The 54,184-nt window shown below is 61.6% G+C and carries 69 protein-coding genes and 1 pseudogene (1 of these 70 cut by a window edge); 39 read left to right on the top strand and 31 right to left on the bottom strand.

Annotated elements, in window-relative coordinates; translation table 11 throughout:
- Positions 1 to 164 carry the start of a hypothetical protein gene (locus tag DK391_RS17020; RefSeq protein ID WP_109479140.1) on the bottom strand. Its footprint begins 493 nt before the window's first position, so the window shows 164 of its 657 coding nt (coding positions 1-164); its start codon is at positions 162 to 164; its stop codon lies beyond the left edge, outside the window.
- A 7-nt stretch (positions 165 to 171) separates the two neighbouring features.
- Positions 172 to 393 (bottom strand): hypothetical protein, encoded by a 222-nt coding sequence (locus tag DK391_RS44310; protein ID WP_162600829.1) that lies wholly within the window; start codon positions 391 to 393, stop codon positions 172 to 174.
- A gap of 688 nt (positions 394 to 1,081) precedes the next feature.
- On the opposite strand from DK391_RS44310, the gene DK391_RS17015 reads away from it, so the two are divergent.
- The 3 genes from DK391_RS17015 to DK391_RS17005 are packed head-to-tail and all read left to right on the top strand — an operon-like array spanning position 1,082 to position 4,049.
- Positions 1,082 to 1,492: a hypothetical protein gene (locus tag DK391_RS17015; RefSeq protein WP_109479139.1), complete on the top strand. Its 411-nt coding sequence runs from the start codon at positions 1,082 to 1,084 to the stop codon at positions 1,490 to 1,492.
- Positions 1,489 to 3,342 (top strand): hypothetical protein, encoded by a 1,854-nt coding sequence (locus DK391_RS17010; protein WP_109479138.1) that lies wholly within the window; start codon positions 1,489 to 1,491, stop codon positions 3,340 to 3,342. The genes DK391_RS17015 and DK391_RS17010 overlap by 4 nt, the downstream gene beginning before the upstream one ends.
- Positions 3,342 to 4,049, top strand: a complete 708-nt coding sequence (locus DK391_RS17005; protein ID WP_109479137.1) for a hypothetical protein — start codon at positions 3,342 to 3,344, stop codon at positions 4,047 to 4,049. The genes DK391_RS17010 and DK391_RS17005 overlap by 1 nt, the downstream gene beginning before the upstream one ends.
- On the opposite strand, the gene DK391_RS17000 is transcribed toward DK391_RS17005, so the two are convergent.
- The 18 genes from DK391_RS17000 to DK391_RS44295 form a co-directional block, all read right to left on the bottom strand.
- Positions 4,046 to 4,840, bottom strand: a complete 795-nt coding sequence (locus tag DK391_RS17000; protein WP_204117378.1) for a hypothetical protein — start codon at positions 4,838 to 4,840, stop codon at positions 4,046 to 4,048. The genes DK391_RS17005 and DK391_RS17000 overlap by 4 nt on opposite strands.
- A 36-nt stretch (positions 4,841 to 4,876) precedes the next feature.
- Complete coding sequence (locus tag DK391_RS16995; RefSeq protein ID WP_109479136.1) at positions 4,877 to 5,128, bottom strand: hypothetical protein; 252 nt, start codon at positions 5,126 to 5,128, stop codon at positions 4,877 to 4,879.
- A gap of 27 nt (positions 5,129 to 5,155) precedes the next feature.
- On the bottom strand, positions 5,156 to 5,521 hold the full coding sequence (locus DK391_RS16990; RefSeq protein ID WP_109479135.1) for a hypothetical protein: 366 nt from the start codon (positions 5,519 to 5,521) through the stop codon (positions 5,156 to 5,158).
- Entirely contained in the window at positions 5,518 to 5,799 is a 282-nt protein-coding gene (locus DK391_RS16985; RefSeq protein WP_109479134.1) for a hypothetical protein, read from the bottom strand. Before DK391_RS16985 ends, DK391_RS16990 begins: the two co-directional genes overlap by 4 nt.
- Complete coding sequence (locus tag DK391_RS16980; protein WP_109479133.1) at positions 5,799 to 6,338, bottom strand: hypothetical protein; 540 nt, start codon at positions 6,336 to 6,338, stop codon at positions 5,799 to 5,801. Before DK391_RS16980 ends, DK391_RS16985 begins: the two co-directional genes overlap by 1 nt.
- Before the next feature lie 17 nt (positions 6,339 to 6,355).
- Positions 6,356 to 6,706, bottom strand: a complete 351-nt coding sequence (locus tag DK391_RS44305) for a hypothetical protein (RefSeq protein ID WP_162600828.1) — start codon at positions 6,704 to 6,706, stop codon at positions 6,356 to 6,358.
- Positions 6,703 to 6,885: a hypothetical protein gene (locus DK391_RS16970; RefSeq protein WP_109479131.1), complete on the bottom strand. Its 183-nt coding sequence runs from the start codon at positions 6,883 to 6,885 to the stop codon at positions 6,703 to 6,705. The genes DK391_RS44305 and DK391_RS16970 overlap by 4 nt, the downstream gene beginning before the upstream one ends.
- A complete protein-coding gene (locus DK391_RS44300; protein ID WP_162600827.1) occupies positions 6,885 to 7,055 on the bottom strand; it encodes a hypothetical protein in 171 nt (56 codons plus the stop codon). Before DK391_RS44300 ends, DK391_RS16970 begins: the two co-directional genes overlap by 1 nt.
- A 23-nt stretch (positions 7,056 to 7,078) precedes the next feature.
- Positions 7,079 to 7,264, bottom strand: coding sequence for a hypothetical protein (locus tag DK391_RS16965; RefSeq protein ID WP_109479130.1), 186 nt, complete (start codon positions 7,262 to 7,264; stop codon positions 7,079 to 7,081).
- 87 nt (positions 7,265 to 7,351) lie between these two features.
- Positions 7,352 to 8,659, bottom strand: a complete 1,308-nt coding sequence (locus DK391_RS16960) for a macro domain-containing protein (protein ID WP_109479129.1) — start codon at positions 8,657 to 8,659, stop codon at positions 7,352 to 7,354.
- Positions 8,656 to 9,237 carry a hypothetical protein gene (locus tag DK391_RS16955; RefSeq protein WP_109479128.1) on the bottom strand — a complete coding sequence of 194 codons (582 nt, stop codon included), beginning with the start codon at positions 9,235 to 9,237 and terminating at the stop codon, positions 8,656 to 8,658. Before DK391_RS16955 ends, DK391_RS16960 begins: the two co-directional genes overlap by 4 nt.
- 1 nt (position 9,238) lies before the next feature.
- The gene (dut, locus tag DK391_RS45295; RefSeq protein WP_239482857.1) at positions 9,239 to 10,240 is read right to left on the bottom strand and encodes a dUTP diphosphatase; all 1,002 of its coding nucleotides are present in this window, start codon (positions 10,238 to 10,240) and stop codon (positions 9,239 to 9,241) included.
- Between the two features lie 26 nt (positions 10,241 to 10,266).
- A complete protein-coding gene (locus DK391_RS16940; RefSeq protein ID WP_109479127.1) occupies positions 10,267 to 10,902 on the bottom strand; it encodes a hypothetical protein in 636 nt (211 codons plus the stop codon).
- Positions 10,903 to 10,906: 4 nt separating this feature from the next.
- Entirely contained in the window at positions 10,907 to 11,263 is a 357-nt protein-coding gene (locus DK391_RS16935; protein WP_109479206.1) for a DUF6283 family protein, read from the bottom strand.
- Positions 11,260 to 11,913, bottom strand: coding sequence for a hypothetical protein (locus tag DK391_RS16930; protein ID WP_162600826.1), 654 nt, complete (start codon positions 11,911 to 11,913; stop codon positions 11,260 to 11,262). Before DK391_RS16930 ends, DK391_RS16935 begins: the two co-directional genes overlap by 4 nt.
- Positions 11,914 to 11,921: 8 nt before the next feature.
- Positions 11,922 to 12,500, bottom strand: coding sequence for a hypothetical protein (locus DK391_RS16925; protein WP_109479125.1), 579 nt, complete (start codon positions 12,498 to 12,500; stop codon positions 11,922 to 11,924).
- Positions 12,497 to 12,883, bottom strand: a complete 387-nt coding sequence (locus DK391_RS16920; RefSeq protein ID WP_109479124.1) for a VVA0879 family protein — start codon at positions 12,881 to 12,883, stop codon at positions 12,497 to 12,499. Before DK391_RS16920 ends, DK391_RS16925 begins: the two co-directional genes overlap by 4 nt.
- A gap of 234 nt (positions 12,884 to 13,117) precedes the next feature.
- Positions 13,118 to 13,318 (bottom strand): hypothetical protein, encoded by a 201-nt coding sequence (locus tag DK391_RS44295; RefSeq protein ID WP_162600825.1) that lies wholly within the window; start codon positions 13,316 to 13,318, stop codon positions 13,118 to 13,120.
- A gap of 137 nt (positions 13,319 to 13,455) precedes the next feature.
- Here DK391_RS44295 and DK391_RS16915 point away from each other — a divergent pair, with 137 nt between their 5' ends.
- The 11 genes from DK391_RS16915 (at position 13,456) to DK391_RS16865 (ending at position 22,959) form a co-directional block, all read left to right on the top strand.
- Positions 13,456 to 13,755 (top strand): hypothetical protein, encoded by a 300-nt coding sequence (locus DK391_RS16915; RefSeq protein WP_109479123.1) that lies wholly within the window; start codon positions 13,456 to 13,458, stop codon positions 13,753 to 13,755.
- Positions 13,756 to 15,198, top strand: a complete 1,443-nt coding sequence (locus DK391_RS16910; RefSeq protein ID WP_109479122.1) for a hypothetical protein — start codon at positions 13,756 to 13,758, stop codon at positions 15,196 to 15,198.
- 1 nt (position 15,199) lies between these two features.
- Positions 15,200 to 16,510: a hypothetical protein gene (locus DK391_RS16905; RefSeq protein WP_109479121.1), complete on the top strand. Its 1,311-nt coding sequence runs from the start codon at positions 15,200 to 15,202 to the stop codon at positions 16,508 to 16,510.
- An 11-nt stretch (positions 16,511 to 16,521) separates the two neighbouring features.
- Positions 16,522 to 17,385 carry a hypothetical protein gene (locus tag DK391_RS16900; RefSeq protein ID WP_204117377.1) on the top strand — a complete coding sequence of 288 codons (864 nt, stop codon included), beginning with the start codon at positions 16,522 to 16,524 and terminating at the stop codon, positions 17,383 to 17,385.
- Between the two features lie 2 nt (positions 17,386 to 17,387).
- Positions 17,388 to 18,212 (top strand): hypothetical protein, encoded by an 825-nt coding sequence (locus tag DK391_RS16895; RefSeq protein ID WP_204117376.1) that lies wholly within the window; start codon positions 17,388 to 17,390, stop codon positions 18,210 to 18,212.
- Positions 18,209 to 18,691 carry a hypothetical protein gene (locus tag DK391_RS16890; protein ID WP_109479120.1) on the top strand — a complete coding sequence of 161 codons (483 nt, stop codon included), beginning with the start codon at positions 18,209 to 18,211 and terminating at the stop codon, positions 18,689 to 18,691. Before DK391_RS16895 ends, DK391_RS16890 begins: the two co-directional genes overlap by 4 nt.
- A 119-nt stretch (positions 18,692 to 18,810) precedes the next feature.
- Positions 18,811 to 20,322 (top strand): phage tail protein, encoded by a 1,512-nt coding sequence (locus DK391_RS16885; RefSeq protein WP_109479119.1) that lies wholly within the window; start codon positions 18,811 to 18,813, stop codon positions 20,320 to 20,322.
- 16 nt (positions 20,323 to 20,338) lie between these two features.
- Positions 20,339 to 21,133, top strand: coding sequence for a phage tail protein (locus DK391_RS16880; RefSeq protein WP_204117375.1), 795 nt, complete (start codon positions 20,339 to 20,341; stop codon positions 21,131 to 21,133).
- On the top strand, positions 21,133 to 21,453 hold the full coding sequence (locus DK391_RS16875; RefSeq protein ID WP_109479118.1) for a hypothetical protein: 321 nt from the start codon (positions 21,133 to 21,135) through the stop codon (positions 21,451 to 21,453). The genes DK391_RS16880 and DK391_RS16875 overlap by 1 nt, the downstream gene beginning before the upstream one ends.
- A complete protein-coding gene (locus DK391_RS16870) occupies positions 21,446 to 22,462 on the top strand; it encodes a hypothetical protein (RefSeq protein ID WP_239482856.1) in 1,017 nt (338 codons plus the stop codon). Before DK391_RS16875 ends, DK391_RS16870 begins: the two co-directional genes overlap by 8 nt.
- Positions 22,459 to 22,959: a hypothetical protein gene (locus tag DK391_RS16865; protein WP_109479116.1), complete on the top strand. Its 501-nt coding sequence runs from the start codon at positions 22,459 to 22,461 to the stop codon at positions 22,957 to 22,959. The genes DK391_RS16870 and DK391_RS16865 overlap by 4 nt, the downstream gene beginning before the upstream one ends.
- On the opposite strand, the gene DK391_RS16860 is transcribed toward DK391_RS16865, so the two are convergent.
- From DK391_RS16860 to DK391_RS16820, 8 genes are all read right to left on the bottom strand, one after another.
- The gene (locus DK391_RS16860) at positions 22,937 to 23,308 is read right to left on the bottom strand and encodes a hypothetical protein (protein ID WP_162600824.1); all 372 of its coding nucleotides are present in this window, start codon (positions 23,306 to 23,308) and stop codon (positions 22,937 to 22,939) included. The two genes, DK391_RS16865 and DK391_RS16860, sit on opposite strands and share 23 nt — an antisense overlap.
- A gap of 61 nt (positions 23,309 to 23,369) precedes the next feature.
- The gene (locus DK391_RS16855; RefSeq protein WP_109479114.1) at positions 23,370 to 23,594 is read right to left on the bottom strand and encodes a hypothetical protein; all 225 of its coding nucleotides are present in this window, start codon (positions 23,592 to 23,594) and stop codon (positions 23,370 to 23,372) included.
- 213 nt (positions 23,595 to 23,807) lie between these two features.
- Positions 23,808 to 24,173 (bottom strand): hypothetical protein, encoded by a 366-nt coding sequence (locus tag DK391_RS16845; protein ID WP_109479112.1) that lies wholly within the window; start codon positions 24,171 to 24,173, stop codon positions 23,808 to 23,810.
- Entirely contained in the window at positions 24,173 to 24,421 is a 249-nt protein-coding gene (locus DK391_RS16840; RefSeq protein ID WP_109479111.1) for a hypothetical protein, read from the bottom strand. The genes DK391_RS16845 and DK391_RS16840 overlap by 1 nt, the downstream gene beginning before the upstream one ends.
- Positions 24,422 to 24,466: 45 nt before the next feature.
- Positions 24,467 to 24,790 (bottom strand): hypothetical protein, encoded by a 324-nt coding sequence (locus tag DK391_RS16835; RefSeq protein WP_109479110.1) that lies wholly within the window; start codon positions 24,788 to 24,790, stop codon positions 24,467 to 24,469.
- A complete protein-coding gene (locus DK391_RS16830) occupies positions 24,787 to 24,990 on the bottom strand; it encodes a hypothetical protein (protein WP_109479109.1) in 204 nt (67 codons plus the stop codon). Before DK391_RS16830 ends, DK391_RS16835 begins: the two co-directional genes overlap by 4 nt.
- A 9-nt stretch (positions 24,991 to 24,999) precedes the next feature.
- Positions 25,000 to 25,557, bottom strand: a complete 558-nt coding sequence (locus DK391_RS16825) for a DUF6011 domain-containing protein (RefSeq protein WP_239482855.1) — start codon at positions 25,555 to 25,557, stop codon at positions 25,000 to 25,002.
- 59 nt (positions 25,558 to 25,616) lie between these two features.
- Positions 25,617 to 25,946, bottom strand: coding sequence for a hypothetical protein (locus tag DK391_RS16820; RefSeq protein WP_109479108.1), 330 nt, complete (start codon positions 25,944 to 25,946; stop codon positions 25,617 to 25,619).
- Between the two features lie 116 nt (positions 25,947 to 26,062).
- Here DK391_RS16820 and DK391_RS16815 point away from each other — a divergent pair, with 116 nt between their 5' ends.
- From DK391_RS16815 to DK391_RS16800, 4 genes are all read left to right on the top strand, one after another.
- A complete protein-coding gene (locus DK391_RS16815; protein ID WP_109479107.1) occupies positions 26,063 to 29,443 on the top strand; it encodes a hypothetical protein in 3,381 nt (1,126 codons plus the stop codon).
- A gap of 115 nt (positions 29,444 to 29,558) precedes the next feature.
- On the top strand, positions 29,559 to 31,349 hold the full coding sequence (locus DK391_RS16810; protein WP_109479106.1) for an N-6 DNA methylase: 1,791 nt from the start codon (positions 29,559 to 29,561) through the stop codon (positions 31,347 to 31,349).
- Positions 31,350 to 31,361: 12 nt separating this feature from the next.
- The gene (locus tag DK391_RS16805; RefSeq protein WP_109479105.1) at positions 31,362 to 36,377 is read left to right on the top strand and encodes an SNF2-related protein; all 5,016 of its coding nucleotides are present in this window, start codon (positions 31,362 to 31,364) and stop codon (positions 36,375 to 36,377) included.
- A 45-nt stretch (positions 36,378 to 36,422) separates the two neighbouring features.
- On the top strand, positions 36,423 to 36,815 hold the full coding sequence (locus DK391_RS16800; RefSeq protein WP_109479104.1) for a hypothetical protein: 393 nt from the start codon (positions 36,423 to 36,425) through the stop codon (positions 36,813 to 36,815).
- 26 nt (positions 36,816 to 36,841) lie between these two features.
- Here DK391_RS16800 and DK391_RS16795 read toward each other — a convergent pair whose 3' ends face one another.
- Genes DK391_RS16795 through DK391_RS16785 form a run of 3 tightly spaced genes read right to left on the bottom strand, consistent with a single transcriptional unit; the run spans position 36,842 to position 37,748 of the window.
- Positions 36,842 to 37,099 carry a hypothetical protein gene (locus DK391_RS16795; RefSeq protein ID WP_109479103.1) on the bottom strand — a complete coding sequence of 86 codons (258 nt, stop codon included), beginning with the start codon at positions 37,097 to 37,099 and terminating at the stop codon, positions 36,842 to 36,844.
- The gene (locus DK391_RS16790) at positions 37,092 to 37,505 is read right to left on the bottom strand and encodes a type II toxin-antitoxin system HicB family antitoxin (RefSeq protein WP_109479102.1); all 414 of its coding nucleotides are present in this window, start codon (positions 37,503 to 37,505) and stop codon (positions 37,092 to 37,094) included. Before DK391_RS16790 ends, DK391_RS16795 begins: the two co-directional genes overlap by 8 nt.
- A gap of 57 nt (positions 37,506 to 37,562) precedes the next feature.
- A complete protein-coding gene (locus DK391_RS16785) occupies positions 37,563 to 37,748 on the bottom strand; it encodes a type II toxin-antitoxin system HicA family toxin (RefSeq protein ID WP_109479101.1) in 186 nt (61 codons plus the stop codon).
- 145 nt (positions 37,749 to 37,893) lie between these two features.
- On the opposite strand from DK391_RS16785, the gene DK391_RS16780 reads away from it, so the two are divergent.
- The 21 genes and pseudogenes from DK391_RS16780 to DK391_RS16680 all read left to right on the top strand — a co-directional run.
- On the top strand, positions 37,894 to 38,259 hold the full coding sequence (locus DK391_RS16780) for a hypothetical protein (RefSeq protein WP_109479100.1): 366 nt from the start codon (positions 37,894 to 37,896) through the stop codon (positions 38,257 to 38,259).
- Between the two features lie 44 nt (positions 38,260 to 38,303).
- A complete protein-coding gene (locus DK391_RS16775) occupies positions 38,304 to 38,564 on the top strand; it encodes a hypothetical protein (protein WP_109479099.1) in 261 nt (86 codons plus the stop codon).
- A 40-nt stretch (positions 38,565 to 38,604) separates the two neighbouring features.
- A complete protein-coding gene (locus tag DK391_RS16770; protein ID WP_109479098.1) occupies positions 38,605 to 39,081 on the top strand; it encodes a hypothetical protein in 477 nt (158 codons plus the stop codon).
- Positions 39,078 to 39,299 carry a hypothetical protein gene (locus tag DK391_RS16765; RefSeq protein ID WP_162600823.1) on the top strand — a complete coding sequence of 74 codons (222 nt, stop codon included), beginning with the start codon at positions 39,078 to 39,080 and terminating at the stop codon, positions 39,297 to 39,299. Before DK391_RS16770 ends, DK391_RS16765 begins: the two co-directional genes overlap by 4 nt.
- A 267-nt stretch (positions 39,300 to 39,566) precedes the next feature.
- On the top strand, positions 39,567 to 40,490 hold the full coding sequence (locus DK391_RS16760) for a hypothetical protein (protein WP_109479096.1): 924 nt from the start codon (positions 39,567 to 39,569) through the stop codon (positions 40,488 to 40,490).
- 12 nt (positions 40,491 to 40,502) lie between these two features.
- Positions 40,503 to 41,162 (top strand): hypothetical protein, encoded by a 660-nt coding sequence (locus DK391_RS16755; RefSeq protein WP_109479095.1) that lies wholly within the window; start codon positions 40,503 to 40,505, stop codon positions 41,160 to 41,162.
- Entirely contained in the window at positions 41,162 to 42,094 is a 933-nt protein-coding gene (locus DK391_RS16750; RefSeq protein ID WP_109479094.1) for a hypothetical protein, read from the top strand. Before DK391_RS16755 ends, DK391_RS16750 begins: the two co-directional genes overlap by 1 nt.
- A gap of 2 nt (positions 42,095 to 42,096) precedes the next feature.
- Positions 42,097 to 44,541 (top strand): glycoside hydrolase family 19 protein, encoded by a 2,445-nt coding sequence (locus DK391_RS45610; protein WP_204117374.1) that lies wholly within the window; start codon positions 42,097 to 42,099, stop codon positions 44,539 to 44,541.
- A gap of 71 nt (positions 44,542 to 44,612) precedes the next feature.
- Complete coding sequence (locus DK391_RS16740) at positions 44,613 to 45,032, top strand: hypothetical protein (RefSeq protein ID WP_162600822.1); 420 nt, start codon at positions 44,613 to 44,615, stop codon at positions 45,030 to 45,032.
- Between the two features lie 138 nt (positions 45,033 to 45,170).
- On the top strand, positions 45,171 to 45,656 hold the full coding sequence (locus DK391_RS16735) for a hypothetical protein (protein WP_109479092.1): 486 nt from the start codon (positions 45,171 to 45,173) through the stop codon (positions 45,654 to 45,656).
- A gap of 2 nt (positions 45,657 to 45,658) precedes the next feature.
- Positions 45,659 to 46,153, top strand: a complete 495-nt coding sequence (locus DK391_RS16730; RefSeq protein WP_109479091.1) for a hypothetical protein — start codon at positions 45,659 to 45,661, stop codon at positions 46,151 to 46,153.
- Positions 46,153 to 46,383: a hypothetical protein gene (locus tag DK391_RS16725; RefSeq protein ID WP_162600821.1), complete on the top strand. Its 231-nt coding sequence runs from the start codon at positions 46,153 to 46,155 to the stop codon at positions 46,381 to 46,383. Before DK391_RS16730 ends, DK391_RS16725 begins: the two co-directional genes overlap by 1 nt.
- A complete protein-coding gene (locus DK391_RS16720; protein WP_109479089.1) occupies positions 46,380 to 47,261 on the top strand; it encodes a hypothetical protein in 882 nt (293 codons plus the stop codon). Before DK391_RS16725 ends, DK391_RS16720 begins: the two co-directional genes overlap by 4 nt.
- Positions 47,258 to 47,869, top strand: a complete 612-nt coding sequence (locus DK391_RS16715; RefSeq protein ID WP_109479088.1) for a phage baseplate assembly protein V — start codon at positions 47,258 to 47,260, stop codon at positions 47,867 to 47,869. The genes DK391_RS16720 and DK391_RS16715 overlap by 4 nt, the downstream gene beginning before the upstream one ends.
- Before the next feature lie 7 nt (positions 47,870 to 47,876).
- Positions 47,877 to 48,365 (top strand): hypothetical protein, encoded by a 489-nt coding sequence (locus DK391_RS16710; protein ID WP_109479087.1) that lies wholly within the window; start codon positions 47,877 to 47,879, stop codon positions 48,363 to 48,365.
- A gap of 146 nt (positions 48,366 to 48,511) precedes the next feature.
- Positions 48,512 to 50,170: a hypothetical protein gene (locus DK391_RS16705; protein ID WP_109479086.1), complete on the top strand. Its 1,659-nt coding sequence runs from the start codon at positions 48,512 to 48,514 to the stop codon at positions 50,168 to 50,170.
- 100 nt (positions 50,171 to 50,270) lie between these two features.
- Complete coding sequence (locus DK391_RS16700; protein ID WP_109479085.1) at positions 50,271 to 50,642, top strand: hypothetical protein; 372 nt, start codon at positions 50,271 to 50,273, stop codon at positions 50,640 to 50,642.
- A gap of 37 nt (positions 50,643 to 50,679) precedes the next feature.
- The gene (locus DK391_RS16695) at positions 50,680 to 52,302 is read left to right on the top strand and encodes a hypothetical protein (RefSeq protein ID WP_109479084.1); all 1,623 of its coding nucleotides are present in this window, start codon (positions 50,680 to 50,682) and stop codon (positions 52,300 to 52,302) included.
- Between the two features lie 9 nt (positions 52,303 to 52,311).
- Positions 52,312 to 53,052 carry a hypothetical protein gene (locus tag DK391_RS16690; RefSeq protein WP_109479083.1) on the top strand — a complete coding sequence of 247 codons (741 nt, stop codon included), beginning with the start codon at positions 52,312 to 52,314 and terminating at the stop codon, positions 53,050 to 53,052.
- A gap of 68 nt (positions 53,053 to 53,120) precedes the next feature.
- Positions 53,121 to 53,963, top strand: coding sequence for a hypothetical protein (locus tag DK391_RS16685; protein ID WP_162600820.1), 843 nt, complete (start codon positions 53,121 to 53,123; stop codon positions 53,961 to 53,963).
- Positions 53,960 to 54,184: pseudogene (locus DK391_RS16680) on the top strand (hypothetical protein); the annotation flags it as partial. The gene DK391_RS16685 and the pseudogene DK391_RS16680, both read left to right, overlap by 4 nt.

The following is a 54,184-nucleotide window of genomic DNA, read 5'->3' as shown; positions in this document are numbered from 1 at the left end:
TTGGCGGCGTTGCGGTCGAGTGCAACCTGAAACACCCCGCCCATGTATTCGATGACGTCGTCGGCCGTCGAGCATGAGCCCTTGAATACCTCGCGCGCCGCGTCTTTCGTGCGCGCGATCAGGTCGGCCGATATTATCGGCTCGCGTTTGGTTGTGTCCGTCATAGCTCCCTCATGCCCGCAACAACGTGCGAGCGTCTTTTACGTTGGTGTCCTGCGGGCCGCGCTCGATGACGATGCCGCCCGGCAGGATGATGCGCACCGCGCCGCCCATTTCGTTAGCCAGATCCTGCGCAACTGCGACAGTGAGGCGTTGGATCAGCGGCGGGGTGACTCTGATTGCGCGCGAGTACGCGTTAATCGCTTCGTTTAATTCTCTGGCCGATGGCCTCATTTTCTTTCCCGCAATCTATATGTCTGGAGACTTACGTGTGCGGTGCCTCTGATACAGAGGTCTTATCTCAGACAGTGCCGCTCGGCACGCCTGGGCGGAAGCGCTGCGCACAAACTGCACACGCAGCGCGGTCATTATTATTGAGTGGTCGCGATAGTTGAATGAGCGCAGAAGCATGGGAATCCTCATCTAGTTCAAAGCAGCGAGATTGCTGCTAGGGCTCAAATGTATGTTGTCACGTTTGGTTGTGTCAAGCGGTTTTTAGGGCCGTAGGAAAACCCAAGCCGTATCAGGCCGTATCGAGCCGGACAATTGACGTCGAGTTATGGGGACCAACCGCAGCGCGAAGTGCCGCAGAACAAACGCAGGACATGCGCGGCATAGCCGCTCGAACGTGGGGACGGTCGAGCGGATCAATGGGAATTGATTCGGATTCGCGCACTCTCACCGACTCGCATTTGAGAGTTTGATAATTTAGTTTATGTCAAATGCCTTAAGTAGTCCTAACGGGTTATCACGCAAGCGCGCCGCCCCGCCGCACGTTTCCGCGATGGCCTGTCTCCCTGCGCTCACGCACCAAGCTCGGCTACGGCACTTCGCAACGATGCTCCGTAGTTGATCCATGTGAGGGCAACCGTGCAGAGGCGTACAGGCAGGCCATCGCCCACCTTCCAAGGCTTTGCACACCATGCCAGCAGCTATCTTCAATATCGACTTCGAGCAGGGCATCCCGCGCGACTTGACCGTGTCCGACTGGCGCGACAAGGACGGCAATCTGTTCGTGCTCGACGGATGCAAGTCGCGCGCGCAGTTCTTCGCGGACGCCGATGACCCTACGCCCCTGCTCGACCTCTCGACTGAGAACGGGAAAATCGAGATTCTCAACGGGCGTATCACCCTGCATTTCGATGAAACCGACACCGGGAAAATGACGCCCGTAGACGGCGCGGCTCCCATTGCGCCCGTCATCGAGTGCGCGAAAAAATACAAGGCGGGCGTGTGGGAGTGGCGTATCTGGAATACGCAGAACGTGCCTTTCGCTATGGCGCGCGGTGAGTACAACATCACGCCCGCCCTCTTGCGCGAGGTGACGCCGTGAGTCTGACGTTTGATGACCTCGAAAACGGCGGCTCGATTACCGTTGATGGCGTGAAAGTCTTTGGCGGCTCGCCGAAAGTCGTCGCGGTGACCGTCAAGGGCGAGCCCTCTGCACCCCAGTTCGAGACGTTGCCGCCCGGTGGTCTGTATGGCGACAAGGGCGAGACGGGCGACAAGGGGCCGCCCGGCGATAAAGGGCCGACGGGTGACAAAGGCGCGACCGGCGATAAAGGCCCGACCGGCGACAAGGGCGTTACTGGCGATCAGGGGCCGGACGGTGATACGGGCGATAAAGGCTTGCCCGGCGATAAGGGTGCGACGGGTGACAAAGGCGTCCAGGGCGATGCGGGTCCGCGTGGTGCACAAGGCATGCGAGGCTTTCAGGGCGACAAAGGCCTGCAGGGTGATAAAGGCCTGCCCGGCGATAAAGGAGCGGACGGCGACAACGGCGACAAGGGCCCGACGGGCGACAAGGGCGCGACCGGCGATAAGGGCATTCAGGGCGACACCGGCGATGAGGGTGCGGTAGGTGACAAAGGCCCGACCGGCGATAAAGGCCTGCAGGGTGACAAGGGCTTGCCGGGCGACAAAGGCGCGGACGGCGACGTCGGCGATAAAGGCCCGACTGGTGACAAAGGCCTGCAGGGGGATAAGGGTCTGCCGGGCGATCAGGGCGTGCAAGGCGACGTCGGCGATAAGGGTCCGACGGGAGACAAGGGCTTGCAGGGCGATAAGGGTCTGCCGGGCGATGCTGGCGCGCAGGGTGACACCGGCGACAAAGGCGCAACGGGAGACAAGGGGCCGACCGGCGACAAGGGCGCGCAGGGCGACGCAGGCCCGCAGGGTGAGCCCGGCGATAAGGGCGCAAGCGGCGACAAAGGCGCGACGGGTGATAAAGGCGTTCAGGGCGATGCTGGGCCGCAAGGCGACGTCGGCGACAAGGGTGCGACCGGCGACAAGGGGCTGACGGGCGACAAGGGCTTGCAGGGTGACGCAGGGCCGGACGGCGATCAGGGTCCGCCCGGTGACAAGGGTGCAACGGGCGATAAAGGTCCGACGGGCGATAAAGGTCCGCAAGGCGATGCAGGCCCGGCAGGCACTGAGCCCGGCCCGCAGGGCGATAAGGGGCCGACGGGCGACAAGGGACCGGACGGCGATCAAGGCCCGCCCGGCGATCAGGGTTTGCCTGGCGACAAAGGGCCGACTGGCGATCAAGGCCCGGAAGGTGATCCGGGTCCGGCCGGAACTGAGCCCGGCCCGACGGGCGACAAAGGCCCGACCGGGGACAAGGGGCCGACGGGCGATAAAGGCCCGACGGGCGATCAGGGCGTGGACGGCAATCAAGGCCCGGTAGGCAATCAGGGGCCGGACGGCAACAAGGGAGCAACGGGCGATAAAGGCGCGACGGGCGACACCGGCACCAAGGGATTGACTGGCGACAAAGGCGTCGCAGGCGATAAGGGTGCCACTGGCGACAAAGGGGCAACCGGCGACAAGGGCGCGACGGGTGATCCGGGCGCGGGCGCAACGCCGCTCACGGCAACGGAGTACACCGGCACTGCCCTATCGCTCGCGCTCGTGCACGCACCGGCACCCTCTTACGCTGGCCTCGTGAAAATGAACAACGCGGCAGCGAACACGCTCACGGTGCTCGCCAATGCGACGGTCGCATTTCCGAGAGGCGCGGTTATCAACGTCGTTCAGAAAGGCGCGGGGCAGACAACCATTGTTGCGGGCAGCGGCGTGACGATCAGCACGCCAAGCACGCTCAAAACGCGCGCGCAGTTCTCAACGATTGCGCTCGTGCAAGAGGAAATTGATTCGTGGGTGTTGATGGGTGACATGCTGTGATGATTCCCGCAGTAACGCGCTATCGCGCGCCGCCCGCAGGCTCGGGCATTCAGGTAGTGTCTTCGTCTAACGGCGGCTCGCAGACAAGCAGCGCGACGATTCCGGCACCGTCCGGCATCGTCGCGGGCAACCTGCTCTATGCGCTGTTCACCTGCGATGACACGAAAAGCCCGCTCTCGCTCGCGTGCGCGGGGTGGACGCTGCACACGTCGCTCATTTTCACCACGCACAACGACAACGGCTTTATCGGCGGCTTCTACAAGATCGCGACCGCGAGCGAGCCCGCGTCGTACACATTCAGCGGCGCGACGGTCAAATCCGTCAACATCGGCATTCTGAATCTGTCCGGCGTCAACCAGTCCGACCCGATCAATTCCGTCGTTCCGGTGACGAAGAAGGCGACGGCTGCGACGTCGTGCGTGTTCCCTGCGATCACGCTGCCGAAAGCGCTGTATCTGCTGCTGATCGCGGGGCAAGGGGGGAGTTTTTCGGGCAGCGTGTCGAATGTGTTCACGCCGCCAGCCGGTTATACGATGGGCGTCTCATCGACGTCACAGTACAACCAAGGTTCGAACTACGATGCTGAATCGTCGTTCGGCGCGCTCTCTAACGCGGCTGTCGCGGCCGGTGCGCAGACTCCCGCGCCCGGCACGTTCAACGTGTCGTATGCGTATGGCGCGATCAACGTCGCGCTCAATCCCGCCTAGAAAAGCGCGTCCTGTCTGTCATCGACGGGCGCGCTCTTTTTCTTGACCGGCGCAGTCAGCCCGGCCTTTTCATTGTCGAAACGTACCTGGCTGATTTCACTCGCGACGCGTCCAAGCATCGCGTCTGTGTGGGCGACGTCGCCCGGCACATCAGCCTTTGGCGCGGCGGCCTTTTTCTCATACACCGTTCCGCCCGCTTTCAGGCTCGAAACCAGCCCTTTGATGGCATCGAGCGCGCTGGCGTAGGCTTTGGCCTTGCCGGGCACGAACCAGCCCGCGTTGTGCGGGATATCCTCGTTGCGAACGCATCCAAGCTCGCCCGCGAGCACGCCAAGCGCTTCCTCTGTCGATTCGAGCAGGCGCGCGGACGGCGGCGCGGTGAGAACCGGGCGCGACGGCGCAGCGGGCGCGGCGATAACCATCGGCGGCGCGCTGACGGCCTGCGCGGCCGTGCCGATAAGCTCATCGCCGATTGCCTCATCGGGCGGCGTGTTCGGGCCTTTCGTGTCCTGCCATTGCATTACGCGCGTGAAATCCTCGCGATTGGGAAGCCAGCGCACCGCGCCTTCCTCAACGATGGCCTTGCGCAATTCCCATGTGTCACTGAGCACGTACCCGGTAATGTGGAACCGGCAGCGCTCGATAACGCGCGCCGCCCTCTCGTTCGTGGTCGGCGAGACACGCGCGAGCGACGGCTGCGCGGGCTCGTGCGGCATGAGCAAGGGTATGTCACCGTGCTCGTACGCGCGCTCGAATGCCGCGCGCAGTGCGTTCGCGGCCGTGTTGTTCATCGGGTAGTGAGTCATGGGGCGAAAAGGGAATGCAGGTTAGACGTCGTCGCGCGTCAGCCCGGTCGCATACAGCGGCACATAGCCGCCGCTGATCCAGTACGGCGTACAGCACTCGGCAACCGGGCACGCAATCTGTGCGAACTTCTCATCGGGTGCCAGGCGAACGAGGTCAACCGGCGAGCCTTCGAGGTCCGACAAGATGCCGGACAGTTCATTGGTTGTGAGCGCGTGGCCGCATGTCGGACATACGGGCGTGGGCTGACGACGGGTGTCAAATTCAGCGGACATGATTATCTCCTGTTGTGGGAGATAGCTTTATAGCTCCGCTTTCGCGCGCTCGCGGGCCTCGTGTTCCGAAACCTCGCGCGCGTATGCCTTCGTGAGCATCGTGTTGTCGCGCGTGACCGTTGCGCCGGTGTGCGTGACGGGCACCATAATCGAGAGCCATTCGACGGCCTTGCGACTCACGAGCGCGGGCCGCTCGCACGTCTCGCACAGGTAGTCGGTCGGGTCGGTCGAAGTGTTCTCATTCATGGTGACGCGCTTGAAATCGCCCTCCGTTGCGTCGCGCAGAATGAGCGTTTCGCCGGGGCATACGTCGTGCCACCAACCCCACTCATCGCGCGGTATGGTCTGCTCCATTTCCTTGCGGGTTTTCAGTTTCGCGAGATAGACGATCACTTCAAATGCTCCGGTGTGACGTCGCGGACAGCCCAGTCCTTAAACGCCTTCATTGTCATGTAGCCGTGCGGCCGGTCATCGCGCTCGCTGTAGAACACGGCTCCCTTGCCCTGTTTGTAATAGTCCTCATACGAGACGCTATCCCACGTCACGCCGTACCCGCTGCCGGGCTTGTGGATGCTATGGACATAGCGCACCTCGCCGGTGCTGCCGCGATACGCGCCGCCGCGCCGGATCTTGAAGCCCTTGCCGGTGTCGTGCTCGTGAATGATGTTCATCAGTCAGTGTCCGCTGCGACGTCGGGATAGTCGGCCGCCAGCTTTTCGACGTCGGCTGTATGGCGCGCAAGGCTCGCGCGCGCGTCGGCAAGTTCCTTCTCAAGCCGCTCAATGTGCTCATTGGTGAATCTGACGGCCAGATGAGCGTTGCGCTTCGCCCACGCGACAACCTCTGTCTTTTTGGTCGAATGCGTGTTCTCGTACATCATTTCGCCGTCGTGCGTGGCGTTCGGCCATCCCGGCACTTCACACTTGCGCTCAATGATTTCGCCGCCGTCATAGGTGTAGACGGGAATCGAGGCCTCAAACGTGTCCGCCGTCGCGATCAGGTGCGCGAGCGTAGCGGGCTCGGCTTTGAGCAGTGCTGGATAGTTCTCGCGCAGAAAGCGCGGGAACGTCTCGTTTTCCGTGAGCGCGCCCGTTTTCGAATTGATCGTTGCGAGATTGCCGACATAGCTTGATCCGATCAATACGTTGTCGCCTACGACCTTCATATGATGCGTGATCGCGAACGTCTCTTTCAGCAGTTTCCAGCCCATTTGATTCTCCTTTGGCCTCAGGCGGCCGGTGCGAAACCCATTGCGAAGCGCTGCGCTGTGGCCTGAAATGCCGCCAGCGTGGCCGCCGCGTTAAACGAAATCGGTGCGCGTGCGGGCGCGGCGGGCGGCGCGACGTCTTCGCAGATTGCCTCGTACAGGTAGACCGTCGAGCCCTCGCGTTGGCCGTCGGCGACGCGGTGCAAACGGCCGCTCATTGCGAGCGCAGTGAGGACCGGACCTAAGCGCTTATGGTGTACGTGCACGATGGCGCAAAGCGGCTTGAGCCGCATCGAGCCGTGCTCACGAAGCGCGGCGATTGCAAGCCCCGCGATTGCCTCATCGGTTTGTGGTGGTCGCTGAGTTTTCATGGAAAGAGTTTGGTGAGCACTTCGTTGATGCGGATAACCGCGTCGCGATACGCAATGAGTGCTTCTGTGTATCGCCTCTCAAACTGCAGGTGCGAAACGTCGCGGCCGTTCGCGAGCCGATCAGCGCGGATGATCCGCTCTGCCTTGATGCGCAGGTCTATGCTTTTGTCGCTGACCATCAGAAAAGCCCTTCGAACAAATCACCCTGTACGGGCGCGGTGATGACGGGCGGCGTGCGTAGTGTTTCCGCGTAGCGTCGCCGCCTGTTTGCCGCCCATTGCATCAGAACCGCGTGCGCGCCGGGCAGGTGCCGCTTTGCCCTCGCCTGCGCGAGGAACACGCGCGCCATGTACGCGTGCCCTACCCGCTCGCTCATTGCGGCGTGCGCAAGAGGTAGTAGCAGAACGCCGACGTGTGGCCCTCTTTGCGGCACTGGCGGTAGTCCTGATACATCGGATAGAACCAAGCCGCCGCGCAGAGAATCAGCGTGATGAGGCCTGTTGCAATGCTGAATGCGTTGTGCAGCTTGTGCACTTCGCTCACGTCGCCTGCGCTCATTCGGAACCCCGTTTGTGTGTAATGAGCCTCAATCGTATGTTGTCACGGTTGAGGCTGTCAATAGACATGTCTATGGGTGTGGGCGAATTAAATCGCGGCGGATTCGAGCAACGCGCCGCCCGGCACGAGCATTTCCGCTGCGCTGCTCGCCGCCGCCCTGTAAATCTCCAGTTCCTTATCGCGCAACTTGATCGTATTCGCCTGCTCGCGGATCAGATCGAACATGGCGGCGATGTTGGCCGGACGCACGAGCGTGATGTATTGCGCCAGCGCGTAATCGTCGGCCTCATCCATCGAGTAATTCGAGACGTAGACGTGAATGAACTCGTTAAGCGAGTCGTCCTCGTGACGCGTGCCGACACGAACGCCCTTACCTTCCGGGTCCGATTCGGCTGCCCACTGCTCGCTGTAATGCCGGGTGATCGAGCGCGCGGCGTTTTCCAGCGTGTCATGCTCTGCCGTTAGTGCGCCTTTGCCCGCGAGCGACTTCAGCTTGCGGATTGCCTCAGGCAGTTCGCATTCGTCGCCCGCCTCGATGCCGAAATGATCCATGCTCATACGCAGGTATGTGAGCATGCGCTCGGCGTGATCGCGCGCCATCATTACGCCCTGTGCGACGTTGTCGGGCGTGCGCGTGAGCGAGCCCATACCCAATGCGTCGGCGATCAGCGCGAGCGCACGCGCGGCCGGTTCGCGCTCGAAAGTCGTCAGACGGCGGTGAATCTGTTCGAGCATCATCGCCGTGACGTTTTCGAGGTTTTCACGCGGCACCACGCTCAGGGCGCGCTCGGCGGTGATGAGTGCAGGCAGTTGCGTGAGATTCGCGTGATTCTGCAGAAAGCTCGTGAGCCAGTCGGCGAGGTCTTTCGCCTCGATGTTGATATGCCCGTTCGCCTTGAACTCGACATAGGCGCGGTGCATCTGCGATGCCGCCTCATACGGGTCCATACGGCCGGTGAGCGTGCACAGGCCCGGACAGAGCAGCGTCTTGACGTTGTGCTGCCGCGCCTGCCTGAGTGCCGCGCGCATCGCCTGATAGGCGTGATCCGTGCCGCTAACGATGCCAGGTACGCGCATGGTCGGTGCGGCGATCAGAAGCGGCACTTTGGCATGGCCGGTCTTTACCGTGATGGCCTCGCCGACGGGCAGGCCATCGTCATAGAAGGTTCCGATAGCGGCCTGCACGCGCCGCTGAATCTCGATACCGAACTGGCGGACATACGCCGCGTCGATGCCGCCATCCATCCGGCCGAAACTGTTGGCCGGGCTCACGATGGCATCGCCGGTGAGCGTCAGAATGTTGCCGTTCATCACGGTCACATCGGGCACGCCTGCGAAAATGGTGTGCAGCGCGTTCGCAACGTTGGCATTGGTGTCGCAGAATTTGATTTTCATTGTTTGCTCTTGCGGTATAGGGAAACAAAGGCGTCAACATCGTCGGGATGGACAGAGGCAGTCGATTCGCCGCTGATCCAGTGCACCGAATACTGGCCGCCCGGAAACGTGAAGTGAAGCTCGATAGGCATGCGCTCATCGCTCTTGACGCGAGCGACGTGGTGCAACACCGCGCCCGGATAGCGGGCCGCCAGAAGCTCGCAGGCCATGTCTTCGAAATCGGCCTGATCGCGCTTGTCGCGTTGGTAGTACGCGTGACACTCTTTGCAGCAGAACACGAACTGTCCAAGGTAGACGGGCTCAGGCGTCTCATCATCGACCCAGTCTGTGCACTCCATGCACTCGAATCGCCAGTTGCCCGCCTCGATTTGCGCTTGCGACGGCACCGGGCCGGGTGCGTACTCATCGAACTCTGGCGCGCGCCAGCAATACTCGACGTCCTCGAACCCGCAATTGAGTTCGTTTGCGCCTCTGGCGCGCGCCGCCCCATTGGTGCGCCCGAACACCACGGTATAGCCGTCGTCACCGTCGTGGACGGTGTACGCGCGCAGGGGCTTCTTTATATCCGGCGCGCTCATGTCAGACGATCCTGTAAGAGTCGCAACGTTCTTCGTCGGTCATTTCGTAGGCGTCGAGCACGGCCGGGCGCGGCGGCACAACAACATCATCGTTGTCCGATGCCTGCATGTGCACGGCAAGCGCCCAGTCGTGTACCTGAATGCACTGCTCAAGCGTCCACGTTGCGATCACGTCGAGCGGCACCTCTTTGATATCGCCGACCAGCATCAGCGCGGTTTGAATGCTCTCGTCGTCGCGGGTGTACTGCACCATGTCAAGCACGGCCGTCTGTGCCGGGACAGCGGCGGCCGTCGGCCATGCGCCATCAGACGCCTCCGGGCTTTTCGTCAGCGGTAGCTCGGCGTGAAACTTCGAGCCCTTCGGGCACGCCTGCGCATGCGGGCGATCACCGCCGTTCACATGGTCTTTCGTGCGCCCGATAGTCACGATCACGCCGCGTTTCTCCCACTTCTGAGCGAGCGCGAGCGCTTCCATGCTCGCCTCGTAAGGCGTACCGCGCAGCATGTCCGCGCAGTCGTCACCGGCCAGAACATCGTTTTCGGGAACTGCGCCCTTGCCGGTCGAGCCAAAGCCGCCCGCGCCGCGCGCCGTTTCCGAAAGTTCGCCGACTTCGATAATCTCGAACGGCGGCGCATATTCCAGCATTGCCTGAGCGATGCGGTCACCGTCGCGGACCTTGTAGACAGCCTTGCTGTCGTCACCGTCGGCGCGCAGGCTCACCATAATTTCGCCGCGATAGTCGCTGTCGATCACGCCGACACAGTTCGAGAGGCGTACCGCGTCCTTGAAACCCTGCCCGCTGCGCGAGTAGATTTTGAGCACATAGCCGGACGGGATTTCGACCGCGAGCCCGGTGCGGAAAATGCACGCGTGCATGTCCGTCGGGTGCGGCTTAAACGAATCCGCCTCGATGGCGTGCAGGTCGATACAGGCCGCGCCCGCCGTGGCGAACTGGGGGATTTGTGCGTCCGGGTGCAGACGCTTGATGCGAAGTTGAGTCATGGTGTGTGTGGTGATGAGTGAGAGGGTTAAGCGACGCTAGCAAACAGGCGTTTGAAGTCGGCCGACGGCTTGTGTCCAAGGGATTCGATCAATGCGTGCATTTCCTTGATGAGCACGGCCGACGGGTCGAGCGTGGGCAACCAGCGATCAGGTGTCGCGGTTCCGGTGACGTCCATTGCCTCGCGAATAGCGTCCTCGCTGACGGTCTGCCCCATAACGCCCGAAACGCGCATCGCGTAGGCTTCAAGGCTCGAATACTGGGCCGGGCCTTCGCCTTGCTCAACGAAAGAGCAGAGCCGGTAAAACTCTTTTTGCGTCAGTTCCTGCGCGGCCGTCGAGACGGGAGCGGCAGCGGGTGCCGGTGCTGCATCGGGCGAGATAGGTGTGCTGTCTGCTTTCTTCACGGTGAGCGTTTTGCGTTTAGGGGTTTCAGGTGTCGGCGCGGTCGGTGCCGGGTTCTCATTTACGAATCGCTTCATTCGCGCTCTCTCGTTCACGTCGCCGCGTATGTCGTTGGGTGACTTCGTGATGTTGAAAGCGCGCGTGACGCCGTTCGCTGCGCGGGTATCAACAAAGATGCGTGAGTCTTTCTGGTAATGCTTAATCACGTCCAGCCCGACGGCCTTTGCCATCTGTACGAGGTCGCGCGTGCGGTTTGTCATGCGGTCAGTCTCCGTTGTGGGCCGCGTGAGCGTCGATCATGTCGCGGGCCTGCATGTACACCGGCGCGCTCATGTCCAGCTTGCGTTTGTCGTAAAACCCAAGGCGGTACGCAATGCGCATCATCTGATTGGGCCGCCGCATGTGTTCGAGCATGATGAGTGCGCCCGCACAGTGCTGATCCTTGTCCGTCGGCAGCGCGCGGCCTTCATCGTCGTGCGTGAGCGTCTTGTGACACTGAAACGTCTTGTCGTGGCGCACGATGGCATCGCACAGTTCTTCGACGCGTTCGGTGCGCAGATACGGCTCGACGTCAGTGCGAAACGGGCATTGCGCGCACGGCTTTTTGAGGTCGAAATTCATCGCCATTCATCCCGTTTGTTGACCAGCTTCGTCTTTTCGCGCAGGTGGGCGACGGTGTTTTGCTTGCGCCACTCTGCGATGCGCGCATGCCGTTGAGCGTCGAGACGTTGGGTAATCTCGCGCTCGCATTCCGCGATGAACGCCTTGCCTTCCCTCATGCCAAGCCAGAGCACAACGTGCTCGACGGCCTCATAGTCCTGTTCGGTGAGGTCCGGCAGACGTTTCAACGCGCCGTATTGGTAATGGTCCTTAGGTGCGAGCGCGGCCTCGATGGTGCGCACGCCGCCATTGATCCCAAGGTGCCGCACGTTTTCGAGTGCCCAGGCGGCCGCGTAGGCGTCGTGCCGGTTGTCCAGTGCCTTCGCCGCCTTTTCAGCGTCGCCAAGGAAGCACCGGCCGCAGTTCGTGCCAAGCCACTGAATGAACGACGCCGCGACGGTCGCGAGACGTTGCGTAAGCGGAAACGGGAATGAGGCCATCAGCGAGCGGAAGCCGTATTCGTCGCATTCGTCGTGAATCGACGGGGCCAAGCGCTGCATGTACTCTTGCCACTTTTCCGCCATCACGACCTCGCCGATAACGTCGGCGCGCGGCGCGCGGATAGCCACATGGGTGAACGAGAGCAGTTCGATTTGCTCGTGCCCGAACATATTGAAAATCATTGCGCGGGCCTCCGCTTCTGTGCGGCGCGCAGCTTTTCGTGATGACGTTTGAGCGCGGCCTTGTAGCTTGCCTTCGCCTCTTTCATCGTCTTGCACCAGTCGCCCTCTACCTCACGAACGCTCGACCAGTGACCAATCCACGCGGTACGGCGGAACATGCGGTATTCATAACCCCTGCGGTCGCGCGGGGCGTTGCCATACGCCTGTCGAGACTCATATTCAGGCAGACGGCCGCCGCAAAGAAACTCGCCGAAATTGCGTCCGGCGCAACCGTCGGCATCGAGGTAATCCTCATACTTCGTGCGCGGCTTGGGTTCCGGCAGAGCCGCAAGCGCTGTCGAGCGGCCGATATCGGTCGCGGCAAACACAATGTCACCGTCCACGAGAAAACCCGGCGACGGGCGGCGTTCCATCAGGCCCAAGCCCTCAAGCGCTTCGAGGTGCTTCATGTCGTGGTGCCCGTTGCCCGCCACGAAGTGATTGCGGTGCGGCGTGTGATTGCCGCGCGTCTTGCCAGAGAGCCCTAGTGTGTGCTGCAACAGTTCTATCTGATACGGCGTTGCCTGCGTGCTCATTGGGTCACCTGCGCCTCTGCCGCGTGCTTTGCTGCGTGTGCCTGCGCCTGCTCAGGCGTGGCAAGCGCAAAGCGCGGGTTCTTCGCGCCGTCGGGCGTCACAACCTCCAGTTCGTGAAACTGGAACAGGCCGCCAAGTGACCAATCGCAGGGATTGCCGTCCGGCTCTTTGCGCGACGATCCCGCGCCGGTAAAGCGGCCGTAGCACGAGAAAGCCAGATACTTATCGACCTTGGCGAAATCCGCACCCGCGCCCGCCGCGATCAGGTCGCGCCCGGACTGGACCGTTTTGCACATCGGGCAAACGAACGCGAAGTCAATGTGCGACTTGACGCCTTGCGCCTTGAGTGCTGCGTGAAACTGTTCGAGCGTCATCGTGTTCATTGCTTGCCCTGCCCCTTTGCTTTCTTCCATGCCTGGTATGTCGGATCACGGTGTATCGAGGACGCCGATACGCCGGTCTGCTTTGCCGCCGCATAAGCCGTCGGGACTCTGCCCTTTACGACCAGCGCAACGGCAACCTTGACCGCGTCTGTCTTGTGCGCTGCCATTGTTGCCCCGTCTTATTGGTAGTCCTCATCAAATGAAATTGAGGGCCGCGTGTGAAACCCGTTCGGATCAGAAAAGCAGCGTCTGTCCGTCCGGCTCGACCGCTACAGGGCGCGCGGGCGGCGGGCCGTCGTCAAAAAGCCGCGTTTGGCCTATCGACTCCAGCTCATCCGCCGTCAATTCCTTGCCCGTCGAGCAGCACTCGACGGCATGATGCTGCCGCTTGTGTGGCGTGCTGCAGACGCTGCAAAGGTATCGCGTGGTGGTCATCGCTTCCCCGTATCGGAATATCGACATATTAATGACCAAGCGCAACTATGGCAATAGACATATCTATATTTTTACAGTTTCTCGCCGGTAGGAAAACGACACGTCTATATGTGACGGGGCGGCCGTAGCATTCACGTATGGCAAAAATCCCCGCATCCGACCTCGTTGATATGACGACGCACTGGCTTTCGACGCCCCTCAATGGCTATTTGGGGAGCGATTACGGCCAGATCGTGACCGACATGTTGCAAACCCCGCTCGCAGCGGGCCTCGCTGACGCGACTATCGCCAAGCTGCGCAACGACGTGCCGCTTATTGCCGCGCTGCCGCGTGGCAGCGTCAATATCTACGCCGAAGACACCGGGCCGGACAAGCGCAATCTGTACATCGAGGTCGCGGGCGAATTTGTGCCCGTACCGAATGGGAGCGACAACTAAATGGCTTTGACCCGCGACGACTTCTGGACCGCCGTACAGGCCGCCGCACAGGACTACCCGACCGCCGCCCTGTACTTTCAGGCGAACGACCCGCGCCTGCTCATGCAACTGTCTTCGATTGCAACCATGCTTGCTATGGTGTCGTCTCAGATCGATGTTGAGAGCACTGAGGCGTTCAGCAAAACCCGCGATACGACCGTGCTCGCGGATGCCGCATTGAAGGGCATCCTTCCGTTCGCGGTGCCGCCGCGAGCCGTGCTGACGGGTAAGAACCCGGACGTCGTGGCGCTCAACGTGGTGACCGGCCGCCGCTTTCTCGACTCCTATGGCCGCGTCTACGTCGCTGAGTCGGCCGCGATCATCCCTGCAGGCGGCACGGCACCAGTGACCGTCAAACAGGTGACTGAGCGACCTCTCACGCATACGGTGTCGGGCTCCGCGCCCTTCTACCCGGTGCAGATCACGCCGAACACGGACACCGAACAGCAGATCAGCGGCCTGCGCGTGAGCGTGGGCGGCGTGCTGTTCCCATACACGCCTGAGTTCGCCAACCTGCTCGCGGGTGATCCCGGCTACATCATCGAGACGGATGAACTGCGCCAGCTATGGGTCAAGTTCGGGTGGGCCAACACGTTCGGCGTGCAACCGGCGAACGGCACCGTGATCGACTTCGTCGTTGAGGAAACCTACGGCAAGCTCGCGGTGGACGTGAACTCCGTTTTCACGTTCGAATCGACGGTCGATTCGCACGACCGGCAGGCCACGTTCGCAATGACGGCCGTCGTCAATCCGGGTATGGACCCGATTGATATCGAGACGCTGCGCGAGTGGGCGAGCGTGCCGCCGCAATACGATTCGTCGGCTGTCTTTCTCGGCAACTTTGATGCGCTTATCCGCCGCAACCTGAACAACCTCGACTTTCTGTCCGTCTGGAATGAGCAGATCGAGGAAAGCGTGCGCGGTGGCAGCGTCAACAACATCAACCGCATGTTCGTTGCGTTCGCGACGTCGGACGGCAGTGATCCAACGTGGATGCAGACGCAGATTAAAAAGGTGATCGCGGCGGCCGACGATTCGTACTGGGTCAAGTTCGTTGATGAGGTCGATACGCCTCTGCCGATGACGATCGATGCGCAGGTGTCCGTCGTGCACGACACGGCCGACGTTGAGGCGCAAATCCGGTCCAAGGTGCTCGCGCTGTACGGCAAGGGCTCTGCCGCGACCAAGCGCGGCATGCTGACGCTTTCCAGCAAGAAAGTGAATACCGCGCTCACGAACACGACGGACGGCATTGTCGCGCTGCAGGATGACGGCAGCGACGTGCAGATCCTTGTTCCGGCGCAGGCCGCGCCCAAGCCTGAGCAATACCGATACGTCACCAACGACTCGCTCACGGTGAACGTGACGCAGGCGACGTACAACGACGGCCTCTGGAGTCATTGACGTGGCGGCGAACCTCATCCCCATCGACGCGCCCGCGCTGCAACCGCTTGCGAACAGCGCGGAATACGATCAACTGGAATCGGACCTGAAAGCGATTTTCACGTCCGTCTACAACGCGCTCATCCGGCCGCGCGAACGCCAGTTGAACCTCTACGGTATGCCGCACCTCGGCGATACCGAATTGATGGAGCGCGTGCTCAAGCTCAACGGCCTGCCGATCATCCGCCGCGATGACACGCGGACCTCGTTTCTCATGAAAGCGGCCCTCGCGCGCAACCCGCGCCGGGGCATGATCTTTCTCAAACAGTATCTGCAGGCGACCTGGCCGAATGTATGGAAGGTCGAGCCGCTTTGGCATCCGATTGCGACGGCGGACCAATACCCGGCCGACGTCACGCCGCGCAGCGTGATCGACCTGAGCCCGTCCGTGCAGGCGGTGTATGACCCGAACAGCGAGGACGGTCTGCCGACGATCTACCGGACGGACTGGCGCGGCGAAAGCCAGCTTTATCCGACGGCACGCACGAACCTCATCAAAAATTCCAACCTCGCGAACAACGGCGCGGGATGGACGCTTTCTAACGCAACCGTCACCTCCAATGCGACGGTCGCGCCGGATGGCACACAGACGGCCGCGAAGGTGTCGCGTACCGCCGTCGGAAACGACTGGGCGGCGCAGATTGAATCTGACGTTGCAGCGGCGGGCAGGCTATTCACTGGTTCGGCCTACGTGTATGCCGCTGCGATGCCGGGCAACTACACCTTGCGGCTGCGCGACAGTACAGACGTCGAGTTTGCCTTTCAGACCATCACGCTTGATGACTCTGTCGGCTGGCATCGTATTGCGATCAGCACGACCTTTCCCGCGACGGCCATCGGCGGCGCGAAATTCACCGTTGATCCGACCTCCGACACCGGCGCGGCGGGGGATTCGTTCTATTTGTGGGGCGCGCAGCTTGAAGCGGGCGAACTGACGCCGCTGATCGAGACGCCCGTAGGGGCAACCGCAACCGTCACGGACTACACCGTTGATGCGAACGGCGTTGCAACGTTCGCCGACGGTGAAACGCCAGCGACGCCTATCACGCACTTTCGCACGAGCCGCGTGCGCGTCACGCGGCCCGTCACGAGTGACAACGGCTTGGGGCTGCTCGAAGTCGCCAAGGCGTTCCGTTCCGTGCTGGCGGCGCGCCTCATGCTCGAACTGCAATTGTCCACTGTGTTCGAGGGTATCGGGGTAACGGGCGGGCTTGCCGTGGCAAACGGTGCAATGGGTGTCATGCCGGTGCTGTGCATCGGCACATTGAGTTAATGGGGGAAAGCATGGGAACCAAAACGGGAAAGATCACTTACAACGTGCACGACCGGGGCCGCAACTTCACCGGCAAAGATCGGGAGTTCAACCTGCCCGCGCTCTCCGCGCTCGTGAATGGCCGCGAGGTGCAGGAAAAGGTACGCAACCGCGACCTCACCGGCTTTTACGGGCACTGGATTCGCGCGCGCTTTGGCCTCACGCCGCCTGAATCCGTTGTGTTTGACGGCCGCATGGTCAACATCGAGCCTGCTTTCGTCACCACGCACCTCGAATGCGACGACAAGGGCAACATCACGCACGAGGCGGAATTTCTCGACACCGATTCGGGCTCGATTGCCGAACGGCTCTTTTCGAGCAAGCAAGGCGGGTTCTCGTCGGCGATTCACACGCTGCCGCGCCTGAGCCCGTCGGTGCCGGACATTTTCGCGGGCTTCGATTACGTGTTCGAGCCGAACTACACGACCAATCGCGGCTACATGTTCGATAGCGCGGCATTCGATGACCAGACTTTCCTCGATTCCGTCGTGCAGGAATGGCAACTGTCCAACGCCATGATGCGCACGCTGTTCGACTCGATGCAGGCGGATAGCGCGCTCATGATGCAGACGATTGAACGCCTGCAGGAAGAAAACGCGGAACTCATGTCCATCGCCTCGCGCGTGCCCGGCAACGGTACGACGCTGCTCGATAGTACGGGCGGCTTCGTCGCGCCGTTGTCTGTCAGTTCGAGCGCGACGGCAGAATTTCGCGCCCGCGCCCGCTCGTTCAGTACCGGCACGCTCGTTGAACTGGAAGCGCTGCCCGATGAGCAGGAAGCCGCTGCAACGGAAAGCCCGGCCCGCTCGCTCGCGCGCCGCGCGTGGGGGGCGTAACGTTGAGCCTGTTCTCTGCTCTCGAACAGGCGTTCGGCCAATACCTCGGCCGCTTTTACAGCGGCCTTGTGGCCGACACGCCGCAAATGCAAGAGTACGTCGCGCGCGGGCTCTCGAAAAGCATCGTCTATGCGCCCGGCCGGATGATCGACAAGATTGATGAGGTGCTCAACGAGTGGCGAAAGAATCAGAACGTGAGCGGGCCGGGCCTGTCCTCATTGCTGCCGGTGTGCATCGTCTGCATTGACGAAGACTTTACGCCGTCGATGGTGGACTACGGCGTCTCTGTCGCGTCGCCGGTGGACGTGATGCTGCCCGGTGACGAACTGAACCGCGCCTACAAGATGCGCCTGAGCGCGAATGACTACCGCGCGCAGATCGCGTTTATCGCGTCTGAGCGGCACTCGGCGCACAGTCTCGCGCTGCAGTTCGACCTCTTTACGCAAGGCCCGCAGGGGCGGCGCTTCCAGATGGCGCACCAGTTCGCCGGGCAAAGCCTTCCTTTCCCCGTCGTGCTCGAAGACATTAACGTTGGCGCAATCTCGCAGGAAGTGCAAAAGAACCTGCGCGTGAACGTCGCGGACTTCGTGCTGCACGCGAGCATCCCAGTGTTTCAGGCACCGGGCGCGGGCGAGCCGAACGACGGCAAGGCGGCACCGGCAGGCTACAAGGTGGTCACGGAAGTCACCGCGGTCAACATGCGCGCAGGCAAGATGATTGATAACGCCGTGGACGTGGACGGCAATTACAGCGAGGTGCGCACCGACACGCCGCCGACGTGGCGCGTCCCGGTTGTCGGCGATGATGACGATGAGGTGACCTCGTGAGCGTCGTTACACTCCAGGCGGAAATCAACGGCTACAAGGGGCAGGCCGTCAACCTGCTCGCGGCCGTTGATGCCGGTGATCCCGGTGCGGCGGACGGCACCGGCCTCGTGATCGTCTCGCAGGAACTGCCGCTAGGCCATCGCGAGCCTGGCGCAATGATGACGTCAAACGACCCGCGCGCGCCCGCGCGTGACCTGCTCTTTGACGAAAGCATGATCGCGGCGGCCATCGACCTGTACTTTCGTGCCGACTCTACCGGCATGATCGAACTGCTCTCGCCGGTGCAACGGTTCAATCCGGGTGGCGCGGTGCAGGTGCGCGGCGTCGCGGCAACGGGCACACGGTATGAACTAAACCCGGAAATCACCAACGGGCAGATTGCCGTGCTCGCGCTCATGTACGCGGCCAACCGCAGCATGTCGGTTGCCGATACGTCGGAGTTTGCCGACGAAATGGCAGAGATGTATTTCACGATCTAGCGTAGGAAAACCCGCGCCGGTCCACTGCATAGGTGACCTGAGAATCAGAGCATCCATTCTGAGGCTCACCTGTGACGCTATCTCTCAACCCCAAAATCACTTCTGCCGGTTTGGCTCTCATGCCGACCGACGATGCGACGGGCTTTGCGGTCCAACTGACGCACATCGCCATCGGCACCGGCCTTTACTCGCTTGGCGGTACGGGCGACGCCGCCGATCAGGCCGCGCGCGCAATGGTCGCGCTCAAAAGCGAAATCGCCCGCTATCCGATTTCGAGCGGTTCGAACGTCTCGCCGACGTCGATCCAGATTGGTACGACCATCACCGACACCGCCCCGAACGGCAAGAGCCCGAACGGCAAGGCTATCGGCGAAATCGGCTTTTTCGCAGGCATTACGCTTGGGGCGGTATGGAGTCGCGGCGACTCCGCGCTGTTCGTGAAGTCGGCCAGTTTCGATATCCCGTTTGCGTACACGCTCGATACGTCGGCCTGTCCTGAGGACAGTGTGACGGTCACCGTCGCGACGGACCCGCAGGGCATGGCTGCGCTCATCAATCAGCACGAGGCGAAAGCCGACCCGCACCCGCAATATGCGACCGATACGGACGTTGCCGCGCTCGCGGTAGTCGTTGGCACCAAGGAACCGGCCATCGGCTACAAAACGGTCCAGCAAGGCGGCGGTATCGGCCAGGGCGCAAACAAGATTTACATGGGCGCGGCACCCGACGGCAGCGGCAACGTGAAAGTCACGGTGGACGGCGTGGACAAGGGCGGCATTGCCTTCCTCGGAAGCCCGGCATTCACCGGCATCCCGACTGTGCCGACGGCCGCCGTCGGGACAGCAACCGCTCAGGCAGCATCGACCCAGTTTGTCGCAAGCACCGTCTCGAATACGCTCGTTGGCACGGTCACGTTCGAGCCGCGCACGACGGCACGCACTGGCTATCTAAAGGCAAACGGTGCCCTGCTCAATCGCGCCGACTACCCCGCCCTGTGGGCGTATGCGCAAACGAGCGGCGCACTCGTGTCTGAGTCGGACTGGACAGCGGGCTCGTGGGGCTGTTTCTCGTCGGGCGACGGCGCGGCAACGTTCCGCATTCCCGAACTGCGCGGCGAGTTCATCCGCTGCTATGACGACTCGCGCGGTATCGACACGTCGCGCGCGATTGGCACGTATCAGGCCTCGCAGAACATCGCACACAAGCACGTTGCGACGTCCGACACCGTCGCGGCGCACACGCACACGGCAACCACTGACGTACAGGGCTATCACGGTCACGGCGTCGCCGATGGCGGGCACGCGCACGGCGTGGGTGATCCGGGGCACTCGCACGGCCAGCCTAACTACGGTTCGGCGCAGGCCGGTGGCGATAACGGCGGTGTCGGTGTGGCTGTCTCGACGGGTTCCGGTTCGAGCCGCACGCAGGCGAACGTCTACGGTTCCGGTACTGGAATCTGGATCGGCGCATCGAACGCCAACATCGGCATCTACGGCGACGGCAACCACGCCCACAACATCGCTGTCGCTGCTGGCGGCGGCCATACCCACGTCCTTACCGTCAACAACGACGGCGGCACAGAAGCACGTCCGCGCAATGTCGCCCTCACGGCGATGATCCGCGCTTTCTAACGGAGAACCTATAACCATGATGCTCTATCAGTTCGACCCGCATTCCGGCCAGTTCGTCACGGCGCGCCTGGCCGACCCGGACCCGCTCAACGCGAATCGCTGGCTCGTGCCCGCTTTCTGCACTGAGATTCCGATTCCCGACCGCCCGCGCCTGACGTGGCCGTTTTGGGTTGATGGCGCATGGGTGCTGCAACCGGACTATCGAACCATCCCGCTCTATCAGCAGAGTAACGGCGACCCGGCTGAAATCCTTATGGCGGGCATCACGCCCGCACAGGCCGGGCTTACCGACAAGCCGCGCCCGTCGGATGAATACAAGTTCGACGGCGACGACTGGGGCATTGATGCGACCGTTGTGGCGGCCCGCCTGCGCGCGGCAAAGATGGCTGAATTTGACGTGCGCATGGAGCGTGCTCGCGCCGCCAACTTTGGCAAGGGCGATGCGCTCATTTCGGGTGTCCTGAGCCCCGGTGACCGCGCCGTGTTCCAGGCATGGGCGAACTATCAGATGAAGTGCACGGCCATCATCCACGCGCCTGAGTTCCCGAATGTCTGCGACTGGCCGGATGAGCCCGATGAGGCGGCCGTCTATGCCAAGGGTGTCGCCGACGACGCGGCAGAAGAAAAGGCCCGGCAGGACGCCGCTCAAAAGACGCGCGACGAAACTCAGGCTGCGATGGACGTGGCGGCGGCAGCGATGGCGAAAGAGCGCGGGCTCATTTTCTCGGCTGACGAAGATCCGCAGGCGCAAGCGGCGGCTGAGTTGGCCGCACAGAACGCGGCAGCATCCGACGGCAAGGCCGCCTCGTAATGGCTATCACGCCCGTCTCGACGGCTGCATTCGTGCGGGCGGTGCGCAAGTTCGCGGAACAGACGCCGGACTGGTCTACCGCGATCCGGTATCAGACGCTGCCCGATGAGCGTTTCGATATCACGCTCACCGCCCGCCGCGTCTATGGTGACCGTGCGCAATACATGGTCATTTTCGCGGCGGCCGGGCTCGATACCCTCGAACAGGAACTGCCGGAACAGGCGCTAGTGCTGCCGAACTTCACGCAGTTGCAGACCATCAAGCGGCAAACCGGCTATCTGACTGACGATGAAGAACGAGCATATTCAGCGCTTGATTAACCGGGCAACCGCGCGCCTGCCCTCCGCGCGCGGTGAAGCCCAACGCAATGCGCAGGCTGACCTCGAACAGCGGCAAGCCGCCTCAACCATCCTCAACCCGAATGAGGTATCGGGCGAGTATGACGGCGGCCGGTTGCTGCAGACGTCGCTGCGCGGCGCGCTGCGCCCGATCACACAGAAAGACCTGCGCGCGTTCCAGTCGAACGTCACGAACCTCAAAAAGAAGTTCATCGGCGGCATCACCGCGCAAGGTGTGATCGACCTCGCGCTAGATGCCGACAAGCAACGCGCGAACACTGAAATCCGCGTTGCCGTGCCCGTCTCGCTGCGCGGCCCGCTCGTGCATTTCATCACGAACGCCGGGCCGGATTCGAACGTCACGCGGCACCATGTGCACGTCGAGTTTATGGATTTCGAAGCGACCGTCGGCGCGTCGGCGAACGACCCGAAAAAGATCGGCAAGGCGGTTGCGCAGGGGCGGCTCAGGTTCGACTGCGATTGCGGCCGTCACCGCTTCTGGTTCCGCTACATCGCGACCATCGGCAAGTACAACTATGGGCGCGCGGAAACCGGCTATCCGAAGATCCGCAACCCGAAACTGCATGGCGTCGCGTGCAAGCACGTACTGCGCACGATGCACGTCATTCTGAAAGATGCGAACACGCAGGCCAAAATCGCGCAGCAGGTCATCAAGGCCCGCGCCGCGCTCGATGGCACGAAGCTAAAGGCGGATCGCACCAAGGCCGCTGACGTGCGCGCGCACGCGGCAGAGCAGCAGGCCAAGCGCAAGTCGAGCACCAACCTCAAGACGACGGCGCAAAAACAGGCGGCCAACGCGGCGCGCCGCGCGCGCGAGTCGATGAAAAAGGCGGCCGTCGAGAAGGCGAAAGAAGAAGCGAAAAAGCCGTCGGCGAATGCCCGCAAGATCGAGCGTAACGCGCGCACCCTGCTCGCGCTCGGCGCGATCACGCAGGAACAGTTCAACGACATTATGAAGAACGCGAAATGATTAATTCCGTACCCGTTGCGATCACGAACGCGGCGCGCGCGGTCGCGCTGAAACACCCGAATGCGCTGGACTGCTCGCTTTATCGCAAGGTCATTGATCGCGTGGCCGATGACGGCTCGACTGAGGGCGGTTTGCCGACCATTGGCGGGCTTGGCGTGCTCACGCCTGAGGACGAACCGACGTTCGAATACAAACCGCTTGGCGAGGGCCGCCTGCTCATTACGAGCCAGTTTCAGGGCACGCTCGATCTTACCGACCGTGGCGACGCGCTCGCGCCCGATACCCAGTTGCTTGAGGCACTGGTTGAGCCCATCGACGTACCGGGTTTTCAGGTGAAAAAGTACGACCTGATCGCGGCGATGCCTGGCGGCGGCGTGGTCATCGCGTATGAGGTGGTGGGAATGGTGAGCGCGGTCGGAATCTCGCCCTACTCGAAAAAATGGATTCTCGCGCCGCGCGATGAACTGTCGGACACTACGCCTTGGGAAAGCGAGTGAAACCGTTGTCTGAAAAGATTTCCCGCATGGCGTGATTCGGGTCCGCGATGAACACGACCCGATCAGCCATGCTCGATTGCTTCACCTTGCCCTCGCGCACGTAGCGCGGCGGCACCAGTTCCATTTTGAACGTCGGCGGCACGATCATCACGTACCGCTTTGCGAGGTCGATGTTATACGCGCCCATGATGAGCGTATTGAAAGCCGCTTCATAGTCGCGCTCGGCTTCTTCTGCCTTGTCGATGATGGCTTTGATACCCTTGATATCCGCCAGAACTTCCTCACGCGACTTGTCAGCCAACGGATTGACGGCGGCCGTTGTTGCGGCTGTACCGAACGCCGCATTCATCGCTATCTGATCGAGACTGGCCGCGACGTGCGGCGGCAGCTTGAACGGGCTAAAGAACGGGTCAAACACGCTTCCTCCGCGCATACGCAATCAGGGCTTCATTGACAGCCTGCGCAATCGCGCCGCGCGATGCCTCAGGCCCGGTCGCGAGGTCGAGCGATTGCGCCGCCTCAGGACTGAGCCACATATTCAGGTGACGCTCGCCGCGCGCGACCTTGTCCGCGTTGGACTTCGCGCGCCGCTCTTTCGGCGTCATCGGCTTGTCGTTAATCAGTTTGCGAATCATCGTTCTCTGCATCCGTTCCAAAAATATTGATCCGCTTTGCGGCCCGTCCCGACGTCACACAGTTGCGGCAGTAGTCTAAATCACCCGGCATGCGCTTCCAGCCGTACACGCTTTTCAGTAGTTCCCGATAGTCGGGTTTCGACGTGTTCGGCGTACCGGCATTGTGCGTCGAGCCGCACCCGTTGCACGTCGCCTGTAGCCATACCTCAATCATTATTCGGCCGCCGTCAGTTCGCTTTCCTTGAAATCGCACGCCTGATACACGACGTTCGCGACTACCTTGCCGTGCTGATCGTAGTAGCCGACGTAAGCGAGATACCCGTCTTTCGTGCGCACGAGGTCACCGCGATCAAACGCGCGCGGCGGCTGCTCGCCGCCCTCCGGTTCTTTCGCGGGCTCGCCGCCCGGCTTGAACTGTTTGCCGAACAGCGCATGTCCGGTTGCAAAGCGCTTGCCCTTCACGTTGTTGAGCAGCATTTCGAGCCGTTCGAGCAACGTCTCGCGGTCGGCCTCGCCTGCCTCTACCGCGTCCATCGCGAGGTTAAGCTCGCGCTCGATGTTTTGAAAGTGCTTATCCATCACCAAGCTCCTACGCCGTGGCGGCTGTATGTTTTGCACGATGCAATGATGTGCTTCTGTCGGCTACTCACGTTCGCGCGCTTGTCCGCCGTATCGTCGACGTCCATCGCGTGAATGCCGCCGTCGGCCTCGAAAAATACAGATGCTTCCTCGCCGAACTGCGCTTTCAAGTCGGCATCGAGCCGGGTGACCATGAGCGCGATCTTTTCGAGCCGGTCGGCAATCTGTGCTTTTGTCATCTTTGCCATGCTCGCTCCGATGCGAAAAATCCCGCGCGATGGCGGGACGTGATCTTAGTGACGCGGATGGCGCGTAAGCGCTTCGTGTCTGTGTGTCCAGAGCGCGTGAAGCGCTTCGTTGCGGCTCTCGAACGCGCCCAACTCGCGGCAATCCGTATCGGTTTCGCGATCAAGCGGCTTCTGAATCTGCGCGTGCCACTTGCCATCGACTGTCAGGTCATAGCCGCCAACGCACTCCGCACCTTCCGGCGACGTCATCGACACCGCGCAGCGGCGCATCAAAAAGCCGTTGCCCGCCGTCGGCGGATAGTTGACGTTGTGCTGCACGAAATACTCGCTGTCATCGAGCAGGACCAAGCCGTTTTCTGTGTCGCTCACTTTTTACCTCCCGTCAGCAGCATGTCGATACGCGGGGCCATGCCCGGCCAGTTCGCGCCCGGTGCGAGCACGGTACGAAATTTCGGTTCCGGCGCTTTGGCGCGCGGCATCACCGTTGCGGTGCTCGCGGCTTTTGCTGCCGCCAGCACTGTTTTGTGCCGCCTCACAATGGACAGCGGCGACTTGTTTCGATCTACCACACCGTCTCCTTAAAACCCGTAGCGCCCGGCGCAGATCGGGCCGATGCTGTTGGCGATGCTTTCCGGGTCCGTCAGTTCGCGCCCGCAGCAGGCGCAACGGCCGGTTTCTTTGCCGAATGCCTCGGCGGCCTGTTTCGGGTCCGCGCAGACGTCGAGCACCTTTGTGCGCTCCGCTGCCGTGCATGCGTCGCTCGCGATGAATTTGCCGTCTGCAACCTTGCCAAGGTAACGGCCGCCGCGCTTGAACCCTTCCGTGACCCAAATCGAGCCCGCGCTGCGCCCGCTCATCGCGAGCGCGAACGTGAAATCAGCCAGGAACATTTTCGGGTATTTCAACCCGCTTTCCTGCGCGTTCGTAAACGCGGTCACGATGCGCTCGACGCCCGCTGCATCGACCGTGGCGGCTGACGCATTCTGCGACACGATGCGCGCGACGGCCGCAATCATCGGGTCCGTGAGCGTGCCGGTCGCGAGCAGGCGGTTATTGAGGGAGCGCGCGAAATCGTTGCGGTCGGCGTTGTGGATGATCCACTTGATTTCCGGTGCGTTCGATTTCAGTTGCAGCATGGCGCGCTCCTTTCGGGTGAGACTCGATTGTATGTTGTCACATTATCCGACGCAAGCGATCAGGCCGCGACCGGATCAATCTGGCGCATGAGGCCGCGCCAACTGCTGTTTTCCCCGAAAAACGGCTTGCGTTCTTCGTCGGTGGTGCAGTTCGCCAGCGATGCCTCCAGCGCGGCGAGGCGCGCCGTTGCGTGGCCGCGCAGGCGTTCGACGTCGGTGTCAGCCACTTCGAGGCTGATCGAGCCATCTTTCGCGATGCCGCCTGCCGCCCACACGCCGCGAATGAGCGCTTGCAGCAACTCCGCGCCCTCGAACGGTGCCGTACCGGCCGCCTCGCCCTCCGTCGGCAGGATGAGCGATTGAAGTTTCTTCGTCAGTTTCAGTTTCATGGGTTTCCCCGGTGTGTGAATGAGCCTCAAGTGTATGTTGTCACGTTTGAAAATGCAACGGATTCCGTAGGAAAAGCCGCGAGGCTCGCGCGCGCGCGCGACCTGAGAATGGCTCAATGGACACCTTTTCGCACATCGAGCAAGCCGCGCACGACAGCGCATACGGGCACAACACGCGCCCCGCGCCGACCATCGCGCAGCAGGACGCCGGAAACTACAAGAAGGGACGCGCCGCCGTAGCGGACATTCCCGTCGTGATTGAGAACCCACGCGGCTCGCTGCGCGAGTGGCGCGCCGCCGACGGCACGAGCGGCGCGAACCTCATGAAATTCCACTACGGCTATGTGGAAGGCGTGACCGGCGCGGACGGCGATGAACTGGATTGCTACGTCGGCCCGTACCCGGAAGCGCAAACGGCCTACGTCGTGAATCAAAACGTGCGCGGCGCGTTCGATGAGCACAAGGTAATGCTCGGCTTTCCCGACCAACGCACGGCAGAGGCGGGCTATCTGAGCAACTTCAATGCGGGCTGGCCGGGCCTCGAAAGCTGTGTGCCCTGCTCTATCGCGCAACTACGTTGGTGGATGACCAACGGCGATATGTCCATTCCGCTTACGCAAGATCAACTCCCACACGAGGAAAGGAACCCCATGCAAAAGGTGCTTTGGGATAGCGCGAACATGCCCGTCGGCAAGACCCTCGCGCAGGTGCTGTACGAAATTCGCTCGAGCGATGGCTCTGACGGCCTGATTTTCGACCCGGTGAGCATCGCCGATATTCTCGGCGATGCTGACGGTGTGGTGACGCTCGATGCGCTCGTGATCCCGTTCGCCAAGCTGCCGCAACGCATGGAAATCCTGCGCAAGGTGATGGACCGCAAGGGCGACGGTATCAGCGTGCTTTCTGTGCAGGTCACTGAGCCTTTCACGCAGCGCGGTACGACCAACGTTGCAGCCGTGTTCGAACTGTCGGACGGTCAAACCGTCTCGATCTTTTTCCACAATCCCGACGTCACGCCCAAAAAGATCATGGCGACTGACGACGTTGTTTCGTGGAAATGGATGCTCAACAAAAAGGACATTACGATTGTCGTCGCGCCGGAAAAGGGCCGCGACCTCAATGTCCAGAATGTCGCCGCGCGTGTGATGACGCTCGCCGGTCGCAACAGTTCGCGCTTCGCAGAGACGAACACCAAGCGCGCCGAACGCATGGAGAACATCGCAGGCCTGCAAAAGCAGTATGACGATGGTGTAGTGACGCTCGAAAACCTCAACGCGGAAATCTCCGAACTGGAAATCGAGGTCGAACAAAAGCGCGTGCTGCCTGTTGTGGCTGAACCGGCACTGGCCGCTGTCGCTGTCGCTGTCGCTGTCGCTGAACCCGAAAAGACCGTTGCTCAGACGGCAATCGACAATCAGGACAATGCGACGCTCGACGCAATTCAGGCGGCACTCGATGCGCAGATCGACGCTCTTTCGCTCGATGACCTGCGCCGCATGGCGACCTACGAGCCGACGTCGATCAATGGCGGCGAAAAGCTCGATGAATACGACCTGCGCGCAAAGCTCAAGCAGATGCACCCGGATGACATTCAGACGAGTCTGGACTATCTCGCGAAGTATCAGGAAAGCGTAGCGAACGCAGAAGCCGAAGCCGCTGCAGCCGCCGCCGCACAGGGACAACTCGCGCTTGATGCGCCTGACGCCACGGCCGCCGCCAACGTCACGCCTGATATCTCGTATGCGCCGGTTGACGACATGTTTACCGCGTTCTATCCCGAAACGCCCGCAGGTGAAGAAGCGTGGAAAAACATCGCGGCGCACACGGACGGCACGGGCAAGGTGCTTCACACGCAGGTGGACGATACGATCCAGCAATTGCGCGACGCGGGCTATACGGTCGCAGAGCGCAAGCCGGACACGACTGTTATTGACGATGACCTGCTCAACGCGCTCGCGAACGACCTTCAACCGGACGCACAACCCGACGCGAGCGAATCCGCGCAGGCCGCCCCTGAGCCGGAAGCGCCGCACAAGTCGGAACTCGTGATTGCCGCCCTCAGGGAACTGGGCTGGCGCGAGAGTGCATCCCCGATGATTGTGCAGAAGAACGTCGGCGGGGCCGTGCCCGGCGAACTCAACGAAGGCGGCGACCGCATCGTTTTGGCGCAGTTTGACGACACCGCGCGTTACCTCTCGCTCGTGCTCGGATTCGACCAGGTATTCGACGTAGACACGCGCGACGGCGACGCCAGCGAAATCGCGGCGGCATTCGACGCACGCACGATGGAATGGGCCGCAAGCACCGCCTTTAAGCCCGAACCCCAAGTAGCGGAAGCCGCGATTGCTGCGCCGGTGGAACAAGCCACTGCGCCGACCGTGCCTGATCGTCTTCGCAAGAATGTCGAGTTTGCTCTCGAAACGCTGCGCGGCATTGCCGACGGTATCGAGGCGGCGAAGTCGCTCGAACAGCGTATCGGCGGCAATGGACGGTATCAGGCCGACGCGCTTCGTAATCGCCAAAAGGACATTGACCGCGCGCACGAGATTCTCGCGGATTTCCGCGAACTCGCCCCTAAAAATGGTATCGACCCGGAAGCGTTCATTGCATCGCTTGGTGGCGAGCCCGACCTGACGCCCAGCCCGGAAGCGGCTGAATGGCTCAAGCCGACTGCTGAAAGCGCTGCCGCCCCGGCTGTCGATCCGGCCGCCGCCGCGCTCGCTGCAGAGGCCGACTTGGACCGCGCCGCGACGGAAGGCTACAACGCGGGCCTGCAGGGTGACACCACGCCGCCCGACTGGGTCACGAACGATGAGGACACGCTGCAGGCCGCGTGGATCGTCGGCAACAAGCGTGGCCGTGAAGAAGCCGCACAAGCCGCCGCCGATGCCGCGCCGCTGCCGGGCGATGCTGCGCTCACGACGGACCAACCGACCGGCGAGGAAAGCGCGACCACTGTCGAGACGCCCGCCCCTGCTACTGTGACGGCCTCCCCTCTCTCTGACGAAACCATGCAGAAGTACATCGCTATCGCTGCTGACTCCATCAACGCGCTGCGCCGCATCGACGTCTACCGCGTGCTCTACTCGCTCGCGTCCGACAACGAGGACGGCGTGACGCGCTCCGCGCTCGCAACGTGGATTGCTCAGAAGCGCCCTGACCTCGCCGCAGAGGTGACCGCCGTAATGGCCGAAGAATGGCCCGACGACGGCTGGACGCTGCCCGCTGCTGATCCCGGTGCGCAGGTGACGGACCCGCTGCCGGAAGGCATCACGGAAGTGCAGCCCATCGAGCCCGAAGTGAACAGCGAGCGCGCTGCCGACCTCGCGTTTCTCCAGACGGTCACCGCGCAGAGCATCGACATGATGGCCGACGGTGTTGCCGAACGCATCGACACGACGCTCGGCAAATATCCGGGTGATGCCGATATCGAGGCGGCCGTGCGCGACGCGGTCAACTCGTACACGGACTACATGACCAAGGCAATCGCCGGATAGTAAAGCAGCATGGAAAAGCCCCTGAAAACGGGGCTTTTTCGTAGGAAAAGCCGCGCCAGTGAAGGCATAAACGGCCGCGAGAATTTAACGCGCCCACCTACCTTTATTGGCGAATATGACCAATCTACAAATCGACCTCGGACGCCTGAAACTGGCGAAAGAGGCGCGCGACCTCATCACTGAGCGCGCATCCCTGTCGGCCGATACCGCCGACGTGATCCGGGCACTCAAAATCGGCAAGCGGCTGCGCGATATCGCCCTGGCGCTCGGCGTGCGCCCGGCCGCCGTCGAGCCTGCGCCGGAACCCGCGCCGGTGCGCACGGAACCGACGGCAGAGTATTACCCTGAGGAAGGCCGTAAAACGCTCGCACAGCGGCAGCGCGATAACAACGCGGCTATCGACCTCATGCGCGACCTTAAGGCCACTGGGCGCGCCGTAACCGACGAAGACCGCACTGTGCTCGCGAAGTATTCGGGCAATGGCGGCGGCCTCACCGGCGCGGACGGCCTTACCGGCTCGCCGCACGAGTATTACACCCCGAAGCCCGTTGCTCAGGCGATGTGGGATTTGCTCGGCGAACTGGGCTTCAATGGCGGCAGCGTGCTCGACCCGTCGGCAGGCAGCGGCGTATTTACCGCGACGCGCCCGGCATCGGCCGTGATGACGCAGATCGAACTCGATGAAACGAGCGGCACGATCAACGGCCTCATCAACGATGGCCCGACCGTCAGCACGACGGTATCGCCGTTCGAGGCCGTCGCGGCTGCTACGCCCGATGAGATTTACGACGCGATCATCACCAACGTTCCGTTTGGCGACAACGCCATGCGCGGTGATGCGAAGCTCGCCGACAAGCGCTTCCAGAAAGCGAACCTGCAAGAGTATTTCATCCTGCGCTCGCTGCAGAAGCTGCGCCCGAACGGCCTCGCTGCGTTCATCGTGCCGCCGTCGATTGTCAGCGGCAAGGGTGCCAAGGCTCAGAAACTGCGCCTGCAGGCGTCGTTGATGGCTGAATTTGTCGGCGCGTATCGCTTGCCGAACAAGATTTTCAGCGAATCGGCCGCCGCCGACACGATCACCGACGTGATCGTATTCCGCAAATTCTCGCGCGACACCGCGACGAAAATCAGCGAACTGGAAACGCAGAGCCCGGACACCCTGCGCGCGGCAAACGTGCTGTGGGATGAGTTTCTGGAAGGCCGCTATTTCACCGGCACCGGCAAGCGCTTTGTGCTCGGCGAGGTCGGCACGACCAACGGCAAGTTTGGCGAGGTCGCAGCCGTCATTTCCGATGACTCGATCAGCAACATCGCCAAGATGATTCGCCGGTTCCCCGATTCGCATATCGTCTGGGACTTGCTCAACGCGGCGGAAACGGCACCCATCGTCTACAAAGATGGTGACGTGATCCATAAGGACGGGCAGACGCTGCAGTACAACGATGGCGCGTGGACGGCGCTCGATTCGTCGGTTGCGGATGATCGCGCCATGCTCGACGTCGGCACGAAGATCGCGACGGCATTCGAGGCCGTGACGGCGTCCGTGAGCCTCGCCGATGCGCAGGCATACGCGCGCTACAGCAACGCCAAGGGCAGCTATTCCGACGTGCCCGCGTGGCTTACGGCAACGCTCAAGGCTATCGACTCGCTCGGCGAGGGCGACATGCAACCGTGGTGGGAAGCGGTCACGGCGGGCATGGCCGCGATGCAACTCATGCAGGACGCGGACAGTGTCGAGCCGTTCAACTACCTCGAAGCGTACCCGGTTCTTTCCGCGCAACTCGCCAAGGTCCAGAACTACGGCAACAAGACCATCGGCAAGGCCTCGCGCCTCGAAAAGGACGCGCTGCTCTCGATTCGCAACGCCCGTTACAAGAATGAATTTACGGCATTCTGGCGCGGCTAAATCAAGGCCAACGTGAGCACCGTCGCGCTCACGCCCACGCAACTGTACGAAAAGACGAAGTACGAAAGCGAAGACGAAACCGGCTATGTGTCCGTCGAGAAGATGCGCGAGGCGTTTTCCGATTTCGACCCGCTGGCATCCGATGAGTGGTGTGTGTCGGCCGACGGTCAGCATGTCACGCATGCGAACGACTATTACACCGGCTCCTATGCGGACTTCCTGAAACAGGCGGACGCGGCGCTCGAACAGTGCACGGACCCGGATATCCGCGCCAAGCTCGTGAAACAGCAGGAAGCGGCAAAGTCGCGCGTGAACATCGTTGACGTCTCGAAAATGACGTTCAGCCTTTTCACGCCGCATATCTCGCCGCTGCAAAAGCTGGATTTCCTGAAACAGTACGTCTCGCCGGATATCTTTCTGACGACGGACGCGGAAGGCCGCGACGTTTTCGATATCAAACAGCCCTCGCTGTCGAAGTGGGCCAACGACGAAGAAAAAGCCGCCTACAAGGCGATGCAACGGTTCGTGAAGGGTTACCTTCGCAACCAGAACATCACGACCATGTCGAAGCAAACGGACGTCGAGCAAGATCCTGCTCGCGAGGCCGCATTGCTTCGCCGCATCAAGGAAATCACCGACAACGCGAAAGCCCAGTTCGATGCGTGGGCGCGCGCCAACGATGAGATTCAGGTAAGCCTGCGCAACAAGCTGAACGCGCCGGAAGCGCTGCGCTTCATTGAGGAACCGGACGGCACGCCGCTCGACATTCCGAACCTCAACACGGTCACGTTCCGCCCGCACGCGTACCAGTACGCCGCCGCGCGCCGCTACGCCCGCCAGTTTTCGGGCATCCTCGGCTTTGATGTGGGCCTTGGCAAGACGCTCACGGCTCTGGCATCGGTGCAGTACGCGCAGAGCATCGGCGTAAAGAAGAAAACCATTTTCGTGGTGCCTAACGCGACGCTCACGAACTGGAAAAAGGAAGCCGGTAAGGCGTACCTCGATACGTCGGATTGCCTCTTTGTCGGCATCGTGCAGGGCAAGGACGGCAAAGACAAGGTCGATAACGCGCAGGTCAAGCTCGACCTGAACACGATCCGCGAGAACCGTCACAGCAAGATTTTCATGACGCTCGAAGCGTTCAAGCTCATCCCGCTGCGCGATGAGACGATGGACGCCTATATCTCGTATCTGACAGAGCACGATGACGCGTATCTGCTCGCCGAAGAAGACGCGATGAAAAAGCGCGCGAACATCGCCGCCGCGAGCAAGCAGGGCAACGTTAAGGACGTCGGCGAAAAGTCGGGCGCACTGCCCTACTTCGAAGACATGGGTATTGATTCGCTCGTGCTCGATGAGGCGCACAACTACAAAAACTCGAAACTCACGTCGAGCGAGTTCAAGGGCGCGAAATACCTGGCTGATCCGGCGAAGTCGCAACGCGGCATGGATATGCAGGCGAAGTCTTGGTACGTGCGCGGGCTCTCGACGCGCAATGATGGCGTGCTCGCGCTCACGGCAACGCCCGTCACCAACAGCCCGCTCGAAGTCTATTCGATGCTCACGCTGGCGCTTGGCGAGCGCGAAGTGAACGCAATGTACGGCGTGAATGGCGCGGATTCCTTCATGGCCGCCGCGTGCGATATCGAAGAACGCGAGGAAGAAAACATTGTCGGCATCATGCGGCCGGTGCGCGTCTTTACGGGCCTGCAAAACGCCGGTCTGCTGCGCCGCCTGTTGCAAACGTCCGCGCTCATCAAGACGGCCGACGACGTCAAGGCCGACGGCATCGACATCAGCGTCCCGGCATACGATGAGGTCGCAACGGGCGTCGCTATCGGGCAAGCGTCGTATGACACCATCATCGACTACAAAAACCGGTATCTCGAAGCCGTCGAGCGGCTTAAGGCTGGCGGCGGCGATGCAGAGGACAAGCTGACGGGTTCGCCGTTCAACCTGATCCGCAAGATGCCGCGCGTCATCAATGACGCGGAACTGGACACCGGCATTTTCACGTTCTCGTTCGCGGCCGATCAGCGCGACGGTGCGCAAAAGGCTATCGACGCGTTCAACAAAAAGAACGTCGTTGAGGAACGCGACTATTGGGACAACAACGCGGACCCGGCCGACATTCGCACCAAGGTAGTCAAGGACGCGGAAACGGGCGAATCCGTCTCCAAGTACCTCGTGACGATCCGCGCACGCATGGCGCAGGCGGGCTCTGCTGTCGAACTGCTCTCGACGGACTACAGCACGCAGGAAACGCTGTTGAAGCTGCTCGGCGCGAACGACATTACGCCGTCGATCACTGTCAGCCCCAAGCTCGCCGCGCTGGTCGAAAACGTCAAGCTCGAAAACCTGCACCCGCGCTATCAGGGCAAATCGAAACAGATCATTTTCTGTGACGAACTGAGCCTGCACCACAAGATCAAGCTGGCGCTTGTCGAGCAGGTCGGCATTCCGGCCGCGAAAATCAAGATCGTCAATGCTGTCTCGGTTGACGTCGCGGGCATGCAGGACGTGCAGGACGGCTATAACGCTGACGGCGACGAAAACAAGTATTGCATCGTCATCGCCAACAAAAAGGCAGAGGTCGGCATCAACCTGCAGAAGGGCACGCAGGCTATCCATCACATGACGATCGGATGGACGCCGGACAGCATCCACCAACGCAACGGGCGCGGCGTGCGCCAGGGCAACCCGGTGGAGACGGTCAAGGTGTACCACTATGACGCTGACGGCACGTTTGACGCGTACAAGCGCAAGCTGGTCGGCATCAAGGCGGACTGGATTGGTGCGCTCATGCGCGGTGATTCGTCGCGCGTGAAGATCGAGGGCGACCTGTCGGCGGCCGATTACGAAATGCTGGCCAACGCCGTCGGCGATGCGTCCGCAATGGACCGCATCAACGATGAAATCGCCGCGCGCAACAAGCGCGAAAAGATCACAGCCGCCAAGGTGTCGCAGTTGCAGGCCGTGCGCATCATCGAAGCGCAGCAGAACTGGCTTGCGAAATTCGGCATGGGCGGCCCGGACGCGCGCGACACCGACGGCCGCAAGGGCTTTGCCGCGTGGATCAAAAACAAAAACGGCGCGGCGCAGCAAACGGCGTACAAGATCGGCGAACTGCAAGAGCGTCTGGACAAGACTGAGTCGGCTCTCATGTCCAAGCGCCTGAGCACGGAAATCTCGAACCTGCGCGCCAAGCTGCAAACCCAGCTCGAAGTGCTCGACGGCCTGCAGCGCGATTCGCGCGGCCTCGTTGTCGTGCGCTCCGAATGGTCCGCGATCAGCGACGACGAAAAGGCGACGACGGCTTACGCGAACTGGCAGAAAGACCTCGCGATGGCGAGCCGCATGCGCGATGAGGCAGGCGTGACGTTTGGCAACCGCACCGACGACGGCTATTCGGGTGAAGTGCTCGACCAGTTCATGCGCGGTGATGCTGCTATCGTGACCGGCAACCTCGTTGCGCTCGGCTCGTTTGTCGAGTATCAAAACAAGCTGCTCGTGATCGCCAAGCCGCGTAAGGCAGTGGACGCCGCCAAGGGCTTCGTTGGCTACAACCCGGCCGACCAGTCTGAAACGGAAGTGCTGCGCATGACGGGGCCGGTGTTCGTGGAAAAGAACACGCCGCAGTATTCGGCCGCCGTCTCGCGTGCCGCCGCCGCTGACGAACAGGTGATCGCGAATACGACGTCGGGATTCTCGGCAGAGAGCCCGTATCTGTATTCGAGTCTGAATGGCGACGTGCGCGAAGCGCTCACGGTTGCGATTCCGTCGATGATGGTCGATAGCGACACGATTTCGCTCGCGCCGCCGCTGTTCCCGTTCATCCTCGTGAGCAACGCGACGGGCAGCGCGTTTATCGAGCGCATCAAGGCAGAGCAGGAACCGCTCATCGCAGAGCGCGATTTCCGCGATAACGTGCGCCTGAAAGACATGCGCGTGCTCGGCCCTAAACTGGCGATGGACGTGCCCGGCCGCTGCGCTGCTATCCGCGACTATGCCCGCGCAACGGGCCTGCGCGCGACGGCTCAGGACGTGGCGTGCGTGTCGTCTTATATCTCGATGGAAAAGTGCCTCGATTCGCTCAAGCTGACGGAAGCGTTTTTCGACGCCCTGCCCGATGGCGTTGCATCGTCGGGCTCGCCGGAAGCGCTCGAAGCGTGGGCGCTGAACTGGTTCAACAGCGCGCAGGACTTCCTGCAGATCGACCGGCTCGAATCGGCACTCGGCTACGACATTTCGCGTTTCCGCCGCGAACAGTCGAAGATTGACGACGGTAAAGAGCGCTGGTATGTCGTCTCGCAGTCGCAACGCTACAAGCTCTCCGCGCCGTTCATCGCGGCAATGAAGTCGGCCATTGAGGGCGGTTTCCTCAATGACGAAATCACGAGCATGGCGAGCGCGTACACGTCCTACATGCCCGCCGATTTCACGCGCACGTATGGCCGCCAGTTGACGGAACTCGTGTTCGAGGACACCGGCGACTACATCGCCCTGAGAGTGGGTGTTGAGGACGCGCGCGCGGACATGCAACTGCCGCAATCGGCCCGCCTGTATGTGGAGTCGTGGGCCGATGCGCAAGCGATTGCCCTTGCTATCATGTCGCCGCAGTGGCAGGCAATGTGCCAGTACGCGAAGAAAGCGAAGTCGATTCGCGCGCTCGATGCCGCAGGCGTGGACATTCAAGGCATCCTGCAGGCTATTCGCTCGCTGCCGGGCGTGCTCGGTGCCGACGTCGGTACGACGGATGAGACGAAGTTTCAGGATCGTTGGTCGGCGCACTATGTCTATCATGCGAACACGTATATAAACATCACGTTTGTGCAGTATTCGCCGACGATGAAAAAGGTAGCCGCCAAGGGGCCGGACGGGTTGCAGGGCCGCACGTTTGACAACGTCCGCAAGGCTTTCCGCGTGACGATCAAGGACGGCGAGGTGTTCAGCGATGGCAAGCCGGTTGCATCGGTCAATGCCCTGTTCAAACACCTGGGCTTGAACCTTTCCGACTACCTCGTTTAATGATGCGCCGCCGCCTCGCAAGGGGCGGCGGCAACAAGGGACAACATGACTATCACGGCATTCAAGATCGACCCGGCATACCTCGCCGCGAAGCTCGCCGAATATCAGGCACAGGTCGGCGAGGGAAAGCCGCTATTGCCCGTTTTCGTCGCGCAGACGGCAAAGGTGCTCAATCACGACCGCTCCGCGTACCTGCGCTATGGCCCGTACTGGTGGGCGGTCAAGCGCGTGTTGCGCGCGAACGATATCGGCGTTGGCGAAACCGATGAGCCCATTTGGGCCGATGAGTTCGCGTGTGAGACGCCCGAACTGACACTGATCGCGGCATGGGAGTTTGCTGACGACAACATGGGCCAGTTCGGCGTGCAATCGAATGAGTACGACCTCGATGGCATTGACTTTCTGCTGTACGACCCGGATCAGGCAGAGCCGAAGTAAGGCCCGCTGCTACGGAAAAACCCCGCTCAGGCGGGGTTTTTTTGCATCAAAAGCTCGCGGCCTGCCCCGCTGTACAACGACGATAGCGCCTCCGCTTTCACCTTCGCCCAGGCATTCGGCGTGCTCGTGCCCTCGCCTGAAAACAGAAGCCCGGTAGGCTTGCCGTCGCTCACGATTTCAGCGATTACCTTGAAGGTGTTCGGGTCATCGGTTGCCCATCCGACAACCTCCGCCCTGTCGCCATACTTCGTGCGAGGTCTAAAATCGGCGGTGGACTTAGGCATGCGCCTCTCCCTCGCGCATCTTTTCGAGCGCAGCGCGCACAAGAAAGCCGCTACGGGTTTCCTTGTGGCTTTCCGCATAGGCATCAATCTGCACGAGCACGAAACGCGGCACGCTGATATTGACGCGCTCAGGCTTCGTGTCGAACTTCGTCGGATCAACATCGACCATCGCCCAAATCGCGCCCGCATAGTCCGGGTTATCGCGCAACTGCTCGACCGGCGTTGGCTCGAACTTCACTTCGTCGCCCGATTCGATGGACACCTCAACCCATCCCTCGATTGCTTCCAGCGTGCTCTCAATCGCCTGCTCGATGCTGTCGCCACTCGAAAAGCAACCCGGAAAATCGGGCACCGTCACGCCGTAGCTACTGCCGGGATCTTTGTGGATTGCGATAGGAAATTTCACGGCTTCACTCCAGGTATGTGAAAAACCCGCCGGGCTTTGCTACTGCCCGGCGGTACATCAGAACTTCATGCCTGACTGACGCTCGATGCTTTTAAGTGTCCCAATCGGTATGTCTTTATCGGGATGCTTCACCGTCGTTGTGCCCGGCTTCGTCGGGTGCCGGTAGTGGTGATGACTGCCTTTCACCCTTACCAACGTCCACCCGTCCGCTTCCAGCAATCGAATCAATGTTCTTGAATCCATGTTGTCTCCGAGTGCTGAATGTGTATTCTATACACACCGACGAAGAACACAAGAAAAATGTGTATCGCGTGTGTAAAAATATCGCTTGCACAATGAAACGTGACAACATACTATTGAGTCTCCACCACACGAGACGGGCACAACAATGGCAACGGCAAAAGAACTGATCGCGGCGATGACCGTGCAAGGTAATGACTTTTCGACCGCAAAACTTCTGACGCCTGCGGAACTTGCGCAGGTAGTGAAGTTCAAGGAACGCGGCTTTAGCATCCTCGTCGGGATCAGGCTCGACGCCCGCATCGAGGGCGACGAAGAACACTACTACCGTGACGGCATTACCGGGTCGGTTCCAGTCACGCAGAGCGACGCGCTCAACCTCGCGCGTAACGGCCTGAGCGATACGATGGTTGAAAAAGGCGCACGCTTTCGCTGCTACGTGACTGAGAGCAACGGGTGGGACCGCAAGACTATGGCGGACTTCAAAAAGCGCACTCTCTGGATTTCCCAGTAACCTCCGCGCCCGCTAAGGCGGGCCAACAACGTAGGGAGCACGGCATGGAAAACATGGCAACGATGGCCCGCGCAGAAGCGGCGAGCGACCGCAATTACGAACGCTTTGTTCGTACTGTAGAGAGAATCCTCGATTGCGACATTCTCGACGGGTCGGATGAGGAAGGCACTTGCGACGACATTTTCCGCGACGGTGGCACGCCTGAGGACGCAGCAGCAGAGATTGACATGGATTGGCAGGCCGCCGCCGACGTGTGCGCAGAGCGCCGCGCCGAACGTTGCCTGTCTCCCGGTTACGGCAGCTAAAATAACCCGCCCGCATCGCGCGGGCATAATCGCACCCATCATGGCTAAGAAAACAAAATTCACATTCACGACCGCCGACGGCATCACCGCGACGCGCACGAGCGAGCGACCTTACACGCATGTCGTCGTCGGCCGCCGTGACAATGTGCGCGAGCGCAAGGCCGTCAGATCGAAGCATGGCTACCACATGGAGAATTACGCATGGTGGGCACTCGTCGCGGCAACGCCTGTCGGCGAAGTACCGCCCGGTGGATACGCCAAGGTGACGCAGAAAAACATCGACGGTGTTCGCGAGACTCTCGACGCATACGCGGATGCGCAGGCGTATGCCGATGCGACTATCGCAAGCGAACTCGCCGCACTCGGCGACGGCGACACCGGCCCGCTCACGGTGCTGCAATGGTCAATGTCCGAGAACGCGGCGCACCGCGCCGTCGGAGGTTTCAGCAAGATTTTTCTTGATGTTCACGTTTTGCCTGTCAGCGAAGGACAACCGCCCGCGAGCAAAGGCGAATGATGAACACCAAACCTGCGCGTGAAAAACGAATCCCCCTGTCGGAACGCGAAACCCTGTTTTTGATGCAGAAGGCCGGGCATAGCCGGTCACTTGAATTGACGTTCGGCTCTCATGTCTGCCTGCGCGTAACCGACGGCAACGCGTGGGCGCTGCCCTACCTGATGGTTTGCCGACTTCAGACCATCGAGCAGATCATTGAATACGGCGTGTTGCATTAACGCAGGCGGCCCTTCCCTACACAAAGGGCACGCGTTATAGTTTGCCCGTCGTGTCGTGACTGTGGTGGTCCGCCTCGATATGCCGAACGGCCAGAATCGGCATACCCCGGAAAGGGTTTAGCGTTTGATCCATTGTTGTGCTCTCGAAAAGCCCCTGCGATAAGCGTCGCAGGGGCTTTTCTCTTTGGGCGGCACGCGAGGAAAACGCAGGCGGGCGGGTGAAAAATCAGCGTCAACAATGGACGCTGTTCTCATATCGCCCATGCCATGCAAACGACTTCTGAATTGTCCAGCAAGGCCAAACGCTTTCTGTCGCGGGTTCTCCCGACTCGCGCAGGCAGCAATAACGCCATTTCGCAAACTGAGCAATCGGACGCCCTCACGGACGGGCTGACTATCTCGATGCTGCTCGGCACCGGCAAGCGCGTCGCGCGCAACCGGATGCAGATTTACCTCAAGTGGATTGAAATGATCGGCGACCCGATCATTTCGACCGCGCTGCGCCTGCACGTCACGGCCGCCCTGGGCGGTCACGAGACGTCGGGCGACGTTGTCTTTATCGAGACGGCACCGACCGCCAAGGGCAACAAGCAGAAAGAAAAGATCGCGGCCGAAATCGCGAAAGACCTCTCCAGCATTTTCAACCGTATTGCGTACACCGTCGGATTCAACGGCGCAGGCTATGGCGACGCCTACGGGCGCGTCTATACGGAAGGCAAGCGCGGCGTGGTGGACGTCTATGTCGATGAACTCGTGCACCCGTCGATGGTGACCGCATACGAACGCGGCAATACGACCGTCGGCTTTGTTGTGGCGAGCGGCGCGAAGGCAACCGAACGGCTTAACCTCTTTCAGATGGCGCGCATGAAAATGCCGCGCATGGTGTATATCCCGCAGGTGCGCGCGATGGAAAAAGCTATCCGCGTGCACCTGAGCGAGGACAACCTGCACCTGTTGCCGCTCATGCCCTCGCTGATCGGCGGCAGTTTCCTCGACGCTGCAGAATCGCCATACGATCAGCTATCGGCCGCGCTGGTCGGCCGCGTTGGACAGCGCGTGCTCGATTCGATTGACGAAAGCATGATGACCGTCAATCAGCAGGGCATGACGAAAGAGCAGCGCACCACGTTTATGACGAACATCAAAAACGTGTTGCGCGCGAGCAAGGCCCGCGCAGAGGCCGCCATCTAGAGCGGTAAGCCGGTGCTCGAACGGGTGTACAACATCATCCCGGTCACCGATGAGAAGCAACTCACGGCGATCAACGGCTCGCTCACGAACGGCGGCGGCCGTGGCCCGGCCGGCTCGATCAGCATTGAGGACGTGCTCTTTCACGCCAAGCTGCTGTCCGGCGCAATCGGCAGCGACCTCTCGATGCTCGGCTTTTCCGAACTGCTGTCGGGCGGCCTGGGCGATGGCGGCTTTTTCCGCACGTCGGCGCAGGCGGCCGAACGCTCGCGGCTCATCCGTGTTGGCCTCACGGACTTTTTCAATCACATCATCAACATCCACACGGAAGCAAAGTACGGCGTCATTTTCGAGCCGGATGAGCGGCCGTGGCACGTCAACTTCTACGGCACAATCAGCGCACTCGAAAGCGAGCGGCAGAAGACGAAAACGGAAGCCATGAATACCGGCTTGCTGCTCGTTCAGATGCTGCAGCAGTTGCGCGAACTTGGGCTTGATGACAAGGCACTGACTGAAATCCTCGTGAAAATCGCGCTGCTCGATGAAGATCAGGCGAAGCTCATCGTTAAGGGCATGCCGAAAGAGACGCCCGATGACGGCGGCGGTGGTGGTGGTGGATTCGGCGGGCGCGGCGGCGGCAAGACCGGCGCGGCGGACACTGGCGAGGACGAATAATGTCGATCTTTGACGCGGTCGCGCGCGACCTGGGCGCAGGGTCCAATTCGTCGCGCTTTGATGACATCAACCAACGCCCGCAGCTTGGCGGCAGCACCGGCTCTGGTGGTCTGCTCGACAACGTCAACAGCGCGCTCAACGGGCTTAACAGCCTGAATGTGGGCGGCTTTTCCGTGGGCGGCGCAGGCACGGCACTGGTTAAAAACGCGGTCGGCAAGCTCGCGCCTCAGGCATCGGGCGCGCTGTCGAAAGCGCTGCGCGGTGACCTGCTCGGCGCGGGGCTCGATGCGTTCGGCCAAACGGCACTTGGCAAGCGGATCAACAACGCGCTCACGAGCGACACCGCGACGCAACTCCTGTTTGAGGCAACGGCCAATCCGCTGCTCGGCGGCATTACGCCGCTCGAAGCGCGGCAGATCATTCAGGAAATGCAGAGCACGAACTACGCGAAAAAGAACCTCTTTTTTCTCGAAATTCTGGACTTCTATCCCGGTAACGGTGTCGCGGGCAAAACCTCAGGCCTGTTCAACCTGTTCGCAACGAGCGTGTCTATCGGGCCGTGCACAGCAGAGGCCGATGCGATCAACGTTGGTTCCGCGCAGATGGACAGCGTGCACGGCAGCAGTCGCACGGAAATGCGCATCACCACGTTCGATGACGCCTACGGCTCTATCCAGCGCTGGTTTGAAACCCGGTTTGACGGCATGGCGCACAACGATGGCACGTTCGGCGTTCCGGCCGATTACCTCGTACAGGTGCGCCTGCTACAGGCGGCCGTCAATGACACGGTGATGCAGCGCTTTGGCGGGCTCGAACGCAAATGGGTGATGCGGCCCGGCACGCTCGAAACCGAAATGAATCGCGGCGAGGACGGCCTGCAGGAAATCCAGTTGTCGTTCACGCAGTTCGATACCTTCATGTACAACCCTTGACGATGAAAACCGATTCGAAAGGCTTTCTGATCGCGGACGCGCCGCTCGACACGGCCTCGCTCGCATCCGGCATTGATGCCGTGCATTCCGACACGAGCGCGATTCTCTCGCTGCTCAAATCGGGTAGTCGGGCATCGTTGATGCGCCAGCAACGGGTATCGAGCCCGGCGCGCGCCGCGCTCGCGGGGCCGTCGGCCGGTGTCACGGCGGCGGCAGCATCGGCCGTGCGCTCTGCCCTCGCGAAGTCTCGCGCGCGCGACGCGGGCGGCCGGTTCCTGCCCGGCGCGAGCGCGACCTCGCCGCCTGGACAACTGACGGACGTTGCCAAGGCCGTCGATTCGATGACGCGCAAGCAGGCAAGCGACCGCGCCGCAGAGAAGCGGGCAGAGTCGGCAGCAGCCGCGCGCGGCGATCAGAAGCGTGACGCAAGCGGCCGTTTCGTCGGCAGCGGCGGCGGTAGTGGCGGCGGCCGTCGCAGCGGCGGCGATGGTTTCGGCCTGCTCTCGCGCCTCAAATCGCTCACCGGGTTCGGCTCGAAAATCGGGTTGCCGGACGTCGGCGATTTTGACAAGGTGGACCCGTCGGTAGAGGCCGCGAAAGAGGTGCACAAGCTCGTAGGCACGCCGCTGGCGGCCGTTGGCAAGCTCACCAAGGCGGGTGTAACGCGTGCCTTTGGCGGCGGCGCAAACACGGCCGTATCGTGGTATCGCAAGATTTTCAACGTCCTGAAGTCATCGAAAGATCAACAGGGCGAGTTCGGGCTCGTGCAGACTCGCACGCTCAAAGAGATCGACAACAAGACGGGCGGTGAGAAAGGCAGCGGCGGCGGCCTGCTCGGCAGCATCGGCGGCGCACTGTCCGGCCTGCTCGGCAAGGGCGGCGGTTTGCTTGGCAAGGGCGGCGGCCTGTTGAGCAGCGTGCTCGGCGGTGCAATGAAAATCGGCAAGTTCGGATTGAAGCGCCTGCCGCTGCTCGGCGCGCTGTTCGCGGGCGGCTCTGCCCTCGCCTCGATCATGGGCGGCGACGATCCGAACAAGACCGCGCAGGAAAACCGCGAGGACCGTTTCAAGGGTGCCGGGTCCGGTATCGGCGCGCTGGTCGGCGGTGCCGTCGGCCTGATCGGCGGCCCTGTTGGTGCGATGATCGGCGGCGTCGTTGGCGACAAGGTCGGCGAACTGGTCGGCGGCTGGCTGGCTACGCTCGACTGGACAAAGATCGGCGCGCAGATCACCGGCGCATGGGATGACACAGTCGGGTTCTTTAAAGACTCGTGGAAGACCGTTACCGACAAGCTCGAAGGCGTCGCAAAGACCGTCGGCGACGCGTGGACGGCCATCGTGTCGGGCGCTAAGGCGTTCCTGAAAGACAAGTTCGGCGTGGACATTGATGCGCTGCTCGGCAAGGCAAAGGACGTCGTTGCGCCCGCCGTCGAAGCGACGAAGAAGGCCGCCGCGCCGGTGATCGACGCGGCGAAGAAAGGCGTTGATGCCGCTGCCGATGCAGGCAAGGCCGCCGTGGACTACGGCAAAGAGCGCGTCACCAAGATGGCCGCGCCCATCGCGACGGCCGCAGGCAACGCGCTCGACTGGGGCAAGGGGCTTTTCGGCAAGGGCTCGAAGGGCAACAAGCTCGCGCTCATGTCGGCGGCCGATAAGGCGGGCATCACCGACCCGAAAGAGCGCGCGATGTTTATGGCGCAGATGGACACCGAAAGCGGCGGTTTCCGCAGCCTTGAGGAAAACCTCAACTACAAACCCGCGACGCTGCGCAAGGTGTTCGGCAAGTATTTCAAGAGCGACGACGAAGCCAAGGCGGCGGCAGCGGGCGGCCCGGAAGCCATCGCGAACAAGGTCTACGGCGGGCGCATGGGTAACACCGAAGCGGGCGACGGGTACAAGTATCGCGGCCGTGGCTTCGTGCAGTTGACCGGAAAGGCCAACTATAAGGCGGCGGGCGAAGCGCTCGGCATCGACCTTGTGAATAACCCGGACCTCGCGGCGGACCCGGCCGTCGCGGCGCAGCTCGCGACATGGTACTGGCAGAGTAAAAGCGGACTCTCGGAAGCTGCCCGCGCAGGCGACGTCAAGACCGTGACGCGGAAACTCAACGGCGGGCTCAACGGGCTCGACGTGCGTGACGAAAAATACGACAAGTATCTGGCGCAGGGCAGCGCTACGCCTTCGCTTGGCACCGGCACGGCCGTCGCGCAGGCGGCACCGCCGCCCATCGCGACAACGGCCGCCGCCGCCGCGCCGAAACCGCCCGCGATTCCCGTCGCTGCCGTGCCTGCCGCGCCCGCTGCGCCGCCCGCGCAACAGGCCTCGATTCCGGTCCCGGTCAACAGCGACAAGCCGCTAGAGGTCCGCGTTGCCGATGATCGCGCCGTCGGGCAGGACTTGGGTAACCGCCGCCTCGCGCAGATCGCAACGGGCGGACTGTCGGGTTAACCGCAAAAGGGGCTAGGAAAACGTAAGGGCACATGGCACACTCGCCAAAATTTTTCAACGTGGAAATGACCATGCGCTACAAAAAGCTGTTCATCGCCGCCGCGTTCGCCCTTGCCGCCCTGCCCGCTTTCGCCGATCAGGCGAATCTGGACCGGGCAGTAAAGGACGCGCTGGCGACCTATAAAAGCGGCGGCGAGCAGGCGCTCGCGACGAAAGCCGACCTCTGCACGACCGGCGTAGATTTCAGCGGTGCGGCATCGAGCCCGGCCCGCGAGGTCGAATACTGCATGGCGCTCGAAGCGGCGGGCGTGGTGATGCTTCAGCATGACGGCAAGCTGGCACAGTCGGACTACTTTCAGCCGACGGACGTAATGGTCCGCGCGAAAGCGAACCTTGTGCGCGCGCATGTGATCGAACTGCCCGAACAGGACAACGCCTATGTCATCCCGCGCATGAAGTACGTGCGCGAGCAGGTTCTAAAGCGCATGTAAGCCAGGCAAAAACGCCCACACCAAGCCCGCCGCGAGCGGGCTTTTTTGCGTCCGCAGCTTTAGGAAAACACGCGCGAGTCAAGCCAGAAACGGCCCTGAAAATCAATCGGCACTCCAACATTTTCAGGTGACACGCACATGATTAGCACCGGCAATTACCTTAAAACGGTACTCGGCACGGTACAGGCAATGGGTGACAAGGCCATCAGCAGTGATGGCATGTTTGTGCCCGTCGGTTACGAGGACATGCGCTTGCTTTGCAAGCAGTTCCCGCAGCCGGTCCTGTCCTCGAACGGCGAAATCCCCATTCCCGGCCCGCTCGGCACGGAAACGTTTCAGTCGCAGCAGGCAAAGATCAACCATCAAGGTCAGATCGCGTTTTACGAAACCGAAGACGGTCACGTTCAGAACTTTATCCGCTCGCTGCAGGCGAATGGCGGCCGGTTCGACGCCGCGATCTATCACGGCACGATGGAACAGTACAAGCGCGGCTGGCGCATCACGGACTGTTTCATCCAGTTCGAGGACGTGGACCGCGACTGGGAAAACCGCTCGCAGGTCATTCTCCTGAGCGGCACGATCTTTTTCCATTACACCGGCGACGACATTCCGGGGAATATCTAATCGTGAAGCTCGTTGAACTCGCGAACACCGTCCGTTGGTCCTATGGCATCGTCATCAGCGATGACGATTACAACCAACAGGCGGTGAATGCTGCGCGCGTCTATCTCGGCTATGCGCACATCGCGAGTGTTGACCCTGTCGTTATGGTCGATCCGCCGCCGACGTGTCCGCAGCCGGACCCGGCCGCCGAAGTGGTGATCGGCTATAACGGCACGATTTTCGACGCAGCGCCGCGCCCTGCGCAGGTGCCGACCTACCCCGCGCCGACGTCGAAGCTATCGAAAGATTCCGATATCACCGATGGCGAATGGTTCGTTATCCGCCCGCTTTTCATGCTCTACGTTGAGCGTGAAAACGCGCGCGCGCTCGAAGCATCGAAACAGCTTGGCGTTGAGGTGTACGGCCGCACGGTCGATCAGGTAGAGGCCGACATTCGCACCTATGAAACGCAGGACTTGCCGCGTCTCGCGTTCGCCCAAACCGTCGAAGTTGTGTGATGCAAAAGCCCGCTACTCCCATGCTCACGGCCGCCTATCTCGCGGCCGTCACCGAAGCCGCGAAAGCGAACCGCGCGCGGCTCGACGCCTGCACGTCGCACGTTTTCACGCCCATCTTGCCGGGGAGTCGTCTGCGCCAGCGCTACGTCTGTGCGAACTGTGCGGGCGAGGTCGATAGCGCGTCCTATCGCTTCTACGCACAGGGCCGCGAGCACGAGGCGCGCAAGTGATCGAAGTCGCCAACATGCGCGGCGACATGATCCTGTCTGCCGTGCTCCGCTCCGACCTCGCACCGATCCCGTACACGTTCGAGGCACAGGTGCGCGTCACGCAGGACACGGCCGCGACGTTCAAGGACAACGCCGTCATCACGGTCAACTCGACTGCGTTTCGCATTGTCCACACTGAGCCCATTGTGAATGTCGGCGGCGGCCCGCAGGGTAAAGAGCCGATCAACGCCGTTTCGATCACCGCGTACCCGGATTCAATTGCCGACGTCGCGCGCCCGCGCTCCCAGGCTGTCGCCTTCGAGAACACGAGTCTTTCGGGTATCTATCGAGCGTGCGGCGCAAATGTCCCCATCAAGGGTGACTTGCCGGTGAGCGGCTGCGCCTGCCTGATCGGCAACATTCCGACGTTTCAGATTGCCCGCGTGCTGCAAGAGGAATCGTCTGTGCTTATGTGGCGCGGCGGCTCTCTGCAGTCGATGAGCCTGCGCGACCTCATGGCACAGGTGCCCGTCGATTCAATGGACGGCGTGGACTCTGAGGGCGTGGTGAGCGAGTTCATCGTAGCCGATGAGGTGCCCGTCTATTACTCCGTTGCCGCCGACGGTTCGATCATTTCAGGTCCGCGTAATAACCCGTGGCAGCGCTCCGAATACGCGCCGCGCAAGAGCGCTCGCGCGCTCGCCGCTATGGGCCGTGTGCTCGTGCGTCGCCGGGTCATCACCGGCAAGGTGCGCCCTACTATCCGCGCCGGTGACGTCGTCTCGATTCGCGGGACGCCCCTTGTCGCGATGACCGTCGCGCAGGTGATGAAAAACGGGACGGGCGGCGACGCGCAGCAGCAATACACCCGTATCTGGCTTGGGAGTCTTTCATCATGATCGGCGGACTTCTGCCCGCTGTCGTCGCGTCTGTGACTGACGATGACCGCGAGGGCCGTCAATACCGGATCAGCATTCCGGGCCTCACCGATGGAGCGGCCGTGATGCCGCTCGCGCAACTGTGCAATCCCATCGGCGACAACAGCGAGGAAACGGAGATCCGCATCAAGGCCGGTGACCGCGTCTGGATCGCGTTCGAAGCGGGCGATACCCGTCACCCGGTGATCGTCGGCTATCGGCCAAAGAATCAGGAAAACGGCATCGACTGGCGGCGTTTCTTCCACGCAAACTTTCAGTTCAACGCTGACAACACGTTTGAGGTCATCGCTAACACGCTCGTGCATGTGAAGGGCGAAACCGTGCACGTAGAGGCGACGACAACGAACGTAGACAGCACCGATACCAACGTGAGCGGAAACCTCACGGTGGGCGGCCTGCTCACGTTTAACGGCGGTATGACGGGCAAGGCCGGTGCGGGCGGCGGCAAGGCGATCACTGTGCAGGGCGGCGCTAACTTTAGCGAAGACGTGACCGCCGCAGGCGTGAGCGTAAGCGGCCACAAGCACCCTGAGACGGGCTCAACGACGGGCGCACCGATCAAGTCATAAGGCAACCATGAAGAACCTGATTTTCGACATTTACAACCTCTCCCACAAAGACAAGTCGATCAAGGACGCGGTGCGTGCATTCCAGCGCGCCGGTGCGACGGTCGCGACTGTGGACGTCGATCCGAAAACGAAAAAGACGCTTGGCGTCGAGTATCGCGAAGTGCAGTTCGCGTTCTCCGACTCGCAACAGGTGCGCTTTGGCGTGAACGCGTCCGGCGACGTTGCGCAGGTTCGCCTCAACGGGCAATCGCTGCCTTTGAAGAACCCCGACGATCACGCCGCCGCGATCAAGGAAATCGTTGCGGCGATGGATAAGGGCCGCTCGAAGTTTCAGCAGAAGCAGGCCCGCCAGAAGGTCGCGCTGCCCGGCACGATTCGCACCGCCGCGCCAAAGATCGAGGCGGTATTGCAGCACAAAGTTACCGCCCTCAACGCTCAGATTGCGGATGCAACGACCAAACGCGACTCGTTGAAAGCGCAACTCGGCATCGTCTGAGAGCCCCACCCCGCCTCGTTGTGAGAGGTGTTCGTGACTTAGGAAAACTCGACACGGACACCTGAAATTTCGCTCTGAAAATGAAATCTCGATCAGAGCAAGTTCCCTTGCTCTTGTTTGAGAAACCATCTTTCAAGGTTAGGACAATGAGCGGAACTCCGAACGCAGGCAAATTCAATCTCGCCGATCAGTCGGCAATCGAAAAGTTCGTGCATAGCACCGTCGCGAACGTCGCAAAAGATTCGGGCACGACGATGTTCGACTCGGCGGCAGCGGCCACGCATGCTGGCACGGCACTGGCAAACGAACCGGGCAACACGCCCCAAATCCTCACGGAAGTGCTCGGCAAGGTCGGCAACACCGACGGCGAGAAAGACCTCGTTGGCGCGCTGTTCGACGGTGTACGTCAGTACGAGCGTCAGCACGGCATGTTGCCGTCGGGCGACGTGATTCTGTCGGCGCTGCATCAGGCCGATACGCTGTTCGACTCGTTGACGAACAGCCACCACGATCAGATTTCGCTCGCACCGAACGCGCCTGTTGTCGCGATTCTCGGCGCGCTCGCGGAAGCATGCCCGTTTGCAGGCTATCTGCCTGCCGACCGTGGCTCGAACGAGGCGCGTCTCATCATCGTGACGCACCAGGCAGGCTCGAACTTTGGTGATTACAACCAAGGCGACCTGATGGACGGTATCAAGCAGGGCGGCTCGTATCTCGCTTCCTCGCGTACCTCCACGCTGACGGCACCGAACGCGGGCGCGGGTGTGACCGACTATCACTTCGCATTCACGGCGCAAACGGGCGGCGGCAACGCAAACATTCTGCTGCGCGGCCGTTCGATCATCTACGTGAATGGCCTTGTGGCAGCAACGGAAGTTGCAAACGGCCCGTCGTCGGCCGCTCAGGTTCCCATCGTCGGCACGATCAACCTCAACGGCACGGACTACGCGCTGTCGGGCATCGTGAAGCCGGGCACCGGCGAAGTGACGGTTACCCCCACGCCTGCTTTCCCGGTCGGCACGGCTGTTACGGCTGAATCGTTCCTGGACTACGAAGCGGACGCGAGCGTCACGCCGCGTATGCAGGTGCAGGCGCAAATGTTCCAACTGTTCGCGTCGCCGTACCGTGCGCTGTACCAAGTCACGCCGGAAGCTCGCTCGCAGTTCGCGAACGAAGTCGGCGTCGATGCAGGCGCAGAGGCCATGCTGACGGTGCGCGGCCAGTTCGCGATGGAGCGTCATTACGACGCGCTGCGCAAGGCGAAGATGATCGGCCAGTTCCAGAACACGGCCACGTTCGACTACCAGTACAGCGTGCAGATCCAGCAAAAGGTCCGTGCGCAAATCTGGCAGGACTTCGCCGCAGTACTCGGCCTCGTGTCGCAGAAGATGGCCGAAGACACGGCAGATCACGGCGTCACGCACCTGTACGTGACGAAGTCGGTTGCGGCGCAATTCCGCTCGATGCCGCAGGAACTGTTCGTTTCGTCGGGCATCGTGGACCGCCCGGGTATCTACCGCGTTGGCCGCCTGTTCGGCCAGTTCGAGGTGTACTACTCGCCGAAGGTGGTCAACGAGGCACCGGACGGCTCCTCGGCTGAAATCCTGTGCGTGGGCCGTTCGACGCAGACGGCACGCTGCCCGATCATCATGGGCGACGCTCAGGCACCGATGCTCGAACAACTGGGCGTGACCGAAGCGCTCAAGTCGGGCTACGGCTTCACCTCGCGCTCGTTCAACGCGGTCAACCCGCACCAAATGTCCACCAAGGGCGCGGCTCGCATCACGGTTACCACCCTCAAGTAAGCCCGCACGGCTCCGCGCGCCGTGCGCGGGGCACCTGACGGCGGCACTGGCTTTTCGCTAGTGCCGCCGTTTCCCAACCTGCTCCGATAAGGAAACCGCAATGCCTCCGCGCAATACCACTGCAGCACCGAAGAAGCCCGCCGTTGCAACGGCCATCGCCGAAACCGTCGATACGTCGCAGTTCCCGCGTCACATGCAGATCGTCAACAACACGGCAATCCCGCGTGTGATCGGCGGCACGTATGTCGAAGCCAGTTCGAAGGAAAAGATCCACATTCAGGACGCGGACGCACTGACGCGCGCGAAACAGGATTGCCTGTTCCTGCTCGAACTGAGCGATCACAACAAGCCGGAAAAGGACTCGGACCCGGAAACGCACGCGCTGCACGTCACGGAACTGGACAGCGACGATACGGCAGAAGTGGCGGAAACGGCTGAATCGACGGGCGACGACAAGGGCGAAACGGCCTAAGGCAAGCCGCACGGTTTAAACGCATCAAGGGGAAACCATGTCTTTTTACGCGCATACCCGCTCGCTCGGCAATCAGCCGGGCGTGCAACTGAATCCGAAGCGCGACGAAACCGATGGCTTTGTGACCGATCAGAGCGATCAGGTCATTTCGGTCATTGGCCGTTTCAAGCGCGGCCGGATTGATGCACCTTTTCTGGTGGATCGCGGCAACATCAAGCGGCGTCTCGGCAAGCCCGAATCGCTGCGCGTGTCCGCGCTCAACGAGGCCTATGTGCAGACTTACGAGGCCGTCAACAACGGCGCACGTAACGCTGTCGTGTGCCGCCTGAGCCCGGAAACCGCGACCAACAACTATCTCGTCTATCGCATCGACTCGCAAACCGGCGCATCGTCGTTCGCATCGGTTCCGGCCCTGCCGACGGACGCGTATGTCTTCGCGCTGAAAGACCTCGAATGCTACAACGACGGTTCGATCTACACCGTGAGCGCGTTGAAGACAACCGACGGCACCGGCGCAGTGATCGCGAACAAGGAAATCACGCTCACGATCTATGACCCGGACGGCACGACCATCCGCCTGCAGGAAACGGGCTCGCTCGACCCGGCTGCTGTCGATGAATACGGCAACGACTATTTCATCGGCTCGCTGATCGCGGAACAGACGGACCTGATCGAAGTGACGGCATACGCTGGCGCGAGCATTCCCGCACTTGCAGACTGCTACGGTCGCGCGACGGACGGCACGCAAAAGACCGCATCGAGCGGCGTGATGGTGCTGTTCACGGAAGGCGGAACCGGGTACGTGAACGATGACTATGACCGCGTCATCGCGGCTCTGGAAAAATCGACGCACGACTACGGCTACATGATTAGCGGCGGCACGCAAACCGTGGCGCTGCTCGCGAAGCAAGCCGCGTTGAATATCCGCGCAAACCGCCTGTTCATCATCGACGTTCCGGGCGGCCTCACGGTCGCGGCCGCACAGACGTTCATCGCGCAGCTTGGGCTCGATACGGAGTATGTGAGCCTGTACTGGGCTCCGCTCAAGACCGATGACCCGGTCAATGGCGGCAAGGCGATCATCGGCGTGGGCGGCCTGCAGGCGGGTCTGCGCTGTGCACGCAACGCACAGACGAACGCCAATGGCCTCGCGCCGAAGAACTACCCGATTGCGGGTAAGGCGTTCGCGCTGCCGCGTACCGGCGTCAAGCAGATCACGACGCCCGATGACATCACCGAAAAGAGCGACCTCGCGGCGGCAGGCTGCAACCCGGTGCTGTACGAAAAGTACAACGGCGGCGGCAAGTTCGTTTTCACCGATTCGATCACCTCGAAGAAAACGACCGGGTATCTCAAGCTGATTTCCGTCTCGGAAATGTCGGGCTCGATTGACGACATGATTTCGAAGTACGGCAAAGAAGCGCTGCAAAACCCGATGGAAGTCGCTCTGAAAAAGATGAATGACTTCCTCAAGGCGCTGTTTGACGGTGCGCGCAGTTCGAACTGGCTGGTCGAATCCGACGAGCTAGGCAACGACGGCTACACATTCACCGTCGCTCGCAACGTGCAGCGTCCGGCCGACCGTATCGACGTCGGTTACTGGCTGCATTTCGACGGTGTCGCACGCGCGATCTACCTCACGCAAACCGTTTCCAAGTAAAGGGAAATCATGAGCATCAATCACATTCATCCGGCCTCGGAAATGCTGCGCCGGGCGCTCACGCCGGTTGCGCCTGCAAAGCCCGCGCCGCAAGGCACGGTGTTCGACGGCGCAAATGACGACGATTCGACGGCCGATCCGAACGGCTACGCATCGACGGACCTGCGCATCAAGGCGGCCTCCATCGTGCAGGCATGGGCGGCAACGGATGCCGACTCGCTCGGCGACGGTGAAACGCTGGCCGACCGTCTGCTTATGCTGGTCATCGGCGCAATCGACGTCGATAAGGACGGCGAGATCAGCGATGACGAATCGCAGGTCGCTGCCGTGCTGATCGACTATATCTGGGACTACCTGAGCAGCAAGGGTGTCTCCGATGACGATTGCGCAGCGCTGCTCGATGACGGCGACAACGACGCGGCTAACCGCGTGAAAGACCTGCTCGCGGACTCGCTGCCGACGGATGACGAATCGGCGGCTGACGACGTCGATTCGTTCGCGTTCGATGACGAAGCGCAAACGGCTGTCTTCGATAGCGCTGGCGAAGTGATGTTCGACGCCGCGTACAAAAAGAAAGTCGCGTTCCGCGCCGGTCACAAGGTGCGCATCAACAAGCGCGTGTCGGGCACGGTTCGCCTGTCGGCAAAGCAGAAAATCGCCGTGAAAAAGATGCTGCGCAAGTCGCACTCGGCATCGGCAACCATCAAGCGCATGAAGTCGATGCGCATGCGCTCGAAAGCCGGTCTGTAAAGACTGACTGAGCCGCCGCCCTGCCTCTGGCGGGGCGGCTCTCCCCTCTCCCCTACCGGACTGCTGCCGTGTCGTTCAATGACTCATCGCCCGCCGCCTCGGTGTCCTCTGGAAGCCAGGCGACATACAAGGTTCTTTCTTCGAAATGGGATGGCCTCAATCCCAGGCTGATCGCGGTGTTCTACCCGGTCAAGCGTTCCTCATCGGGACAAGGGTGGGAACAGAGTTTCGCCAAGCGCACCGTATCGTCGGCCGACAATTTCGTAGTCGATGACGGCTTTGAGGTGCACACACCGATCACGGACGGCTCGCAGGAAATGTCGTTCAACTGGAATAGTCCGTTTGAGGGTGCGGGCGCAGAGTCGAAGATCCCGACGCTGTCGAGCATGCTGCAAACGGGCACGCTCACGGCCGACCTGCAGGCGCTGCTCGGCAACAACGTAGCGAACAACGACGTCGGCAAGGCGCTGCGCGACGTGACCGGCCGCACCGGCATTACGAAGCTCAATTCGACGCAGGTGTTTTCGGGCATGCCGCCCATCAAGTTCAGTTTCACCGCGCATTTTCGCGCGCTCACGGACCCGCAAAGCGAGGTGCGCGATCCGCTGACGCAGCTCGAACAGTGGGCCGTTCCGTCGTATCTCGCCGATCAGGGCGTGATCGCGGGCGCGCTGCAAAACGGCCTCAAGCAAAGCCCGCTCGAAACCATCTATCCGTCTGTCGCGCCGCAATTGCTCGCGATGAAATACGGCGATCAAACGATCCTGCCTATCGTCATCGAGAGCATGTCCAAGCCGATCACGGTCCCGCGTTCGCGCGATGGCGCGGTGCTCAATGTTGCCGTTCAGTTGACCGTTGCGACGCTCAACGCGATTGATCGGCGCGATATCGCGAGTTACTACAACACATGACCATCCTCTTTCAGCCTCTGCGCACCGCACGTCTCGACGTGCAATTGCGCGAACTCGCATTCGGCGACGAAGTCGCGCTATGCCTCACACCGGAAACGGCGCACGAGGCAACCATGACGGAATACCTGCGCCGCGCTATCGGGTCGGCGGGCGTGCCGACGGCCAATCACGTCGCGGACCCACGCGCGTGGACCGTGTCTGAGCGCCTGCTCGCGCTCGTG

It is taken from the genome of Paraburkholderia sp. C35 (assembly GCF_003121405.1).
In the GTDB taxonomy this organism is placed as follows: domain Bacteria; phylum Pseudomonadota; class Gammaproteobacteria; order Burkholderiales; family Burkholderiaceae; genus Paraburkholderia.
The sequence above is the reverse complement of the archived record's forward strand: the minus strand, read 5'-3'. Positions and strand labels throughout refer to the sequence as shown.

Bases quoted from the DNA above. Each gene is read 5' to 3' on its own strand.
- DK391_RS16780 (WP_109479100.1), top strand. From the start codon at position 37,894: ATGGCAACGGCAAAAGAACTGATCGCGGCGATGACCGTGCAAGGTAAT.
- DK391_RS16715 (WP_109479088.1), top strand. From the start codon at position 47,258: ATGATCGGCGGACTTCTGCCCGCTGTCGTCGCGTCTGTGACTGACGAT.
- DK391_RS16690 (WP_109479083.1), top strand. From the start codon at position 52,312: ATGAGCATCAATCACATTCATCCGGCCTCGGAAATGCTGCGCCGGGCG.
- DK391_RS16820 (WP_109479108.1), bottom strand. From the start codon at position 25,946: ATGAAACTGAAACTGACGAAGAAACTTCAATCGCTCATCCTGCCGACG.
- DK391_RS17005 (WP_109479137.1), top strand. From the start codon at position 3,342: ATGATTCCCGCAGTAACGCGCTATCGCGCGCCGCCCGCAGGCTCGGGC.
- DK391_RS16855 (WP_109479114.1), bottom strand. From the start codon at position 23,594: ATGATTCGCAAACTGATTAACGACAAGCCGATGACGCCGAAAGAGCGG.
- DK391_RS16985 (WP_109479134.1), bottom strand. From the start codon at position 5,799: ATGAACATCATTCACGAGCACGACACCGGCAAGGGCTTCAAGATCCGG.
- DK391_RS16920 (WP_109479124.1), bottom strand. From the start codon at position 12,883: ATGAACACGATGACGCTCGAACAGTTTCACGCAGCACTCAAGGCGCAA.
- dut (WP_239482857.1), bottom strand. From the start codon at position 10,240: ATGACTCAACTTCGCATCAAGCGTCTGCACCCGGACGCACAAATCCCC.
- DK391_RS16795 (WP_109479103.1), bottom strand. From the start codon at position 37,099: ATGCCTAAGTCCACCGCCGATTTTAGACCTCGCACGAAGTATGGCGAC.
- DK391_RS44295 (WP_162600825.1), bottom strand. From the start codon at position 13,318: ATGACCACCACGCGATACCTTTGCAGCGTCTGCAGCACGCCACACAAG.
- DK391_RS16705 (WP_109479086.1), top strand. From the start codon at position 48,512: ATGAGCGGAACTCCGAACGCAGGCAAATTCAATCTCGCCGATCAGTCG.
- DK391_RS16860 (WP_162600824.1), bottom strand. From the start codon at position 23,308: ATGAATGCGGCGTTCGGTACAGCCGCAACAACGGCCGCCGTCAATCCG.
- DK391_RS16750 (WP_109479094.1), top strand. From the start codon at position 41,162: ATGTCGATCTTTGACGCGGTCGCGCGCGACCTGGGCGCAGGGTCCAAT.
- DK391_RS16800 (WP_109479104.1), top strand. From the start codon at position 36,423: ATGACTATCACGGCATTCAAGATCGACCCGGCATACCTCGCCGCGAAG.
- DK391_RS16840 (WP_109479111.1), bottom strand. From the start codon at position 24,421: ATGGCAAAGATGACAAAAGCACAGATTGCCGACCGGCTCGAAAAGATC.
- DK391_RS16845 (WP_109479112.1), bottom strand. From the start codon at position 24,173: ATGGATAAGCACTTTCAAAACATCGAGCGCGAGCTTAACCTCGCGATG.
- DK391_RS16740 (WP_162600822.1), top strand. From the start codon at position 44,613: ATGCGCTACAAAAAGCTGTTCATCGCCGCCGCGTTCGCCCTTGCCGCC.
- DK391_RS16785 (WP_109479101.1), bottom strand. From the start codon at position 37,748: ATGGATTCAAGAACATTGATTCGATTGCTGGAAGCGGACGGGTGGACG.
- DK391_RS17000 (WP_204117378.1), bottom strand. From the start codon at position 4,840: ATGAACAACACGGCCGCGAACGCACTGCGCGCGGCATTCGAGCGCGCG.
- DK391_RS16940 (WP_109479127.1), bottom strand. From the start codon at position 10,902: ATGACAAACCGCACGCGCGACCTCGTACAGATGGCAAAGGCCGTCGGG.
- DK391_RS16775 (WP_109479099.1), top strand. From the start codon at position 38,304: ATGGAAAACATGGCAACGATGGCCCGCGCAGAAGCGGCGAGCGACCGC.
- DK391_RS16810 (WP_109479106.1), top strand. From the start codon at position 29,559: ATGACCAATCTACAAATCGACCTCGGACGCCTGAAACTGGCGAAAGAG.
- DK391_RS16765 (WP_162600823.1), top strand. From the start codon at position 39,078: ATGATGAACACCAAACCTGCGCGTGAAAAACGAATCCCCCTGTCGGAA.
- DK391_RS44305 (WP_162600828.1), bottom strand. From the start codon at position 6,706: ATGAAAACTCAGCGACCACCACAAACCGATGAGGCAATCGCGGGGCTT.
- DK391_RS16960 (WP_109479129.1), bottom strand. From the start codon at position 8,659: ATGAAAATCAAATTCTGCGACACCAATGCCAACGTTGCGAACGCGCTG.
- DK391_RS16865 (WP_109479116.1), top strand. From the start codon at position 22,459: ATGATTAATTCCGTACCCGTTGCGATCACGAACGCGGCGCGCGCGGTC.
- DK391_RS16935 (WP_109479206.1), bottom strand. From the start codon at position 11,263: ATGAATTTCGACCTCAAAAAGCCGTGCGCGCAATGCCCGTTTCGCACT.
- DK391_RS16760 (WP_109479096.1), top strand. From the start codon at position 39,567: ATGCAAACGACTTCTGAATTGTCCAGCAAGGCCAAACGCTTTCTGTCG.
- DK391_RS16710 (WP_109479087.1), top strand. From the start codon at position 47,877: ATGAAGAACCTGATTTTCGACATTTACAACCTCTCCCACAAAGACAAG.
- DK391_RS16735 (WP_109479092.1), top strand. From the start codon at position 45,171: ATGATTAGCACCGGCAATTACCTTAAAACGGTACTCGGCACGGTACAG.
- DK391_RS16695 (WP_109479084.1), top strand. From the start codon at position 50,680: ATGTCTTTTTACGCGCATACCCGCTCGCTCGGCAATCAGCCGGGCGTG.
- DK391_RS16770 (WP_109479098.1), top strand. From the start codon at position 38,605: ATGGCTAAGAAAACAAAATTCACATTCACGACCGCCGACGGCATCACC.
- DK391_RS16815 (WP_109479107.1), top strand. From the start codon at position 26,063: ATGGACACCTTTTCGCACATCGAGCAAGCCGCGCACGACAGCGCATAC.
- DK391_RS16925 (WP_109479125.1), bottom strand. From the start codon at position 12,500: ATGAGCACGCAGGCAACGCCGTATCAGATAGAACTGTTGCAGCACACA.
- DK391_RS16980 (WP_109479133.1), bottom strand. From the start codon at position 6,338: ATGGGCTGGAAACTGCTGAAAGAGACGTTCGCGATCACGCATCATATG.
- DK391_RS16930 (WP_162600826.1), bottom strand. From the start codon at position 11,913: ATGTTCGGGCACGAGCAAATCGAACTGCTCTCGTTCACCCATGTGGCT.
- DK391_RS45610 (WP_204117374.1), top strand. From the start codon at position 42,097: ATGAAAACCGATTCGAAAGGCTTTCTGATCGCGGACGCGCCGCTCGAC.
- DK391_RS16880 (WP_204117375.1), top strand. From the start codon at position 20,339: ATGATGCTCTATCAGTTCGACCCGCATTCCGGCCAGTTCGTCACGGCG.
- DK391_RS16910 (WP_109479122.1), top strand. From the start codon at position 13,756: ATGGCTTTGACCCGCGACGACTTCTGGACCGCCGTACAGGCCGCCGCA.
- DK391_RS16995 (WP_109479136.1), bottom strand. From the start codon at position 5,128: ATGTCCGCTGAATTTGACACCCGTCGTCAGCCCACGCCCGTATGTCCG.
- DK391_RS16900 (WP_204117377.1), top strand. From the start codon at position 16,522: ATGGGAACCAAAACGGGAAAGATCACTTACAACGTGCACGACCGGGGC.
- DK391_RS44310 (WP_162600829.1), bottom strand. From the start codon at position 393: ATGAGGCCATCGGCCAGAGAATTAAACGAAGCGATTAACGCGTACTCG.
- DK391_RS16700 (WP_109479085.1), top strand. From the start codon at position 50,271: ATGCCTCCGCGCAATACCACTGCAGCACCGAAGAAGCCCGCCGTTGCA.
- DK391_RS16885 (WP_109479119.1), top strand. From the start codon at position 18,811: ATGCCGACCGACGATGCGACGGGCTTTGCGGTCCAACTGACGCACATC.
- DK391_RS16725 (WP_162600821.1), top strand. From the start codon at position 46,153: ATGCAAAAGCCCGCTACTCCCATGCTCACGGCCGCCTATCTCGCGGCC.
- DK391_RS16955 (WP_109479128.1), bottom strand. From the start codon at position 9,237: ATGAGCGCGCCGGATATAAAGAAGCCCCTGCGCGCGTACACCGTCCAC.
- DK391_RS16875 (WP_109479118.1), top strand. From the start codon at position 21,133: ATGGCTATCACGCCCGTCTCGACGGCTGCATTCGTGCGGGCGGTGCGC.
- DK391_RS44300 (WP_162600827.1), bottom strand. From the start codon at position 7,055: ATGGCGCGCGTGTTCCTCGCGCAGGCGAGGGCAAAGCGGCACCTGCCC.
- DK391_RS16915 (WP_109479123.1), top strand. From the start codon at position 13,456: ATGGCAAAAATCCCCGCATCCGACCTCGTTGATATGACGACGCACTGG.
- DK391_RS16970 (WP_109479131.1), bottom strand. From the start codon at position 6,885: ATGGTCAGCGACAAAAGCATAGACCTGCGCATCAAGGCAGAGCGGATC.
- DK391_RS16965 (WP_109479130.1), bottom strand. From the start codon at position 7,264: ATGAGCGCAGGCGACGTGAGCGAAGTGCACAAGCTGCACAACGCATTC.
- DK391_RS16825 (WP_239482855.1), bottom strand. From the start codon at position 25,557: ATGCTGCAACTGAAATCGAACGCACCGGAAATCAAGTGGATCATCCAC.
- DK391_RS17015 (WP_109479139.1), top strand. From the start codon at position 1,082: ATGCCAGCAGCTATCTTCAATATCGACTTCGAGCAGGGCATCCCGCGC.